General features: G+C 66.0%; 51 protein-coding genes, 1 tRNA gene and 1 pseudogene (2 of these 53 cut by a window edge). 26 read left to right on the plus strand and 27 right to left on the minus strand.

Features of this window, described 5'->3' with window-relative positions; all coding sequences use genetic code 11:
* The 4 genes from JN302_RS05230 to JN302_RS05245 form a co-directional block, all read right to left on the minus strand.
* On the minus strand, positions 1-422 hold the 5' portion of the coding sequence (locus JN302_RS05230; protein ID WP_202310476.1) for an ABC transporter permease. It extends 367 nt beyond the left edge of the window; only the first 422 of its 789 coding nucleotides appear in the window; it begins with the start codon at positions 420-422; the stop codon falls past the left edge of the window.
* The gene (locus JN302_RS05235) at positions 419-1,285 is read right to left on the minus strand and encodes an ABC transporter permease (RefSeq protein WP_202332200.1); all 867 of its coding nucleotides are present in this window, start codon (positions 1,283-1,285) and stop codon (positions 419-421) included. Before JN302_RS05235 ends, JN302_RS05230 begins: the two co-directional genes overlap by 4 nt.
* A complete protein-coding gene (locus JN302_RS05240; RefSeq protein WP_202332202.1) occupies positions 1,282-2,364 on the minus strand; it encodes an ABC transporter ATP-binding protein in 1,083 nt (360 codons plus the stop codon). Before JN302_RS05240 ends, JN302_RS05235 begins: the two co-directional genes overlap by 4 nt.
* A gap of 223 nt (positions 2,365-2,587) precedes the next feature.
* Complete coding sequence (locus JN302_RS05245) at positions 2,588-3,607, minus strand: ABC transporter substrate-binding protein (RefSeq protein ID WP_202332204.1); 1,020 nt, start codon at positions 3,605-3,607, stop codon at positions 2,588-2,590.
* A 291-nt stretch (positions 3,608-3,898) separates the two neighbouring features.
* Here JN302_RS05245 and JN302_RS05250 point away from each other — a divergent pair, with 291 nt between their 5' ends.
* Positions 3,899-4,414 carry a MarR family winged helix-turn-helix transcriptional regulator gene (locus JN302_RS05250; RefSeq protein ID WP_244743005.1) on the plus strand — a complete coding sequence of 172 codons (516 nt, stop codon included), beginning with the start codon at positions 3,899-3,901 and terminating at the stop codon, positions 4,412-4,414.
* 355 nt (positions 4,415-4,769) lie between these two features.
* Here JN302_RS05250 and JN302_RS05255 read toward each other — a convergent pair whose 3' ends face one another.
* The 3 genes from JN302_RS05255 to JN302_RS05265 all read right to left on the minus strand — a co-directional run bounded on the left by JN302_RS05255 (position 4,770) and on the right by JN302_RS05265 (position 9,530).
* Entirely contained in the window at positions 4,770-7,184 is a 2,415-nt protein-coding gene (locus tag JN302_RS05255) for an aldehyde dehydrogenase family protein (protein ID WP_202332206.1), read from the minus strand.
* 65 nt (positions 7,185-7,249) lie between these two features.
* Positions 7,250-8,245: a deoxyribose-phosphate aldolase gene (gene deoC / locus JN302_RS05260; protein WP_202332208.1), complete on the minus strand. Its 996-nt coding sequence runs from the start codon at positions 8,243-8,245 to the stop codon at positions 7,250-7,252.
* A gap of 286 nt (positions 8,246-8,531) precedes the next feature.
* Complete coding sequence (locus tag JN302_RS05265) at positions 8,532-9,530, minus strand: sugar-binding transcriptional regulator (protein WP_202332210.1); 999 nt, start codon at positions 9,528-9,530, stop codon at positions 8,532-8,534.
* A 212-nt stretch (positions 9,531-9,742) separates the two neighbouring features.
* Between JN302_RS05265 and JN302_RS05270 the strand changes: the two genes are divergently transcribed.
* The 4 genes from JN302_RS05270 to JN302_RS05285 all read left to right on the plus strand — a co-directional run bounded on the left by JN302_RS05270 (position 9,743) and on the right by JN302_RS05285 (position 14,166).
* Positions 9,743-11,314, plus strand: a complete 1,572-nt coding sequence (locus JN302_RS05270) for a 5-guanidino-2-oxopentanoate decarboxylase (RefSeq protein ID WP_202332212.1) — start codon at positions 9,743-9,745, stop codon at positions 11,312-11,314.
* Positions 11,315-11,329: 15 nt separating this feature from the next.
* Positions 11,330-12,238, plus strand: coding sequence for a fatty acid desaturase family protein (locus JN302_RS05275; RefSeq protein ID WP_244846209.1), 909 nt, complete (start codon positions 11,330-11,332; stop codon positions 12,236-12,238).
* 139 nt (positions 12,239-12,377) lie between these two features.
* Entirely contained in the window at positions 12,378-13,355 is a 978-nt protein-coding gene (locus tag JN302_RS05280) for a complex I NDUFA9 subunit family protein (protein WP_202310491.1), read from the plus strand.
* Positions 13,356-13,743: 388 nt separating this feature from the next.
* Positions 13,744-14,166 (plus strand): YciI family protein, encoded by a 423-nt coding sequence (locus tag JN302_RS05285; RefSeq protein WP_202334200.1) that lies wholly within the window; start codon positions 13,744-13,746, stop codon positions 14,164-14,166.
* Between the two features lie 118 nt (positions 14,167-14,284).
* Here JN302_RS05285 and JN302_RS05290 read toward each other — a convergent pair whose 3' ends face one another.
* Both JN302_RS05290 and JN302_RS05295 read right to left on the minus strand, forming a co-directional pair.
* Positions 14,285-15,613 (minus strand): IS4 family transposase, encoded by a 1,329-nt coding sequence (locus tag JN302_RS05290; RefSeq protein WP_202331169.1) that lies wholly within the window; start codon positions 15,611-15,613, stop codon positions 14,285-14,287.
* 291 nt (positions 15,614-15,904) lie between these two features.
* Positions 15,905-16,711, minus strand: a complete 807-nt coding sequence (locus JN302_RS05295) for an undecaprenyl-diphosphate phosphatase (RefSeq protein ID WP_202332214.1) — start codon at positions 16,709-16,711, stop codon at positions 15,905-15,907.
* 377 nt (positions 16,712-17,088) lie between these two features.
* Here JN302_RS05295 and JN302_RS05300 point away from each other — a divergent pair, with 377 nt between their 5' ends.
* The 11 genes from JN302_RS05300 (at position 17,089) to JN302_RS05350 (ending at position 28,372) form a co-directional block, all read left to right on the plus strand.
* Entirely contained in the window at positions 17,089-17,781 is a 693-nt protein-coding gene (locus tag JN302_RS05300) for a glutathione S-transferase family protein (protein WP_202310497.1), read from the plus strand.
* On the plus strand, positions 17,762-18,946 hold the full coding sequence (gene queG / locus JN302_RS05305) for a tRNA epoxyqueuosine(34) reductase QueG (RefSeq protein WP_202332216.1): 1,185 nt from the start codon (positions 17,762-17,764) through the stop codon (positions 18,944-18,946). Before JN302_RS05300 ends, queG begins: the two co-directional genes overlap by 20 nt.
* The gene (locus JN302_RS05310) at positions 18,943-19,857 is read left to right on the plus strand and encodes an SDR family oxidoreductase (protein ID WP_202332218.1); all 915 of its coding nucleotides are present in this window, start codon (positions 18,943-18,945) and stop codon (positions 19,855-19,857) included. Before queG ends, JN302_RS05310 begins: the two co-directional genes overlap by 4 nt.
* A 159-nt stretch (positions 19,858-20,016) precedes the next feature.
* Positions 20,017-21,096, plus strand: a complete 1,080-nt coding sequence (mepA, locus tag JN302_RS05315; protein WP_202332220.1) for a penicillin-insensitive murein endopeptidase — start codon at positions 20,017-20,019, stop codon at positions 21,094-21,096.
* A gap of 753 nt (positions 21,097-21,849) precedes the next feature.
* Positions 21,850-22,257: a methylglyoxal synthase gene (locus JN302_RS05320; protein WP_202310505.1), complete on the plus strand. Its 408-nt coding sequence runs from the start codon at positions 21,850-21,852 to the stop codon at positions 22,255-22,257.
* Positions 22,244-23,269, plus strand: coding sequence for a glucokinase (locus JN302_RS05325; RefSeq protein WP_202310507.1), 1,026 nt, complete (start codon positions 22,244-22,246; stop codon positions 23,267-23,269). The genes JN302_RS05320 and JN302_RS05325 overlap by 14 nt, the downstream gene beginning before the upstream one ends.
* 430 nt (positions 23,270-23,699) lie before the next feature.
* Positions 23,700-25,517 carry an ABC transporter ATP-binding protein gene (locus tag JN302_RS05330; protein ID WP_202310509.1) on the plus strand — a complete coding sequence of 606 codons (1,818 nt, stop codon included), beginning with the start codon at positions 23,700-23,702 and terminating at the stop codon, positions 25,515-25,517.
* Positions 25,518-25,539: 22 nt separating this feature from the next.
* Positions 25,540-26,352, plus strand: a complete 813-nt coding sequence (gene dapB, locus JN302_RS05335) for a 4-hydroxy-tetrahydrodipicolinate reductase (RefSeq protein WP_202310511.1) — start codon at positions 25,540-25,542, stop codon at positions 26,350-26,352.
* A gap of 36 nt (positions 26,353-26,388) precedes the next feature.
* On the plus strand, positions 26,389-27,006 hold the full coding sequence (locus JN302_RS05340; protein WP_202332222.1) for a 2,3-bisphosphoglycerate-dependent phosphoglycerate mutase: 618 nt from the start codon (positions 26,389-26,391) through the stop codon (positions 27,004-27,006).
* 185 nt (positions 27,007-27,191) lie between these two features.
* Positions 27,192-27,276: transfer RNA gene (locus JN302_RS05345), tRNA-Leu, on the plus strand.
* Between the two features lie 739 nt (positions 27,277-28,015).
* Complete coding sequence (locus tag JN302_RS05350; RefSeq protein ID WP_202332224.1) at positions 28,016-28,372, plus strand: septal ring lytic transglycosylase RlpA family protein; 357 nt, start codon at positions 28,016-28,018, stop codon at positions 28,370-28,372.
* Between the two features lie 334 nt (positions 28,373-28,706).
* Here JN302_RS05350 and JN302_RS05355 read toward each other — a convergent pair whose 3' ends face one another.
* From JN302_RS05355 to JN302_RS05380, 6 genes are all read right to left on the minus strand, one after another.
* The gene (locus tag JN302_RS05355; RefSeq protein WP_202334201.1) at positions 28,707-29,768 is read right to left on the minus strand and encodes a D-alanine:D-lactate ligase-like protein; all 1,062 of its coding nucleotides are present in this window, start codon (positions 29,766-29,768) and stop codon (positions 28,707-28,709) included.
* Between the two features lie 9 nt (positions 29,769-29,777).
* Positions 29,778-30,647 (minus strand): SMP-30/gluconolactonase/LRE family protein, encoded by an 870-nt coding sequence (locus tag JN302_RS05360; protein ID WP_202332225.1) that lies wholly within the window; start codon positions 30,645-30,647, stop codon positions 29,778-29,780.
* Positions 30,644-31,282, minus strand: coding sequence for a 2-dehydro-3-deoxy-6-phosphogalactonate aldolase (locus JN302_RS05365; protein ID WP_202332227.1), 639 nt, complete (start codon positions 31,280-31,282; stop codon positions 30,644-30,646). The genes JN302_RS05360 and JN302_RS05365 overlap by 4 nt, the downstream gene beginning before the upstream one ends.
* Positions 31,282-32,049, minus strand: coding sequence for an SDR family NAD(P)-dependent oxidoreductase (locus JN302_RS05370; protein ID WP_202310523.1), 768 nt, complete (start codon positions 32,047-32,049; stop codon positions 31,282-31,284). Before JN302_RS05370 ends, JN302_RS05365 begins: the two co-directional genes overlap by 1 nt.
* A gap of 123 nt (positions 32,050-32,172) precedes the next feature.
* Positions 32,173-33,522, minus strand: a complete 1,350-nt coding sequence (locus tag JN302_RS05375; protein ID WP_202332228.1) for a putative bifunctional diguanylate cyclase/phosphodiesterase — start codon at positions 33,520-33,522, stop codon at positions 32,173-32,175.
* A gap of 91 nt (positions 33,523-33,613) precedes the next feature.
* Positions 33,614-35,362, minus strand: coding sequence for a GtrA family protein (locus JN302_RS05380; protein WP_202332229.1), 1,749 nt, complete (start codon positions 35,360-35,362; stop codon positions 33,614-33,616).
* 188 nt (positions 35,363-35,550) lie between these two features.
* Between JN302_RS05380 and JN302_RS05385 the strand changes: the two genes are divergently transcribed.
* The 8 genes and pseudogenes from JN302_RS05385 to JN302_RS05420 all read left to right on the plus strand — a co-directional run bounded on the left by JN302_RS05385 (position 35,551) and on the right by JN302_RS05420 (position 42,493).
* On the plus strand, positions 35,551-36,537 hold the full coding sequence (locus tag JN302_RS05385; RefSeq protein ID WP_202310527.1) for a glycosyltransferase: 987 nt from the start codon (positions 35,551-35,553) through the stop codon (positions 36,535-36,537).
* A 24-nt stretch (positions 36,538-36,561) separates the two neighbouring features.
* Entirely contained in the window at positions 36,562-37,263 is a 702-nt protein-coding gene (locus tag JN302_RS05390) for a class I SAM-dependent methyltransferase (protein ID WP_202310528.1), read from the plus strand.
* A 4-nt stretch (positions 37,264-37,267) separates the two neighbouring features.
* Positions 37,268-37,618, plus strand: a complete 351-nt coding sequence (locus JN302_RS05395) for an EamA family transporter (protein ID WP_202310529.1) — start codon at positions 37,268-37,270, stop codon at positions 37,616-37,618.
* A 122-nt stretch (positions 37,619-37,740) separates the two neighbouring features.
* Entirely contained in the window at positions 37,741-38,679 is a 939-nt protein-coding gene (gene gshB / locus JN302_RS05400) for a glutathione synthase (RefSeq protein ID WP_202332230.1), read from the plus strand.
* Between the two features lie 146 nt (positions 38,680-38,825).
* Positions 38,826-39,060, plus strand: a pseudogene (locus tag JN302_RS39760) (magnesium chelatase domain-containing protein); the annotation flags it as partial.
* Positions 39,061-39,244: 184 nt separating this feature from the next.
* The gene (locus tag JN302_RS05410; RefSeq protein WP_202332231.1) at positions 39,245-40,777 is read left to right on the plus strand and encodes a YifB family Mg chelatase-like AAA ATPase; all 1,533 of its coding nucleotides are present in this window, start codon (positions 39,245-39,247) and stop codon (positions 40,775-40,777) included.
* Between the two features lie 499 nt (positions 40,778-41,276).
* On the plus strand, positions 41,277-41,999 hold the full coding sequence (locus JN302_RS05415; protein ID WP_202332232.1) for a hypothetical protein: 723 nt from the start codon (positions 41,277-41,279) through the stop codon (positions 41,997-41,999).
* Complete coding sequence (locus JN302_RS05420) at positions 41,996-42,493, plus strand: type II toxin-antitoxin system VapC family toxin (protein ID WP_202310533.1); 498 nt, start codon at positions 41,996-41,998, stop codon at positions 42,491-42,493. Before JN302_RS05415 ends, JN302_RS05420 begins: the two co-directional genes overlap by 4 nt.
* A gap of 266 nt (positions 42,494-42,759) precedes the next feature.
* Here JN302_RS05420 and JN302_RS05425 read toward each other — a convergent pair whose 3' ends face one another.
* Both JN302_RS05425 and JN302_RS05430 read right to left on the minus strand, forming a co-directional pair.
* Positions 42,760-43,377 (minus strand): transglutaminase-like cysteine peptidase, encoded by a 618-nt coding sequence (locus tag JN302_RS05425; RefSeq protein WP_202310534.1) that lies wholly within the window; start codon positions 43,375-43,377, stop codon positions 42,760-42,762.
* A 372-nt stretch (positions 43,378-43,749) separates the two neighbouring features.
* On the minus strand, positions 43,750-45,030 hold the full coding sequence (locus tag JN302_RS05430; RefSeq protein ID WP_202332233.1) for a polyhydroxyalkanoate depolymerase: 1,281 nt from the start codon (positions 45,028-45,030) through the stop codon (positions 43,750-43,752).
* A 405-nt stretch (positions 45,031-45,435) separates the two neighbouring features.
* On the opposite strand from JN302_RS05430, the gene JN302_RS05435 reads away from it, so the two are divergent.
* The gene (locus JN302_RS05435) at positions 45,436-46,818 is read left to right on the plus strand and encodes an IS1380 family transposase (protein WP_202332234.1); all 1,383 of its coding nucleotides are present in this window, start codon (positions 45,436-45,438) and stop codon (positions 46,816-46,818) included.
* Between the two features lie 155 nt (positions 46,819-46,973).
* Here JN302_RS05435 and JN302_RS05440 read toward each other — a convergent pair whose 3' ends face one another.
* The 6 genes from JN302_RS05440 to dnaK all read right to left on the minus strand — a co-directional run bounded on the left by JN302_RS05440 (position 46,974) and on the right by dnaK (position 52,836).
* Positions 46,974-47,267, minus strand: coding sequence for a DUF1330 domain-containing protein (locus JN302_RS05440; protein ID WP_202310538.1), 294 nt, complete (start codon positions 47,265-47,267; stop codon positions 46,974-46,976).
* Positions 47,268-47,293: 26 nt separating this feature from the next.
* Positions 47,294-47,992 (minus strand): orotidine-5'-phosphate decarboxylase, encoded by a 699-nt coding sequence (gene pyrF, locus JN302_RS05445; RefSeq protein WP_202332235.1) that lies wholly within the window; start codon positions 47,990-47,992, stop codon positions 47,294-47,296.
* A gap of 150 nt (positions 47,993-48,142) precedes the next feature.
* Positions 48,143-48,736 (minus strand): NADPH-dependent FMN reductase, encoded by a 594-nt coding sequence (locus tag JN302_RS05450; RefSeq protein WP_202332236.1) that lies wholly within the window; start codon positions 48,734-48,736, stop codon positions 48,143-48,145.
* Positions 48,737-48,883: 147 nt separating this feature from the next.
* Positions 48,884-49,501 (minus strand): phospholipid N-methyltransferase PmtA, encoded by a 618-nt coding sequence (pmtA, locus tag JN302_RS05455; RefSeq protein WP_202332237.1) that lies wholly within the window; start codon positions 49,499-49,501, stop codon positions 48,884-48,886.
* 99 nt (positions 49,502-49,600) lie between these two features.
* Positions 49,601-50,734, minus strand: coding sequence for a molecular chaperone DnaJ (gene dnaJ / locus JN302_RS05460; protein WP_202310548.1), 1,134 nt, complete (start codon positions 50,732-50,734; stop codon positions 49,601-49,603).
* A 185-nt stretch (positions 50,735-50,919) separates the two neighbouring features.
* Positions 50,920-52,836 (minus strand): molecular chaperone DnaK, encoded by a 1,917-nt coding sequence (gene dnaK, locus JN302_RS05465; protein ID WP_202310550.1) that lies wholly within the window; start codon positions 52,834-52,836, stop codon positions 50,920-50,922.
* A gap of 249 nt (positions 52,837-53,085) precedes the next feature.
* On the opposite strand from dnaK, the gene JN302_RS05470 reads away from it, so the two are divergent.
* Positions 53,086-54,171 carry a zinc metalloprotease HtpX gene (locus JN302_RS05470; protein ID WP_202332238.1) on the plus strand — a complete coding sequence of 362 codons (1,086 nt, stop codon included), beginning with the start codon at positions 53,086-53,088 and terminating at the stop codon, positions 54,169-54,171.
* 246 nt (positions 54,172-54,417) lie between these two features.
* Here the strand turns inward: JN302_RS05470 and JN302_RS05475 are convergent, their stop codons facing one another.
* The 4 genes from JN302_RS05475 to JN302_RS05490 form a co-directional block, all read right to left on the minus strand.
* Positions 54,418-54,774, minus strand: coding sequence for a hypothetical protein (locus tag JN302_RS05475; RefSeq protein ID WP_244743012.1), 357 nt, complete (start codon positions 54,772-54,774; stop codon positions 54,418-54,420).
* Between the two features lie 21 nt (positions 54,775-54,795).
* A complete protein-coding gene (locus tag JN302_RS05480) occupies positions 54,796-55,503 on the minus strand; it encodes a L,D-transpeptidase (protein WP_202332239.1) in 708 nt (235 codons plus the stop codon).
* 12 nt (positions 55,504-55,515) lie between these two features.
* Positions 55,516-56,439: an ABC transporter substrate-binding protein gene (locus JN302_RS05485; RefSeq protein ID WP_202314562.1), complete on the minus strand. Its 924-nt coding sequence runs from the start codon at positions 56,437-56,439 to the stop codon at positions 55,516-55,518.
* A gap of 292 nt (positions 56,440-56,731) precedes the next feature.
* A protein-coding gene (locus tag JN302_RS05490) for a Gfo/Idh/MocA family protein (RefSeq protein ID WP_202310556.1) crosses the window boundary here: on the minus strand, positions 56,732-56,924 show its 3' end. The gene runs 794 nt beyond the window's last position; only the last 193 of its 987 coding nucleotides appear in the window; the start codon falls outside the window, past its right edge — the gene reads right to left on this strand; its stop codon occupies positions 56,732-56,734.

Consider the following 56,924-nt stretch of genomic DNA (forward strand, 5'->3'; position numbering starts at 1 on the left):
ACGACATGCGCGACGAGCAGCACCAGGAAACTGCCGCGCAGCCCGACAAGCGTGAAATATTGCAGCAGCGCCACGCCGATGACCACGGAAGGAATGATCAAGGGCGACATCAGCAGCGAGGTGAGCGCTTCCGAGCCCGGGATCATGCGGCGGAAGATGGCGTAGGACGCCGCGACGCCGAGCGCCAGCGAGACGATCGTCGACCCGACCGCCAGGATGAGGCTGATGCGGATGGCCGAGAGATAGGTGCTGTCGGTCAGCACCGCCGAGAACCATTTCAGCGTCCAGCCCTGCGGCGGGATGGTCAGGTAGGAGGTCTCGCTGAAGGAGGCGAGCATGACGACGACGACGGGGATCTGGAGGAAGACCACCACCAGGAGCGCGATCGACGTGACGGGGAAGCCGGGGCGCTGCTCGTTCATGCCAGGCCCGCCCAACGTTTGGTCATGCGGCTCGAAGCCCAGATGATGAGGATGGTGACCAGCGCCAGCGAGAAGGAAAGCGCGGATCCGCTCGGCCAGTCGAGAAGCTGCATATATTCGTCATAGATGAGCGTCGCCATGACCTGGTAGGTCGGCCCGCCCAGCATGCGCGGGGTGACCAGCGCGCTGATCGTCAGCACGAAGACGAGGATCGATCCGGCGATGATGCCGGGCGCGGTCAAGGGCAGCGTCACGGCGCGGAAGACGTGGAAGCGGCTGGAGCCCAGCGTCGCGGCCGCCGATTCCACGTCGCGCGGCACGTTCTGCAGCGCGGCCGCCAGCATCAGCACCATGAAGGGCAGGTAGATGTGGGTGAGCCCGATCATCACGCCGGTCAGGTTGAACATCAGCTTCAGCGGCGAAGCGATCAGCCCGAGATCCATCAGGAGGTTGTTGACGACGCCGCGATTGGTCAGGAGCACGATCCAGCCGAAGGAGCGCACGACGAGGTTGAGCATCAGCGGGAAGATGACGAGCAGCGTGAGCGGCAGCCGCCAGCGCGGATGGCCGCGCACGATGAGATAGGCGACGGGATAGCCGAGCAGCAGGCAGGCCAGCGTGACGCCGATGCCGAGGCCCAGCGTGCGCAGCACGACCTCGCGATAGTAGTCGTCGGCGAGGATGCGGACATAGTTCCCGACCGTCCAGCTTCCAGCAACGACGCCGGTGCCGGGCAGGTATTCCCGGAAGCTCGTCGGCGCCAGAAGGACGAGCGGGATGAAGAAGGCGGCGGCCAGCACGAGGAACAGCGGCGAGAAGAGCAGCAGGCCGGTACGCAGCCGGGTCATGGCCGCGCGTTTCATGGCCGGGTATCTCTTGACTGCGGGGGCTCCGCCAGGACCAGCACATCCCCGGGACGGACCTCGAGCGTCACCTGGTCGCCCTGGGCGAGCCGGCTCGCCGGGCCGGAGGACGCGGCCTCGACCACGATCTCGTGGCCGCCGGCGATGCGGACGACATATTGCACCTGCGCGCCGGAGAAGGAGCGCAGCGCGACCAATCCGGGAATGCGGTTGGCATCGGGGTCGCCCGACGGGGTGAGGCTGACCGCCTCCTGGCGGATGAAGATGTCGACATCAGCGCCTTCGGCGCCAGCCTTGCCGTCGGTCCTGAGGCGGAGGTCGCCGCCCAGCAGAACCGCGCCGTCGCGGACCGTGCCCTTCATGCGGTTGGGCTTGCCGATGAAGCTCGCCACGAAGGCCGTCGCCGGGCGGCGGTAGATCTCCTCGGGCGGCGCGAATTGCTGGATGACGCCGTCATGCATGACGCAGACGCGATCCGACAGGCTGAGCGCCTCGGCCTGGTCGTGGGTGACGAAGAGCGTGGTGATGCCGAGTTCGCGCTGCAGCCGCTTCAATTCGATCTGCATCTCGTCGCGCAGCTTGGCGTCGAGATTGGAGAGCGGCTCGTCGAAGAGCAGCACGCTCGGGCGCGGCGCGATGGCGCGCGCCATCGCCACGCGCTGCTGCTGCCCGCCCGAAAGCTGGCGCGGGTAACGCTCGCCGTAGCCGGCCAGCCGCACCATCGCCAGCGCCTCGGTCACGCGGCCCTTCAGGGCCTCGCCGGCCTCGCCCTTGCGGCGCAGGCCGAAGGCGACGTTCTCGAAAACGGTCAGATGCGGGAACAGCGCATAGGACTGGAAGACCAGGCCGATATTGCGCTTGTTGGGCGGAAGGCCGGTGACCTCGCGGGCGCCGATGCGGATCGAGCCGCCGCTCGGCGTGATCAGGCCCGCGACCATGCGCAGGATCGTGGTCTTGCCGCAGCCGGACGGTCCCAGCAGGGAGACGAATTCGCCTTCGGCGATCGCCAGCGAAACGTCCTTGACGACGCTGACGTCGCCGTAACGCTTCACCACGTGATCGAGGGTAAGGTTGCTCATGGCATCAACCGGGAGCCCGGCGCGAGCGCCGGCTCCCGCCCTATCTGTTGTCCACGCATCGGTTTTGTCCCGACAACGGGTCCACTTTCGGGTCCGATGCTCCAAGCAGACCATTCCTTGGCAAGCCAACGAATGGTCTGCTCAGACCTTTGTCTTGTCGCAGATTCTTGTCGGAAAACCGTGGGACACTTTTCCGGAATCTGCTTGGCCGGCACTCTAGCGGTCAGCGCAGAACTTCGCGCTGCCAGCGGCGCGTCCATTCCGGCAGCCTCGCGGCCATCTCGTTGGGATCGAGGAAGAGCATCTTGTCCAGCGCCTCGCCGCTCGGCACGATGGCGGTGACTTCGTCGGAAAGCTCTACCTTCTTGTTCACCGAGCCGATGAACTGGCGCTCGGAGAAGCATTTCTGGTTCGCCGCGTCGAGCACCGTGTCGATGAACTTCAGCGCGAGTTCCTTCTGCTCGGTGCCCTTGGGGATCATGATCGCCGGGCGGATACCGACGGCGCCCTCTTTGGGATAGGCGGCGGCCAGCGGAAGGCCCTTCGTCGTCGCGACGCCGGCACGGTCGGGATACCAGACGGCGATGTCGATCTCGCCGCGTTCGAACAGCGACACCACCTGGTCGGCCTGGGTGTAGAGCAGCACGGAATCCTTCGCCAGCGGCTTGATCTTCTCGACGCCGGGGGTGATGTCGTCGAGCGTGCCGCCGGCCATCTGGTTGACGGCGGCGAGGAACTGCCAGCCGGTCGTGCCCGATATGTCGCCGATGGTGACGCGGCCCTTGTATTTGGGGTCGAACAGGTCGTTCCAGGATGTCGGCGGCGTGGTGATCTTCTCGCGGTTGTAGATGATGGTGGTGGCGCCCAGCATCGCCGCGACATAGGCATCGTCCTTGCCCCATGCGCCGTCGATGATATCGGGCGCGTTCGTCAGCTTCGCGCGCTCGAGCGGCTCGAGCAGCCCCTCATTGGCCACCTGGACGGCGAAGGCGTCGTCGGCGAACACGACGTCCATGTCGGAATCGCCCGCGGTCGCGCGGATCGCGGCCGCCTGCTGCGCCGAATTGGCGAGCTTGGTGACGACCGTCGCGCCGGTCGCCTTTTCGAAGGGGTCGATGTAGCAGGCCTTCACATTGTCGGCGAAGGAACCGCCGAACTCGCCCAGGACGAGTTCCTGCGCGGAGGCGGCCGAGACGGCCGTGAAGACAGCGGCAGTTGCAAGCAGCTTGGCAGACAATTTCATCGAAAATTCTCCCATTGTTCGAGCCTCCTCGTCAGCGCCTTCTGGGGACGCCGTTGATCGGGAAAAGCTAACACCGACAAAATTATCTTTCAAGAAAGAAATTGAAAAGGTATTCTATCTTTTCGTGACGCTTGTTCGCCCGGCCGACGGCGGCTAAGCCTTTCGGCAGGCAGCGCGCCGCGTGGAGAAGGATTCTCGCGGCTCGCCGCAGGTTCTTGACTTGGCACATGACTTTTCCCGCAACCGCTGCGCAGTTTCGGGAGGCATGTTTTGGATTCGAGGGGAAGGTCGTTGGACGAACCCGTCTTGCGTTATTGGGAACTGGATCGCGTCGGCCGCGGCATGGCGGCCTGGAACCGCGAGCGCCCCGATATCGACTGCAGCGGCAAGGCCGTCGTCGGCCGGATCCTGCATCTCCACGACATCATCCTGCGGGCGGTCGACCGGACGCTGGCCAGGCACGGCCTCAAATATCCGGTCTATGCGGTGCTCGCCACGATCCGCGTTTCGGGCCCGCCCTACCGCATGTCGCCGACGGAGCTGCTGTCGACGCTGCTGGTGACATCAGGCGGGCTCTCGAACCTGCTTCGCCGCATGGAAGCAGACGGCTATGTCAGGCGCATGGCCGACAAGCGGGACGGCCGCGGCGTCATCGTCGAGCTGACCGAAAAAGGCATCGCGGTCGCCGACGCCAGCATGGCCGACCATGCCGCAGTGGAGCGCGAACTGGCCGAATGCCTGCCGCCGGAGCTGCAGGACACCGTCGCCAAGGCGCTCGGGCTGATGATCACCGTCGCGGAGCGGTGATGGGGCTGGCTTGGCCATGCCTGCGATCCCTTGCATCCGAGCTACCCCTCACCCTTGCATCGGAGCTACCCCTCATCCGACCGCGCTTCGCGCGGCCACCTTCTCCCACAAGGGGAGAAGGGAACGCTGCGGCAGCGCTTCCGCCAGTCGCCAACGTTGGCGATTTGCGGAGCGGGCAAGGCCATGCTCCTGCCTTCTCCCCCTGTGGGAGAAGGTGGCCGCGCGAAGCGCGGTCGGATGAGGGGTACTTCCACGATGGCCGCCAGCCGTGAGAAGCTGCCGGTCCACCCTCCGCAGCTGCTGCGGAGGACGGGCAGGCGGATGAGGGGCGGCGCCACCGGTCAACCCCGCGGCATCACTCGCCGTAGGGCACCCAGACATTCTTCACCTGCAGGGCGCGGCGCAGGAAGAGGCGGCCCTGCCCTTCGGTGTCGCTTTGCCAGTCGCGGGCGCGGCCGCCATTGACCCAGGTGACCTTGAGGTTGCCGGCGGACGCCTTCTCGACCATGGCGCTGCCGGAGGCCGTGCCGAAATACCACATCGCGGCGACCTCGTCGTGCTCGGCGAGCGTACGGGCGAGCACGTCGCGCTCGCCGGTGACGATGTTGACCACGCCGGCCGGCACGTCTGACGTATCCAGCACCTGGCAGAAATCGGTCGCGACCAGCGGGTGGGTTTCCGAGGGCACGACGACGACCCGGTTGCCCATGGCGATGGCAGGCATGACCAGCGAGACGAAGGAAAGAAGCGGCATGGCCTGCGGGCAGGCGATGCCCATCACGCCGAAGGGCTCGTTCATGGCGAGCGTGACATGGCCGGACTTCGTCTGGTGGACGAGACCGTCGGTCTTGTCGGCCTGCGCGGCATACCAGAAAGAGCGGCGGATGCTCGTCTCGACCTCCCGCGCCGCGGCGTCCTTCGAAACGCCCGTAAGGCTTCGCAGCCTCGTCTCGAATTCGGCCTGGCGGGCGGAGAGGTTCTCGGCGACGTAAAAGAGCACCTGCGCCCTGTTGTGGCCGGTGACCTTGCCCCAGTCGCCCGCCTTCGCCGCCGCCTCGACGGCGTTGCGGATGTCCTTGCGGTTGCCGAGACCGGCGAGGCCGGCCGGCTTGCCGTCGCGGCCCGACACCACATAGCTGTAGCCGGAATCCGGACGCGCCTGTTTGCCGCCGACATAGAGCTTGGCGGTGCGGTCGATGACTGGGCGGTCGACGATGGGGCTCGCCTGCTCAGGCGCGGGCAGCGTGTCGGTGTGCGCGGCAAACGCCGTTTTCTCCTCGGCCGCCTGTCCGCTCGTCTTTTCGGCGGGATCGGAAAGATATTCCAGCATGCCTTCGCGACCGCCCTCGCGGCCGAAGCCGCTTTCGCGGTAGCCGCCGAAACCGGCCCCGGCGTCGAAGATGTTGGTCGAGTTGAGCCAGACCACGCCGGCCTTGACCGACGCGGCGATGTCGAGCGCGAGGTTGATGTTTTCGGACCAGATCGAGGCGGCGAGGCCGTAGCGCGTGTTGTTGGCGAGCGCGACGGCCTCGTCGGGCGTGCGGAAGGTAGTGAGGGTCGCGACCGGCCCGAAGATCTCCTCCTGGGCGAGCGTCGAGGCCGGCTCGACGCCGGTGAGCAGCGCCGGCGAATAGAAGCTGCCCTTCTCGGGCAGGGCGCAGGCGGCCTGGTGGAGCCGCGCGCCTTCCGCCTCGCCCTTGCCGACCAGCATCTTGATGCGGTCGAGCTGGACGGGATGGACGATGGCGCCGATATCGATCGACTTGTCGAGCGGATCGCCGACCCGTAGCGTCTCCATGCGCGCCTTGAGCTTGGCCGTGAAGCGCTGGGCGACGGCTTCCTGCACCAGGATGCGCGAGCCGGCGCAGCAGACCTGGCCCTGGTTGAACCAGATCGAATCCACCACGCCCTCGACCGCGCCGTCGAGATCGGCATCGGCAAAGACGATGAAGGGCGACTTGCCGCCGAGCTCCAGCGTCAGCTTCTTGCCGGTGCCGGCGGTCGCCTCGCGGATCAGGCGGCCGACCTCGGTCGAGCCGGTGAAGGCGATCTTGTCGACGTCGCCATGGGCGACAAGCGCCGCCCCCGCGGCGCCGTCTCCTGTCACCACATTGACCACGCCTTTTGGCAGGCCGACCTCGCGGCAGACCTCGGCGAAGGCGAGCGCGGTGAGCGGCGTGTATTCGGCCGGCTTCAGAACAACCGTGTTTCCCGCGGCCAGCGCCGGCGCGATCTTCCAGGCGAGCATCAGCAGCGGAAAATTCCAGGGGATGATCTGGCCGCAGACGCCGAGCGCCTTCGCCCCGGGGAACTCGCTCTCGACGAGCTCGGCCCAGCCGGCATGGTGATAGAAATGGCGTGCCGCCAAGGGCACGTCGATGTCGCGGCTCTCGCGGATCGGCTTGCCGTTGTCCATCGATTCCAGCACGGCGAAGAAGCGCTCGCGCTTCTGGATGGTGCGGGCGATGGCATAGAGGTAACGCGCGCGGTGATGGCCCGAGAGGCCCGACCAGGCGGGGAAGGCGGCGCGTGCCGCCGCGACGGCGGCATCGACATGCGCCGCCGAGCCGGCGACGGTGCGGGCGATCACGGCGTCGCTCGCCGGATTGGCGACGTCGATGAAGGCGGCGTCGGCCGGCACGGCAAAGGCGCCGTCTATGAAATGGCCGAAGCCCGTCTCGTGGCGGGCGAGCCAGGCGAGAACGTGATCGTTCGCCTCGGGCGCCGGGCCGTACTCCATTGACTTCATGATGCTGGCGATGGCGGGCATCCGCAGACTCCTGGTCGATCAATCAATATGCGTGAGCGCTCGTTGCGCGTCCCAATGGACGCGACCTAGGCAAGCGCGTGGCGCGAGGACGCGGCGTAGCGTCCGGTGACATGGTGCTCGAGCTGGCGCTCGATATCGGCGAGCATGGAGCTCGCACCGAGCCGGAACAGGTCTGATACAAGCCAGCGCGCGCCGAGCTCCTCCTTCATCAGGATGAGCCAGGACAGCGCGTCCTTGGCCGTGCGCATGCCGCCGGCCGGCTTGAAGCCGACCGCATGGCCGGTGCGCTCGTGATAGTCGCGCAGCGCACGGATCATGACGAGGCTGACGGGCAGCGTGGCATTGACCTCCTCCTTGCCGGTGGAGGTCTTGATGAAATCGGCGCCGGCCTGCATCGCCACCATCGAGGCCATGTAGACATTGCGCAGCGTCTTGAGGTCGCCGGTGGCGAGGATGGCCTTGAGATGGGCGGGCCCGCAGGCCTCGCGCATCTGCGTGACCTCGTCGTGCAGCGCCTGCCAATCGGCTTTGAGCACATGCTCGCGGGTGATGACGATGTCGATCTCGGACGCGCCCTCGGCCACGGCCCAGCGGATCTCCTCCAGCCTGAGCCTCAACGGCATCAGACCGGCGGGAAAACCGGTCGCCACCGAGGCGACGGGGATGCCCGAGCCGTCGAGCGCCCTGACGGCGGCCGGGACCATGGTCGGATAGACGCAGACCGCGCCTGTCGTCGGCGGGTTGCCGGAAAGGCCGAGCGCCTCGGTCAGGTCCTCGCGCAGCGGACGGCGCGCCTTGGCGCAGAGCCGGCGCACGCGCGCTTCGGTGTCGTCGCCGGCGAGCGTGGTGAGATCGATGCAGGTGATGGCCTTCACCAGCCAGGCGGCCTGGTGGTCCTTCTTGACCGAGCGGCGCGTAAGAAGCGTCGCCGCGCGCCTTTCGGCAGCGCTGCGGTTCACCGCCGCCGCGTCGAACCAGTCGCGCTGGAGCGCCGTGCCGGGATTGCGGGGCGTGTTGGAGAGGTGTGCCGGCGCAGCGGCGCCCAGGGTTTCATGTTTCATGTGCGAACTCTCTTTGCATGCACGTCGCGAAAGGACCCCTCATCCGACCTCGCTTCGCGAGGCCACCTTCTCCCACAAGGGGAGAAGGGAACGCGCTGCAGCAGCGTCTCGGCCAATCGCAAACGTTGACAATTTGCAGAGCCGGCCAAGCCAGGCACCAGCCTTCTCCCCTTGTGGGAGAAGGTGGCCTCGCCTGACAGGGCGAGGTCGGATGAGGGGTGCCGCAGTGCAGAAACATCTCGCGCGAGAAGGTGGCGGCAGCGTCGAAATCGAATTTGTTGAGCCCTCACCCATCCACGTGCTCCAGCGCGAAGCGGGCTGTCGCCTCGTCGGTGACGAGGACGTTCATGTAGCGGGCCCTGAGGCAGGCGAGCACCAGGGCGTGCTTGGGCTTGCCGGCGGCGATGGCGATGGCGCGCTGTTTGGCGCGGAGGGCTTCGAGGCGCAGGCCGATGGTGCGCTGGTCGAGCTCGGGGTCGGCGATCTCGCCGCGCGCGTCGATGAAGCGGCCCAAAAGGTCGCCGACGGCGCCCCGGCCGGCCAGCCGGTCGATGTCGGCGGGCTCGATGTATCCGGAGCCGACCAGCACGTTCTCATGGGACAGCGCGCCCATGGAGAAGCAGACGACCGGCGCCTGCCCGGCGAGATCGAGCACGCGGGCGATGATCGGGTCTTCTTCCAGCACCTGGCGCGTGCTGGCCTTGCCGACGATCGCCGGGACCGGCAGCAGCGAGGCGACGCCGTTGCCGCTCCGGGCGAAGGCCTCGGCAACCATGTTGTTGCGCTGCGAGGAAGAGCGCAGGGTCGTGGCGCCGTTGACCAGCACGACATGGACGCCGTCGTTCCATTTGGGCGGCAGCCAATGCGCCACGGCGGCCATGGTGCGGCCCCAGGAGACGCCGATCAGCGGCAGGCGCGGCTGGATCGAGGCGATGTAGCGGCCGGCGGCCTCGGCGACGAATTCGAGCGCGGTGGCGTCGTCTTCGCCGGAACCGGGGCCGGGACCAGGCACGACCACCGCCTCGCGCAGGCCGAAGGCGCGCTGCAGCCCGGTTTCCAGATCGGGACGACGCTTGGAGCGGGGCACGATCTCGATGCGCACGATGCCTGATGCCCGCGCCTCCTCGAGCAGCCGGGAAACCTGCCAGCGCGTCAGGCCGAGTTCGGCCGCCACCTCGGTGCGCGTCTTTTCCAGGTCGTAGAACAGCTTGGCCGCCTGGACCATGAGCTGCTCGCGCTGCTCGTCCGACGGGAGGCGAACGGAAGCAGCCTCTTCCGCGCTCATCGCCGATCTCCACGCTTGGTCATGATCGCTCCCAAATCTCACATATGTGAGATTGTTGCTCACAAGTGATATGAATGCCTAATGCAAGGGGCTTTTGCTGTCAATCGTGGCGGACCTGCCGCCGGCGTAACGGATGACAGGCCGTCACTCTTGAGATCGGCCAGGCCATAGGTCATCGTCGCATCCGAGGAAACGGCCGGGAGGAGGCGGTAATGACCACGGTGGGGGAGGCCCTTATCGCACTGCTCGAAGCCCACGATGTCGACACGGTCTTCGGCATACCGGGCGTGCATACGGTCGAGCTCTATCGCGGACTGGCGCGCTCGCGGATCCGCCACGTCACGCCGCGCCACGAACAGGGTGCCGGCTTCATGGCCGACGGCTATGCGCGGGTCTCCGGCCGGCCGGGCGTCGCTTTCGTCATCACCGGCCCCGGTATCACCAACACCATCACGGCCATGGCCCAGGCGCGTGCCGACTCCGTTCCGATGCTGGTGATTTCAGCCGTCAACGCGCTGCCGACACTCGGCAAGGGGCTCGGCTTGCTGCATGAGCTGCCCGACCAGCGCGGCATGATGGAGAAGGTCGCGCTGTTCTCGCATCGCGTCGAGCAGGGCGCCGAGTTGCCCGAAGTGCTTCACCGGGCGTTCTCGCTGTTCGCCTCCGGACGGCCCGGGCCGGTCCATATCGAGGTTCCGCTCGATGTGATGGGCGGGCCCTGCGAGCCGCTGGAGGCGCTTGCCGTGACGGCCGCCCCGCCGCCGCCCGATGCCGGGCTGATCGACGAGGCGGCAAACCGGGCGGCCGCCTCCCGCCACCCCCTCATCCTGGCCGGCGGTGGCGCGAAACGCGCCGGGGCGGGGCTCACGCGCCTTGCAAAGAAACTCGACGCGCCTGTCGTCACCACGGCCAATGCCCGGGGCCTGCTCCACGGCCATGCGCTTGGCGTCCCCGCCAGCCCCAGCCTCCTTGCCGTGCGCGCCATGATGGCGGAGGCGGATTTCGTGATCGCGGCCGGCACCGAGTTCGGCCCGACGGATTACGACATGTATGCCAATGGCGGTTTCGTGCTGCCGCCCAATCTCGTGCGCATCGACATCGACCAGGCCCAGCTCGACCGCCGGCCCGGCCCTTTGACGATCCGCGCGGATTGCGCGCTCGCCCTCGACGCTCTGGCCGAGGCGGTCCAGCCCGCCACCGGCGACGGGGCGGCGCGGGCGGTGGCCGCGCGCGCGGCCGCACTCGGCGAGATCGGCGCCGAGATGCGCGGACAGGTCGCGGCGGTCGAGATGATCCGCGATGCGCTGCCCGGCGCCTTCATCGTCGGCGACTCCACCCAGCCGGTCTATGCCGCCAATCTCTATTACGACCATGACCGGCCGGGCGGCTGGTTCAACGCCGCCACCGGTTATGGAGCGCTGGGCTTCGGCCCGCCGGCCGCGATCGGCGCCGCGCTCGCGGCACCCGATGCGCCCGTCGTGTGCCTCTCCGGCGACGGCGGTTTCCAGTTCACCTTGCCGGAGCTCGGCGCGGCACTCGACGCCGAGGCACGGGTCATCTTCGTCGTCTGGAACAATCGCGGCTATCGCGAGATCGAGACCTCGATGCGCGACGCCGGCGTCGAGCCGGTCGGCGTGTCACCGGTCCCACCCGATTTTTCGAGGATCGCGGCCGCCTACGGCCTGCCGGCCGAACGGCTCCATGGCGTCGAAGGGCTGCCCGCCGCGCTCGGACGCGCCCGCGCCGCCGTCAAGCCGGCATTGATCGAACTGCTGATTCCGTGACAGACTCCGCCCAGCATGGACGAAAGCCGGGACATCGACCACAGGGCGATCATCGCATCGCTTTCGGCGGCCGAGCGCGCGGAGCTCACCGGGCGCCGCGACGCGCCGGGGCTCTTCCGTTTCGCCGCGCATTTCGGCGGTATCCTGGTCGGCGCGGCATTGATCCTCGCCGGCATCCCGTTCTGGTGGCTTGTCCTGGTGCCGCAAGGCATATTGATCGTCTTCCTGTTCACTACCCTGCATGAGGCGATCCACGAGACCGCCTTCCGCTCGGGCCGTCTCAATCAAGCGGTTGCGGCGATTGCCGGGTTCCTGGTGCTGATCCCTCCAAGCTGGTTCCGCTATTTCCATTTCGCGCACCACCGGCACACCCATGATCCCGACAACGATCCGGAGCTGATGAGCCCGAAGCCGGAGACGGCGGCGCAATATCTCACCTATCTCTCAGGCATCCCGCTGTGGATCGGCATGGCGAGGACGATGCTGCGCAACGCGTTCTTCGGCAGCGCCGAGCCCTATGTGCCCGAAAAGGGCCGGGCCAAGGTAAAACGCGAGGCGCGGCTCTTCCTCCTGCTCTATGCCGTGCTGGCGATGGGCTCGGTGGCGGCAGGCTCGGTCGCGCTGCTGTGGGTCTGGGTCGTGCCCGCCCTGCTCGGCCAGCCGTTCCTGCGCGCCTATCTGCTCGCCGAACATGCCCGCTGCCCGCATGTCGCCAACATGCTGGAGAACACGCGCACCACCTTCACCACCGCATTGGTCCGCTTCGTCGCGTGGAACATGCCCTATCATGCTGAGCACCATGCCTATCCGGCGGTGCCGTTCCACAAGCTGCCGCGCTTCCACGAGGTGGTTCGGGCCCATCTCAGGGTCACCGAACGGGGCTATATCAGCTTCAATCGCAAGTTCTGGGCCGAGCTCGATTGAAGGGTGCGTGTGGTGCGTCCCGGAAATCGAACCCGATTTTCGGGCCGATGCGCCGGCGGCGAAACTGACCTTTGCCTTCCCCGGAAAACCGACTATGAAGCGGCAGACAGCCCGCGCTCGAACCATTCCGGAGCCAGCCATGACGGAAATTCTCCAGACCCCGAAACTCATCACGGTTTTCGGCGGTTCCGGATTCGTCGGCCGCCATGTGGTGCGGGCCCTGGCCAAGCGCGGCTACCGCATCCGCGTCGCCTGCCGCAGGCCCGATCTTGCCGGTCATGTGCAGCCGCTCGGCAATGTCGGCCAGATCCAGCCCGTGCAGGCCAATGTGCGCGTGCGCTGGTCGGTCGACCGCGCTGTGGAAGGCGCCGACCATATCGTCAACCTCGTCGCCATCCTGCATGAGGGCGGCCGCCAGCGCTTCACGACCGTGCACGAATTCGGCGCCCGCGCCGTCGCCGAGGCGGCCCGCGCCGCCGGCGCCGGCCTCACCCATATCTCGGCGCTGGGTGCCGCGCACAGCTCGCCCTCGATCTACGCCCGCACCAAGGCGGCCGGCGAGAAGGCCGTGCTCGACACGGTGCCCGATGCCGTCATCTATCGGCCCTCGGTCATCTTCGGCCCCGAGGACGCCTTCTTCAACCGCTTCGCCGGCATGAGCCGCTTCTCGCCGTTCCTGCCGCTGATCGGCGGCGGCACGACCCGCTTCCAGCCGGTCTTCGTCGGCGACGTGGCCGAGGCCGTGGCGCGCTCCGTCGACGGGGCCGTCAAGGGCGGCACGATCTATGAGCTCGGCGGTCCGCAGGTGAAGACCTTCCGCGAATGCATGGAAGAGATGCTGCAGGTGATCGGGCGCGACCGCGTGCTGCTTACCATTCCCTGGTGGGCGGCGCGCATCCAGGCGTCGATCCTCGGCCTGCTGCCCAATCCGCTGCTGACGCCGGACCAGGTGACGCTGCTCCAGAGCGACAATGTCGTGTCGAAGGCGGCGGAAGAGGAGGGCCGGACCTTCGACGCCCTCGGCATCCAGCCGCAGTCGACGGCCTCGATCCTGCCGACCTATCTGTGGTCCTACCGGCCCGCCGGGCAGTTCACCCGCAAAAACAACGAAACCTGACTCCTCCCGGCCGATCGCGCGAGGACCGGATTCGGCGGCATCCACCGCTCGAAAATGTGCGCCCGTTCGAGCAATAGGGGCGGCGGCCCGGAACTTTTTCGCTTCGGTGTCGATTTTTGAAGTCTATGTTCGTCGTCTTGATGCGAGGCAGCTGGCGCTTCGCTAGAGCATTTCCGTTTTTCTCCGAATCGCGGAAATGCTCTATCTCCCTGTTTTCACGCAATTCCGGACGCAAACCGCTGCGCACTTTTGCTGGAATTGCTCTACAGCATGTCGCGTGAAAAAGGATTTACGCGACATGCTGTAGATTCTTGATTTTGCGCATGTCTTTATCCCGAAACCGCGGCACACTTTCGGGAGACATGCTTTAGATCAAAGGAAAAAGATGATGCGCGTGATGGTATTGGTGAAGGCGACCGAGCAGAGTGAAGCGGGCGAGATGCCCTCGACCGAACTGCTCGATGCGATGACCAGGTACAATGAGGAGCTGGTGAAGGCCGGCATCATGGCCGGCGGCGACGGGCTGAAGCCCTCCTCCTTCGGCAAGCGCGTGACCTTCGACGGGGCAAGCCGCACCGTGACCGACGGCCCCTTCGCCGAGACGCGCGAGCTGATCGCGGGCTACTGGCTGTGGAACGTCAAGGACATGACCGAGGCGGTCGAATGGGTGAAGCGATGCCCCAATCCGATGCCCGGGAAGAGCGACATCGAAATCCGTCCCTTCTTCGAGATGGAGGATTTCGGCGAGAACCTGACGCCGGAGATCGCCGAACGCGAGGCACGGCTGCGCGAGCAGACCGAGGGGCGGTAGTTTTGTTGGGGCGCGCCCTGCGCTTGTAGCGCACGAAAGCCTCGAAATTCGGCAGTCGGTGCGGCTGAATTACCCCTCATCCGACCTCGCTTCGCGAGGCCACCTTCTCCCACAAGGGCTAGCGTGCGCACACATCTATCTGTGGTTGAAGGCTTCTGGCCAAGGCAAAACCCTCGGCGATGGCGTGGAAGCGTCGGAGGCCACGGGTGAATGTAATGGGGCCCGGGGGCCGTTCGCTGGCATAGCCGGTCCATCCGCCGAGCCGGGCAATGCCCCAGGCGGCCCAGGCGAGGCTGTGTCGGGGGTGCGGGTTCTTCTGCTTTTCGGTCCTGCCTTCGAGCCTGCGGATCAGCGCCTCGAGGACGGTGATCTCGGCCGGATCGAACAGCCGCGCCGCCTCGAAGGCGGCGCCGGCCGCATCGCGGCCATGGACGAGTTGCATGACCCTTGTGGCGGCGACCAGCGTGGTTGCAGCCAGTCGTTCGAGCGCCTCGCCGTCGGCAAGCAGGCTTTCCTCAACATCGATGGCCTGCGACTTCAGGGTTCGAAACAGCTGTTCGATGGTCCAGCGCCGGCGGTAGAGGTCGACGATGCGGGCGGCATCGGCCAGCGTGGTGACGCTGTGGGTGGTCAGCAGCCGCCAGATCACCGCCTCCTTGGGCGATGGCGGATCGATCTCGCGCACCTCCACGATGTTGAGGCTGAGCGAGCGCGGATCGCGCCGGTCGGCGCCGGTCTTGGGCTGGCGTATGCTGGCCTGGCCAAAGCGGACGGCGAGGGTGACGGTGCGTCCCGGCCGGCCGGGGCGGGCCTCCAGTTCGAAGACGAGACGGCCGGCTTCGGGCTGTTTGGCGATTTCGGCGAACAGGCGGCCGTGCTCGGCAAGCGCCCGATCCTTGGTGGCGCGGATCAGCACATGCGTGCGCGCGTCGGGCAGCCGGGCGAACACTTCGTAGATGTCGCCCTCGCGGTCGGCGATCACCGTGGCAAGCGGCGTCTCGGGCAAGGCCCGGCGCGCCGCCTGGGCGGTGGCGAGCCATTTGTGGCTTTCCTTGTCCTCGATCGGCAGCGCCTGATAGTTCGCCTGCTTGGGCTTGGTGCGCCGCCAGATCGTGGCACCGGCAAGGCCCAGCACGCTGCCGTCGGCGGCATCCACAGCCAGCGCCGGATGCACGAACAGGCCGACATCGGTGCCGTTGCCGACCCGGCCAAGGCCGCGCTTGCGCAAGGCCTTGGCCTGATAGTTGATCTCGCTGGTATCCTCGATGATCAGCACGTGACGCCCGGCCGCCGCTTCGCCGGCTCGGGCCGCCGCGGTGCGCAGGATCTCCAGCGGGCTCACGCGCGGATTGCCAAAGAAGCGCGTGAACGCGATCTTTTCGGCGCGTGTGTCGGCCAACTGACGCAGGCTCGTGCTGATCCGCGTGCATACGCGCTCCAGCACCATGTCCCCCTTTTTTGCAGGCGCAGGTCGCTGAAGTGTCCAAGACGCAACAGTGCCACAGTCGATGTCTCCCGAATCAACAACGGCAGATACAGAATCACAAACGATTCAACGGCTTCAAGCCACGATCACCACAAATCCCTCTTGACAGCACAACGAACCACTTGTGTGCACACGCTAGCCCCCTGTGGGAGGAGGTGGCCTCGCGAAGCGCGGTCGGATGAGGGGTTCTTTCGCGATACGATAGCGGGATCGGCTGCCTGCGGGGTGGGATCAGTCCCGGATTCCCGACGCTCACCCCCACACGTAAAGCGCGACGAGGCCCAGCGCGCCGACGATCAGGCGCCACCAGCCGAACAGCGCGTAGCCGTGGCGGGAGACGTAGTCGAGCAGGTAGCGCACGACGATCACCGCCATGACGAAGGCGGCGATGAAGCCGGTGGCGATGACGGGCAGGTCGGCCGCCGACAAAATGTCGCGGTTCTTGAAGAGGTCGTAGGCGAAGGCGCCGGCCATGGTGGGCATGGCCAGATAGAAGGAGAATTCGGCCGCGGAGCGCTTGTCGGCGCCGAGCAGCAGGCCGCCGACGATGGTCGAGCCCGACCGCGAGGTTCCGGGGATCATGGCCAGGCACTGGATCAGGCCGATGCCGAAACAGACCGAAAGCGGAAATTCCTTCACGTCGTGATAACGCGGCTTCGGCGCCCAGCGGTCGACCCACAGAAGCACGACGCCGCCGATGATCAGCATGACGCAGATCAGCTTCGGCGTCTCGAACAGCACCGTCTTGATGAAATCATGCGCCAGCGCGCCGATGACCGCGGCCGGCAGGAAGGCGACCAGCACGCCGAGCACGAATCTCTGCGTGGTCCGGCTCGTCGGCAGGTCTGCCGCGATCCTGAGGAGCCGCGAGGCGTAGACGGTGAGGATCGCCAGGATGGCGCCGAGCTGGATCAGCACCTCGAAGGCCTTGCCGGTCGACTGGAAGCCCAGGAAATGACCGGCCAGCAGGATATGCCCGGTGGAGGAGACGGGGATGAATTCGGTCAGCCCCTCGAGCAGGCCGAGCATGAGGGCATCGACGATCGTCTGGTTTTCCATGAGCTCACCTTGGTCTGGTCGGGGTCTGGTCGGAGGCCAGGTCGGGGAACGGTCTTCCTGAGGGTCTATTGTTCCGGCACCGGGGCGCGCCCGTGTCCGGGCACGGCCCGGCGGCCGGCTGGAATCGCGGCCAAGACTTACGTCCCTCGAAACGAAATGGCCAGCCCGCATTTCTCGCGCCCGGCATGGGACCGGTCCCGCTCAGGGGCGAACGGCCGCGACGTTCGACGGCGCGGTTGCGGGTCCGATGAGGCGAAATGGGCGATTGTCCGTGCTTGCCCCGTCGCCCGCATCGCGCTACGCACATCTCCTGCCCCGCCGGTCGTGAGCCGGCCAAAGCCAGAAGATGCGGGCCGGAGCCCGCCACATCACGGACCATGCTGACGCTTTTTCATCATCCCCTTTTCGCCTCCTGCCGCTTCGTCCGCCTGTCCTTCGGCGAATATGGCGAGGAACTGGCGCTGATCGAGGAGAAGCCCTGGACCCGGCGCAAGGAGTTCCTGACGCTCAATCCGGCCGGCACGCTGCCGGTGCTGCTGGCCGAGGGTGATGTGCCGATCATCGGCGCGAGCGTGATCGCGGAATATCTCGACGAAACGCGCGGCGTGCTCAAGCGCGAGAGGCGGCTGCTCGCGGAGGATCCAATGGACCGCGCCGAAATCCGCCGGCTCGCCGACTGGTATCTCACCAAGACCGAGAGCGAGGTGACGCGCCATCTCGTGCGCGAGCGCGTGCTGAAGCCGCTGATGGCAAGCGGGCAGGGCGGCGGCTCGCCCGATTCGGGGGCGATCCGCGCCGCCCGCGCCAATATCCGCCAGCATATGAAATACACCAACTGGCTGGCCGGGACCCGCAACTGGCTGGCCGGCGCCCGGCTCACCTATGCCGATCTCGCCGCGGCGGCTTCGCTTTCCGTGCTCGACTATCTCGGCGAGATCGACTGGACGGAGCATCCCGCGGCGCGCGACTGGTATACGCGGGTGAAGTCGCGCCCATCCTTCCGGCCGCTGCTCGCCGACCGCGTGCGCGGCCTGTCCCCGGTATCGCATTATGCGGATCTCGACTTCTGACGGAAAAAAACCGCGCACGACGTTGCGCGATTTCATCGAAAGCGAGGCGCGCCGCGCCGGTTTCGACGCCGTCGCCGTCACCGCGCCCAACGCCATCCCGCAGGCCGCGGCCCGACTGCGCGCCTTTGTGGAAAGCGGCCAGCACGGTTCGATGGACTGGATCGCCGCAACGCTCGACCGGCGCGCGAGCCCGTCGGCCCTGTGGCCGCAGGTCCGCTCGATCGTGGTGCTCGGCATGAATTACGGCCCGGACGCCCACCCGCGCGACATCCTCTCCAGACGCGACCGTGCGGCGATCTCGGTCTATGCCCGCAACCGCGACTATCACGACGTGATCAAGGGCAGGCTCAAGGAGATCGCCGGCAAGATCGTGGCCCGCGCCGGCGGCGGCGTGAAGGTCTTCGTCGACACCGCGCCGGTCATGGAGAAGCCCCTGGCCGAGGCCGCCGGCCTGGGCTGGCAGGGCAAGCACACCAATCTGGTGAGCCGCGAGCTCGGGTCCTGGCTGTTCCTCGGTACCATCTTCACCACGGCGGTGCTCGAGCCGGACGAGCCTGAGCCGGACCATTGCGGCTCCTGCCGCGCCTGCCTCGACGTTTGCCCGACGGATGCCTTCCCGGCCCCCTATCGGCTCGATGCGCGACGCTGCATCTCCTATCTGACCATCGAGAACAAGGGTCCGATCCCCCTCGAATTCCGCGAGGCGGTCGGCAACCGCGTCTATGGCTGCGACGATTGCCTGGCCGCCTGCCCCTGGAACAAATTCGCCCGCGCGGCTTCCGAAGCCAAGCTCGTCGCCCGCGAGGATCTCAAGGCGCCGTCGATCGCCGGGTTGCTCGAGCTCGACGACGCCGGCTTCCGCGCGCTGTTCTCCGGCTCCCCGGTCAAGCGGATCGGCCGCGACCGCTTCATCCGCAACGTGCTCGTCGCGGCGGGCAATTCCGGCGATGCCGGGCTCGTCAAGCGCTGCGAGGAACTCGCCGCCGATCCTTCGCCGCTGGTGCGCGGCGCAGCCGTCTGGGCCCTGTCGAAGCTCGCCCCACGCGAACGGCTGCTTGAGCTCGCGGCGCAATCCAGGACAATCGAGGCCGATCCCGACGTTCGCGCGGAATGGGATCTGGCGACGGCATCCTCCAAACCGGAAAGGCACTCGGTCCCGGCATGACCCAGAACGTCTTCATCTTCGGCGCCGGCTATTCCGGCAAGGCAATCGCTGCGGCACGGCCGGCCGGCACCGCGGTTTCGGGCACAACGCGCTCACCGGAAAAGCTCGAATCCCTGCGCCGGGCGGGCATCGCGCCGCATCTGTTCGACGGCACGCATCTCACCTCCGAAACGGCCGAGGCGCTTGCCGACACCACCCATCTCGTCGTTTCGGCCGCGCCCGGCGAGGGCGGAGACCCCGTGCTCGCCGCCGCCCAGGAGACCATCGGGAGCGCCATGCCGCGGCTCGAATGGATCGGCTATCTGTCGACCGTCGGGGTCTATGGCGACCATCAGGGCGCCTGGGTCGACGAGACCACGGAGTGCCGGCCGGTTTCCGGACGCTCCCGGGCGCGCGTGGCAGCCGAAGCCGCCTGGCTGGCGCTCGGCGCCGAGACCGGCCTGCCGGTGGCGGTGCTGCGCCTGTCGGGCATCTACGGGCCCGGCCGCAACGCCTTCGTCAATCTCGAACAGGGCACGGCCAAGCGCCTGATCAAGGCGGGGCAGGTCTTCAACCGCATCCATGTCGCCGATATCGCCGGCGCGCTCTGGCACATCGCCGGCCGCGGCGCGGGCGGCGCCTTCAACGTCACCGACGACGAGCCGGCCCCGCCGCAGGACGTCGTCGCCCACGCCGCCCGGCTGATGGGCGTGGCGCCGCCGCCCGAGATTCCTTTCGAGACCGCCCAACTTTCGCCCATGGCGCGGTCTTTCTACGGAGAGAACAAGCGGGTCTCGAATGCGAAGCTGAAGGCTGAGGGCTACCAGCTCCGCTTTTCGGACTATCGCGCCGCCCTCGGAGCGATGTGGGCGGACGGAAGCTGGAGAGGTGCCGGGGATGCCGACGCGAGAAGCCCGATGCGCAGCGACTGAAGGAGCTGTCGCGGCGGCTCGTTTACATTCTGGTAACCAGGCAGGTGGAGAGTCGAAGGGAGCGCCACGCGTCCCAAGGGCACGCAAGGAACGCTCCCAGATGTCAGTGCTGCGCATCGCACGGCCGATGCCGCAGCGAAAGCCGGCGGAGAGCGGACGATGACCCCAATGCAGCGACTGCGGCGCCTCACGATCGGCGGCTCGGCGGCCCTTGCCGCGCTTGCCATGCTGCCGGCCCCCGCCTCCTCCGAGCAACTTGCGAAGAACCTATTCGGCAGCCAGAAGCTGCCGGCCGCCACCGCCGCACGCTCCTATGGCTTCTACAGCAAGGGCTGCTTCTCGGGCGGCGTCGCCATCGCCACCGACGGCCCTGCCTGGCAGGCCATGCGCCTGTCGCGCAACCGCCGCTGGGGTCACCCCACGATGATCAACCTGATCGAGAAGCTGTCGCGCGAGGCCAGGAAGGACGGCTGGCCGGGCCTGCTTCTGGGCGACATCTCGCAGCCGCGCGGCGGGCCGATGCTGACCGGCCACGCCTCGCACCAGATCGGGCTCGACGCCGACGTCTGGCTCACGCCCATGCCGAGCCGCCGTCTCTCGGCGAGCGAGCGCGAGAACATGAGCGCGACCTCGGTGATCAGGAAAGGCGGGCTGACGGTCGACGAGCGTCTCTGGACACCGGCCCATGCCAGGCTGCTGCAACGCGCGGCGAGCTATCCCGAGGTCGAGCGCATCCTCGTCCATCCCGGCATCAAGAAGAAGCTCTGCGACACCGTCACCGGCGACCGCTCCTGGCTGCGCAAGATCCGGCCCTTCTGGGGCCACGACTACCATTTCCACATCCGCATCGGCTGCCAGCCCGGCTCCAGCGGCTGCAAGGAGCAGGAAGCGACGCCGCGCGGCGACGGCTGCGACAAGTCTCTGGCCTGGTGGTTCACGGAAGAGCCGTGGCGCCCCAACAAGAATCCGGACAAGCCCAAGGCCCGCGACATCATGACGATGGCGAGCCTGCCCAGGGAATGCCGGGCCGTGCTTGAGGCACCGTCGCCGGTGTCGGAGGCGGCGGTGACCGTCGGCGGCGACGGCACCGCGCTGGCTGCCGCTCCGTCCCGGGAACTCGAGCAGTCCGGCACCGCGGCGATCGCGCCCGCCGCACCGCCGGTCGCGGCCAGCGCCTATGCGCCTGACCTCGGCAGACGGGCGCCGATCCCGCAGCCTCGGCCCCGGGTCGATCCCTGAAGCATGTCTCCCGAATGTGGTCACCGGTTTTCGGGGAAAGGACATGTGTCAAATCAATGACATGCAGCATGTCGCGTGAATCCTTTCACAGCACACCACAGGGTGAATGAGGGCGCCCTTGTCGGGGCGGCGCCTCTGTGCTGCCGGACATCTCCCTCAAAGGTTGGAGATTGGCCGTCATCCATCACGGTGCTCTCGCACCACTGTGTCGAAGACGACCGGTGCACATGATGAGCCGGAGACACGCGGCCCGAAGTAGCCGACAGCGCCGCCCTATCCTCGTCATTCTCGGGCCAGCAGGCGCGCGCAGCGAGCCGCAGGTGACCCGAGGATCCATGCGTTGAGATCGCGGCCGACTCCTTCGATGCAAATGCCGGTGTAGAATGCTGAAGGGGCCTGGGTGGAGTTGCGAGCCATCCCGCTTCCTCGACCGCCGGCGGTCTTCCGCTCTGTCACGGCATGGATCCACGGGTCAGCTCCGGCTTCGCTTCGCTCGCCTGCGCGCCCGTGGATGACGATGGGTGGGACGTTGTCGCCAATCGCCGCCGACAGCTCTGCCGTGTACTGTGGAAAACGGGCCACGCTACACACTTTAGGCGTCGCCTTCAGGGATTTCGCTATCCCGGACTTTCCTTGCCGGAGCGTGTTGGCTATAGGGTTCAACCGATTTAGGTTGGCACTTGGTTCACGCAATTCCGGACGCGAAACCGCGTCACACCCTTGCTGGAATTGCTCTGGGAAGAATGCTTCGCCGTGACCCGGACACTTCGCCTCGCGCTGATCGCGCATGACGAGAAGAAGGACGAGATGGTGGCCTTCGCCGCCGCGCATGAGGCGTTCCTGGCAGGATGCGACATCGTCGCCACCGGAACGACGGGCGGGCGCGTGGCCGAAGCCTGTCCCCGGCTCGCCGTGCGGCGGCTGAAGAGCGGGCCGCTCGGCGGCGACCAGCAGATCGGCGCGCTGATCGCGGAAGGCGCGGTCGATGCGCTTATTTTCTTCGTCGATCCCTTGACGCCGATGCCCCACGACGTTGATGTCAAGGCTCTGATGCGTCTGGCGATCGTCTACGACATACCGATGGCGCTCAATCGGGCGACGGCCGAACTGCTGCTGGAAGAGATCGGCCGGAGGGAAGGACCAGAACATGCAGAGCTATGACGACGAGACGGTGCTGAAATTTCCGATCCTGATCGGCGACATCGGCGGCACCAATGCGCGTTTCGCGCTTCTCGTCGACACCCAGGCCGAGCCCAAGGAGTTCCCGATCGTGCGGACCGCCGACTTCGCGACGATCGACGACGCCATCCAGAGCTCGATCCTCGACCGCACCTCGGTGCAGCCGCGAACGGCCGTGCTCGCGGTCGCCGGCCCCGTGGACGGGGACGAGATCGAACTGACGAATTGCGACTGGATCGTGCGTCCGAAGGCGATGTTCGAGACTTTGGGGCTCAGCGACATCGTGGTGCTCAACGACTTCGAGGCGCAGGCGCTCGCCGTCGTCGCGCTCGGCGAGGAGCATATGGAGAAGATCGGCTCCGGCCAGCCGGAGCGTTCTGGCAGCCGCGTCGTGCTCGGCCCCGGCACCGGCCTCGGCGTCGCAGGCCTGATCCATGCCTGCCACCGCTGGATTCCCGTGCCGGGAGAAGGCGGCCATATGGATCTCGGGCCGCGCAGCCCGCGCGACTTCGAGGTGTTCCCGCATATCGAACGCATCGAGGGCCGTGTCTCGGGCGAGCAGATCCTGTGCGGGCGCGGTCTCGTCAATGTCTACCGGGCCATCGCCAAGGCCGACGGCAAGACGGCGACCTTCACGACGCCGGCCGAGATCACGGCCGCCGCGCTCGACAAGTCCGACCGAATTGCCGAGCAGGCGCTGGAAATGTTCGTGACCTGTCTCGGCCGCACGGCGGGCGACCTCGCTCTCGTCTTCATGAGCCGGGGCGGCGTCTATCTCACCGGCGGCATCGCCCAGAAGATCGTGCCGGCCCTGAAGGCGGGGAATTTCCGCGAGGCCTTCGAGGACAAGGCGCCGCATAGCGAGATGCTGAAGTCCATGCCGGTCTATGTGATCACCCATCCGCTGGCCGCACTCGCCGGGCTCGCCGCCTATGCGCGGACGCCGTCGCGATTCGGCGTCGAGACGGCCGGCCGGCGCTGGCAGAAGATTTAGTATCAATGGGCCTCGATGTTGAGACATCCAGGCGACCTCGGGCGCTAAGGCGGCGTCTAAGATTAACCGAATCGCTTCGACCAAAAATCTGGCGAAGGAGGGGCGGCGCAAAGCGAAGCGATTATTTTTCGATGTCTCCTAACGGGGTGGGGCCACGCAGTCCGCGCTCAGCGGGCCGACATCATCGACCGCTGGTGGATCAGGCGGCCTCAATAGCCGGCCCGGCCCATCCAGGCCGCTTGGCTTTCGCGCCGACAGGCGTGGGCCACGCAGTCGTGCGCTCAGCGGCCGATATCATCGACCGCTGGTCTATCGACTCCATTCGGGCGGCGATTGTTGTCGTCCTGCCATAGGCAAGCGCCGCCGATAACGCTAAGAGGTGCCGCGACAATGGCGGTCCCCCGCCAGGCTGCGGAGCGACGACAAGAGTTTGAGTTCGACAGAGAGACAGGCCAAACGAGCCGACCCCGGCGAAATCGTTGCGGTGATCCGTCGCGTGCTCGCGGAGAACGGCCGCGACTACATCAAGGATTATGCGTTCGCCGTCCTGTGCCTGCTGACGATCGCGGCCACCACCGCCTTCAGCGCCTGGATCATGCGCGACATCGTCGACGAAGTGTTCTACCAGCAGCGCTATGACCTCATCGCCCTGATCTGCGGGTCGATCGTCGTCGCCTTCACGCTGCGCGGGCTCGCCACCTACGGCCAGGCCGTGATCCTGGCCAAGATCGGCAACAATCTCGTCGCACGCTATCAGCGCCGTCTCTTCGACCATCTGATGAAGCTCGGCATCGACTTCTTCAACGATACGAGGTCGGGCCATCTCGCCGCGCAGATCAATCAGAACGTCAACGGGATACGGGACCTGCTCAGCATGACAATCACGGCGATCGCCCGCGACGCCGTCTCCCTGGTCGGTCTGGTCGGTGTGATGGTCACGCAGGACCCGGTGCTCTCGCTCGCCGCGCTCATCATCGCGCCGCCGCTGATCTATGCCGTCAACTACATCATGCGGCGGCTGCGGCGCGTGACGCGCGAATCGGTCGAGATCAATTCGCGCCTGATGGGCGCCATGCAGGAGGCCACCCAGGGCATCGCCATCGTGAAAGCCTTCACGATGGAGGAGCAACTCTCGAAGAAGATCGCCGCTCTCGTCGAAGGCGCCGAGGGGCGCGCCAACAAGATCGCCCGGGTGTCGGAGCGTGTGAGCCCGATCGCGGAGGTGCTGGCCGGCTTCGCCATCGCAGGGGTCATCGCCTATGCCGGCTACCGCGCCGCCTATGCGCAGCAGCCGCCGGGGGCCGTCTTCGCCTTCATCACCGCGCTTCTCCTCGCCTACGACCCGGCGCGCCGGCTGGCCCGCGTGCAGGTCAATCTCGAGCGGTCGCTGGTCAATGCCCGCATGATCTACGAGATCCTCGATCTCGAGCCGCGCCAGCGCGACAGGCCGGGCGCGACCGAACTCGTCGTCGACAAGGGCGCCATCCGTTTCGAGAAGATCTCCTTCGGCTATAGCAGGGAACTGCCCGTGCTGCACAATGTGAGCTTCACCGCGGCGGCCGGCACCACCACGGCCATCGTCGGCGGCTCCGGCGCGGGCAAGTCGACGCTGATCGCGCTTCTGCAGCGCTTCTACGACCTCGACGCCGGCCGCATCACGATCGACGGGCAGGACATCGCCACCGTCACCAAGAACTCGCTGCGCGCCAACATCGCCTATGTCTCGCAGCAGCCCTATCTGTTCGAAGGCAGCATCGCCGACAATATCCGATACGGCCGCGCCGATGCGACCGACGCCGAGATCGAGGCGGCCGCCAGGCTCGCCCAGGCCGACGATTTCATCCGCAAGCAGCCGCAGGGCTATGCCACGCTGGTCGGCGAGAACGGGGTGACGCTTTCCGGCGGCCAGCGCCAGCGCCTGTCGATCGCCCGTGCCATCGTGCGCAACGCGCCGATCCTGCTGCTCGACGAGGCGACCTCGGCGCTCGACAACGAATCGGAGGCCCGCGTCCAGGAAGCCCTGGCCGGGGTGATGAAAGGCCGCACCACGATCGTGATCGCGCACCGCCTCTCGACGGTCATCAATGCAGACCATATCGTGGTGCTTGAACATGGCCGACTGGTCGAAGAAGGCACGCACCGGTCGCTGCTGGCCGACAGGCACGGGGTCTATGCCCGCTTCCACCGGCTGCAGGGAGATACCGGTCTAAGCCTGGTCGACGATATCGGGCAGGCCGAGCCTGTATGAGATTTGAGCAAGGGGTCAGCACATGAGCGAGATGGGGCTTGTGGTCGTGGGCGCGGCCGGCCGGATGGGCCAGGCGCTGATCCGCGCCATCCATGAGACGTCGGGCGCGCGCCTCGCAGGCGCCGTCGAACGCCCGGGCTCGGCGCATCTCGGCAAGGATGCGGGCGAACTCGCCGGCGCGGGACGGCTCGGCGTCGCCATCTCCGACGACCCGCTGCCCGTCTTCGCCAAGGCGGACGGCGTGCTGGATTTCACCGCGCCCGCCGCGACGGTGGAGTTCGCAGGCTATGCGGCGCAGGCCCGTATCGTGCATGTCATCGGCACCACCGGATGCTCGGCCGAGGACGACGCCCGGATCGCCGCGGCCGCCCGTCACGCCACGATCGTCAAATCGGGCAATATGAGCCTCGGCGTCAACCTTCTGACCGTGCTGGTCGAGCAGGCGGCGCGCGCGCTCGGACCGGAGGATTTCGACATCGAAGTCCTTGAAATGCACCACAAGCACAAGGTCGACGCGCCCTCCGGCACGGCGATCCTGCTCGGCAAGGCCGCCGCGACGGGTCGCGGCATCGAGCTCGAAGGCCATGACGTCAGGGTCAGAGACGGTCACACCGGCCCCCGGCCCGAAGGCGCGATCGGCTTCGCCACCTTGCGCGGCGGCAGCGTCGTCGGCGACCATTCCGTCATCCTGGCCGGCGCCGGCGAGCGCATCGTGCTGTCGCATCATGCCGAGGACCGGACGCTTTTCGCGCGCGGCGCGGTCAGGGCAGCGCTCTGGGGCAAGGGCCGGAAGCCCGGCCTCTATTCGATGCGCGACGTACTCGGCCTGTCTTGAACCCTCCCTGCCCCCAACAGTCCAGAAAGGAAGACGATGTCCGGAACCCTCGTGCTCGTGCGTCATGGCCAGAGTGATTGGAACCTGAAGAACCTCTTTACCGGCTGGCGGGACGTGGACCTGACAGAAAAGGGCCATGCCGAGGCCAAGGCCGCCGGCGAGAAGCTGAAGGCAAGGGGACTGAAATTCGACATCGCCTTCACCTCGGCGCTGATCCGGGCCCAGAAGACCTGCCAGCACATTCTCGACGCGGTCGGCCAGAGCAATCTGAAGACGGTCAAGAACCTGGCGCTCAACGAGCGCGACTATGGCGACCTCTCGGGCCTCGACAAGGACGACGCGCGGGCGAAATGGGGCGAGGAGCAGGTGCATGTCTGGCGCCGCTCCTACGACGTCCCGCCCCCCAATGGCGAGAGCCTGAAGGACACGGGCGCACGCGTGTGGCCCTATTATCTGCATGATATGCAGCCGCATGTGCTGCGCGGCGAGACCGTGCTCGTGGCCGCCCACGGCAATTCGCTGCGCGCCCTGATCATGGCGCTCGACGGGCTCACCGGCGAGGAGATCGTCAAGCTCGAGCTCGGCACCGGCGTGCCCGTGGTCTACCGGCTGAATGCCGATTCGACCGTGGCCTCGAAAGAGGTGCTCGGCTGATTTCCGGCGCGGCGTGCCTTCACGTCGACGCGCCGCTAACATCTTGAATCTACGCGTCGCCCGGAATTGCGCCGGTTTTCGGGCGATGCGACGAAACCCTGACCCAGGGGAAAGAGAGACCGGTCGAAAACGGCAAAAAGCGCGTTGACACCGAAGGCCCGGCCGCTTAGATGAGCGGCGCACCTGCCCAGGTGGCGGAATTGGTAGACGCGCACGGTTCAGGTCCGTGTGCCGCAAGGCGTGGAGGTTCGAGTCCTCTCCTGGGCACCATTTTCCATATCTCACGCGAGTTGCTTCGCTCACCGCTCCGATGGGGCGGCCTGACCGGCCGACGGGCGGTCGCCCTTGCGAACCCTTCGGGTTCGATCTTGATCTCACGCCGGTTCGCTTCGCTCGCGGCTCCGATGGGGCGGCCTGACCGGCCGACGGGCGGTCGCCCTTGCGAAGCCTTCGGGTTCGATCACGAAATCCACGTCAAGACTGGCCAGTTGCTGTCCGCCAATCCCTTCATCGGCCGCCTCCGCGAGATCAAGGGGCACTCGCGAACTCGTCATCGATGGTACGCGCATAGGCATAGCGACGGCACCTTTTGGCGCCGCCGGCAGCAGCCACGGTTCCATCATCATTTATAACCGTTTGTTAAGAACTGCGCTTGGCAACCGTCGGTCCGCGACGGCGGAACCGAAGACGGAACGTCCCCGGCCGCAACCAGGGCGATGTCCAACAGGGTGCGGTTACACTTGGCGTTGCCTGCAGAAGATTTGCCATCTCAAGAATAGAATCACGCGGATAAGTAACCCGTAGTATACGTTCGAAAGCCTTTGACCTCGACCAGCAGAGGCATCGCTCGCCAGAATCCGCAAGCTGCAATACTGACGGCCTGACGCACTGTTACCAGGCGATTCCATTCGTGTTGCTTCGCCACTTTCTGGCCGGATTCCAGCCGCATTTGCTGCCTCAATTCGTTTCTACCGCTCCGGATAGTTAACCAACGGAGCGACGACGCACCATGTCGAAAACCTTTGCCGCGGTCGCCGGCGCAACGCTGGCAACCGGAGTGTTCTTTGCTGCCTCGACCATGCCGGCTTCCGCCCAGTGCGGCCGCGCCTCATGGTATGCGCTGACCTCGAAGACCGCGTCGGGCGAACGCATGAACCCCTCGGCCATGACGGCCGCGCATCGCAGCCTGCCCTTCGGCACGAAGCTGAAGGTGACCAATAAGCGCAACGGCAAGAGCGTGGTCGTGCGGGTGAACGACCGGGGCCCCTTCATCAAGGGCCGCGTTCTCGATCTTTCCAAGGGCGCAGCCGGCAAGCTGGGTTTCATCGGCGCCGGCCATACATCGGTCTGCATGGAGCGCATCTGACGACGCTTCCGCGCCGGCGATCGAGGTCGCGTGCATGCCTCAGCATCCACAACCACCGGGAGTGTCAACATCCAGCGTTGTGTACACATCTCCGTCGCCAGGGAGAGGCGCGACGTGGAGGTCCCCCTCGCCCCCGTATTTCACGGGAGAGGGTAAGGGTGAGGGGCACTTTTTGAAGCGCTTGCGCCGCCCCTCAACTGCCTGCCCGTCCTCCGCAGCAGCTGCGGAGGGTGGACCGGCATCTTCTCCCCGTGAAGGACGGGGAGAAGACAGACGGCCGCAGCCGCCCACCCAATCTGCAAGGATTTGTGCATCCCCTGGAGTGCCGTTGGAATCAAGCCGTGAGGCGGGCCGCGGCCGTCGCGGCCATGGCTTCGGGCAGGCTCATGCCCCATTCGCGCCGGCAATAGGCGCGGAAATCGAAACAGGGCAGGCCCGGGCAGACTTCGAACTCGATAAGATGGACCGTGTCGTCGGCCTCGACCCTGAAGTCGATTGAGAAGACGTCGCGCAGGCCGAGACCCGCCATCAGCCTGGCGGCTATCCCGCGGATTGCCTGGTCGGCTGCGGGCTGGAGGTCGGCCACGGGAACGAGCTGTGGTTCCACATAAAGCCCATCCGCCTTCGCGACCGCGCCCGTTCCGCCATAGAGCGCCATGCTGTCGGCCATGGTCTGGAAGTCGCCGCCGGAATCGACGAAATAGACGCCGAGCGCCTCCGGCCCGGCATCCGGCCTTACGGCCAGGAAACTCGCCCGCACATTGCGGCCCGTGACATAGGGCTGGACGACGACATCGTCCCGGTAGGCCGAGAACACGCGGCGGCTGAGATCGAGCGCCCGGGCCTTGGACCGGGCTTGCGAATCCTCCCAGATGCCGATCTTTGCGCCGAGCCGGTTCGGCTTCACGAAATAACCCTGCGCGGCCTCGGGCGGCGGCACGATCCAGGTTCCGTCGCGGGCAAGCCCCGCCGCCGGCACCGGCAGGCCGAGCGCCTTCAGCACCGCGCCCGAGCGGAACTTGTCCTGGCAGAGCGCGAACAGCGTGTCGTCCGAGCCGATCGTCGGCAGGCCCTGGAGCCGGGCGAGAACCGGGCCCGCGCCGCCGCGGAAATAGGCGATGCCGTCGGTGAGCGTCCAGACCAGCCTTCGGCGATCCGCGTGAGGCTCGGCCAGGACGGCGGCGGCATGGTCGAGTTCGACCGGGCTGAAGGCGATGCCGCGGCGGGCGCAGGCCCCGGCGAGGTCTTCGAACTCCAGCGCAAGGTCGGTCGACTGGGCGAGATAGGAGCTGATCTCCGTGGCGCGATCCGGCTCGAAGCCCATGGCTGCCAATCGGGTCCGGCACGCCTCCTCCGGTTCGTGGATCAGGACGAGTTCGGGCAGGGCCACTGCGATCCCCCGGACCTACAAAAGCACTGGCGGCTCGAAACGCCCCTTCACCGGAATGTCCAGCAGGAAAGTCTTGCCGGCATGCGGATCCGCCGCACGCGCGGCCTCGTCCATGCCTTCCCATGCCGAGGTGACGACAAGGCGATCGGCCCGCGGCCTGACAAAGGCCGGACAGGAGCTCTGCCTGGCCGGAACGGCGACGGTGCGGATCAGCGCGCCGTCGGGCGAATAGGCGTCGACCGCGCCGGCGCCCCAGCGCGCGTTCCAGACGACACCCTCGGCGTCGACCACCGCACCGTCGGGCCCACCTTCCCTGCCACGGCAATCGGCGAAGATCTTCGGCTCACCCCGCGGCAGCCCGGTCTCGGGATCGCAATCGACGCGGAACAGCACGTTCTTCACCGTGCCGGTGAAATAGGCGGTTCGCCCGTCGGGCGCGAAACATATGGCGTTGGGGATCGTCACGTCGGAGACGATCTTCCTTAGTTCGCCCTTGCGGAACCAGTAGATGGCGCCGGCCCGAGGTTCCGCCTTCTTGCCCATGGTGCCGATCCAGAAGGTGCCGGACGGATGGGTGCGCGCGTCGTTCGACCGCGTGCCGGCATTGTCGGCTTCGAGCGGCGTGTGGAGCGTCAGCGCGCCCGACTTGCGGTCGCGGAGATAGAGGCCGGTTTCGGTGACGAGGAGTTGGCGCCCGCCATCGACGCCGGCGACGGCGCTCGCCAGCTCGGGCAGGTCGTGGACCCGCTCGGCGCCGCCGGAGACCGGCTTTTCGAGCAGCTTGCGGCCGAGAATGTCGAACCAGAACAGGCTCTCCGTGGCGGGGTCGTAGCTCGGTCCCTCGCCCAGATGGCAGACGGTCTCCGAGAAGATGGAAGCGCTCATGGCCGGCCGTCCCCGAAGATCTCGTCCCACGCCGTAACAGCCGCGTCCGCGCGGGCACGCACAGTTTCGACATTCATATCCGGCGCGAACAGGCTGGAGCCGAGGCCGAAGGTCCTCACCCCGACTGCGGCATAGTCGGCGAAATCCGTCTCGGAGACGCCGCCGACCGCGCCGACCACCGTGTCGGAAGGCAGCACAGCCCGGATCGCCGCAATGCCCTTCGGCCCAAGCGCCGCAGCCGGAAAGAATTTCAGCGCCGATGCGCCGAGCCGCAAGGCGAGCAATGCCTCGCTCGGCGTGAAGACGCCCGGCATCGTGACCATACCGTGATGGCCGGCCCGCTCCATCACCGCCACGTCGATGTTGGGGCTGACCAGCAGGCGTCCGCCGACGGCATGGAGCCGGTCGACCTGGTCCGCCTCCAGCACCGTCCCTGCGCCGACCAGGGTGGAGCCGGGCAGGGCCAATACGAGATTTTCGATGGACGTGAACGGATCGGGCGAGTTGAGCGGCACCTCGATCGCCTCGATGCCGGCCTCGAACACCGCCCGGCCGACCGCGACGGCCATTTCGGGCCGCACGCCGCGCAGGATCGCCACGAGGCTGCGGCGAAGCGGAGGGAACGACGCGGTCATTACAGGAAACCTCCGTCGACGATGAGCGTCTGGGCCGTCAGCATGCGCGATGCGTCCGAGGCCAGGAACAGGCAAGGCCCCACGACGTCTTCGGGTTTCATGACCTCGTTGAGGCATTGCTTGGCGACATGGGCCGCAAGGGTTTCATCCGTCACCCAGAGCTTCTGCTGGCGCTCGGTGATCACCCAGCCCGGCGCGATCGCGTTGACGCGGATGCCGTCCTTGCCGAGCCGGCCGGCCAGCCCCTTGGTGAGGCCGATGATGCCCGCCTTGGCGGCGGTATAGGAGGGCATATCAGGGTGGTTGATGAGGAAGGAGGTCGAGGTGAAATTGATGATGGAGCCCCTGCCGGCCGCCTTCATGCCCGGGGCGACCGCCTGGGCGGTGAAGAAATGCGGGCGCAGGTTGATCGACTGGTTGGCGTCCCAGAACTCGACGGTGACGTCTTCGATCGCATGGCGGTCGTCGAGCGCCGCATTGTTGACCAGCACGGTGACCGGGCCGTGCGCCTCGGCCGCCCGGGCGACGGCGGCGCGCAGCGCCTCGACGTCACGCAGGTCGGCCTTCAGGAACAAAGGACGCCGACCCGTTTCCCGTTCGATCCGGTCGCAGAGCGAAACGCTCGCGGCTTCCGCGATGTCGATGAAGGCGACCTTCGAGCCCTGCCGGACAAAACCTTCCGTCAGCGCCGCGCCGATGCCTGTAGCGCCGCCGGTAATCAGCACCGAAGCGCCGTCGAGATCGGGGAACCTCGCCGAAGGCATCATCGTGGCCGCTCCTTCCATTCCCCTCGGGTCGCGTGAGGACAGCGCGGTTTGTCCGCCATGACGGCACCCGCGTCAACAGCCAGCCAGGAGAAAGGGCTGGACATGCCGCCCTGGCCCGGGGGGTCACACGGGCTCGGCCGGCACGGTCCCCAGGATGTTCCTGCGCAGATAGGTCAGCGTGTCGTCCCTGTCGGCCGGCTTCCCGAACAGATAACCCTGGCCGCCGGCGCAGCCGAAGGCGATCAGCCTTTGCGCCTGCGCCTCCTCTTCTATGCCTTCGGCCACCACATCCATGCCGAGGCCCTCGCACATGGCCAGGATGGCGCGGATGATGTGCTCGGAAGGACGGTCCTGGAGGATCGACGACACGAAGCTGCGATCGATCTTGAGCTTGTCGAAATGGAATTCGCGCAGGCGTCCGAGCGACGACTGGCCGGTGCCGAAATCGTCGAGGGACACCCGGATGCCGCAGCGCCTGAGGTCGCTGACGATCTTTTCGGCGGAAGCCGGGTCGCTCATCAGGCCGGTCTCGGTGATCTCGATCTCGAGCCGGCGCGGGTCGAAACCCGTGCGATCAAGGATCGACAATATATGCAGTCCGGTGTTCTGGTCGACGAGTTGGGACGGCGACAGATTGAAGGAAAGGAACAGGTCCGAAGGCCAGTTGCGCGCCGCTTCCGTCGCCTTGCGCAGGACGAGTTGAGACAGCGGCCCGATGATGCCGCGCTCCTCGGCGATGGGGATGAAGACGACGGGCGAGACCTGGCCGAGGTCGCGATCGCTCCAGCGCGCCAGTGTCTCGAAACCGACGGTGCGGCGGGTCTTCAGGTCGACGATCGGCTGGAAGTAAGGCTCGACTTCGCCGGCCGAGACCGCGCGGCGCAGGGCCTGCTCGATGCGCGTGACGCGTTTGGCCGCCTCCTCCATCTCGCGCGTATAGACCACGACGCGGCCACGGCCCGAGCGCTTGGCGTGATAGAGCGCCGTCTCGGCCTTGTGCAGCAAAAGCTCGGTCGTCTCGTCGCCGGAATGGAACAGCGAGCAGCCGACGGAGGCCGACAGCCGCGCGGTGCGCTCGCCCACATCATAAGGCGCGGACAGGATCTCGATCAGCATGCGCGCCTTCTCGCCGGCAGCCTCTTCGCTGAACACCAGCGGATAGAGGAAGGCGAATTCGTCGGCGCCGACGCGGGTCACCACGGACGAGCCGTCCATCGCCGCGCGGAGGCGCATGGCGACCTGGAGCAGGATGTCGTCGCCGGCCCGATGCCCGAACAGGTCGTTGATCGGCTTGAAGCCGTCGAGATCGAGGATGCCGATGGCGAAGGGTGCGGGATCGTCGGCGCGATCGCTGATGAGGCGGTCGACCTTGTCGATGAAACGCCGGTGATTGCCCAGACCGGTCAGCGGATCGGTGAAAGCGAGATCGGCATTGTCTCTCCCGAGCTGACCGGCGCCATACAGCGCATACATCGGACCCCCTCATCATTATCGATTCTTTTCCGCCAGTATGGAGCCAAACTGTTTAGGAAAAGTATCGCCGGGGCATCCGGCGGACCGGGCGTCAGCGCGCCGGGCGCGGCAGCACACGATAGATGCGCAGCGGGGGCTCGTCTCCTGGCGCGACAGGCTCGAGCCAGGGCGGCAGGTCGTCCCTCAGCAGCGAAGCGATGAAACCCGTCGGCGCCTTTTCGGCCAGCCCTGCCGTTTCATCGTCGCCGGGGCAGAGCACGACATAGGCAAGACCCTGTTCGCGGACCAGGGCCTCGGCGCCGTCCGCCGTCCCGGTGAAGGCCGAAAGGGTCACGAGGTTCGCCTCGACATTGCGGTGATAAAGACCGGCGAGCACCCGGTGCGGCGTGTAGCGCAGGATCGGCGCGCCGAGATTGGCGACCGACAGGACGCCGCCGGGCGGCAGCGCCGCCAACATGTCGTAGTCCTTCCCGGCCCGGCATTTGCGCGCCTTTTCGGCCGACGCCGCGGCTTCGCCCGAGAAAGGCGGAACGAGGGATACGAGCACCGCAGCCATCGTCCAGGCCACGTTCAGCGAGATGAGCCAGGCCGCGGCCATGCGCAGCGCGTCGGTGGCCTTTCCTGTGTGCGACGCTCGCCGTCGCCACGAGCCGACCCAGGCGGCGAGAGGGATGGCCCCGAAGGGGACGGAGAACATGGCCCCCCTCACCTGCCAGATGCTCACCAGCACGGCCGTGAGCAGGAGGAGGCCGACAAGCATCGGGCCGCGCCTCATGCCCCGACGCGCCAGGTCGAGGGCCACCACGGCCAGAGCCAGCATCGGGGTGACGTAATGATTGACCGCCTTCCCGGGTTGGTCCCGGATCAGCGTCCACAATGGCTGAGCCTCGCTGATCATGCTCATCCAATAGGCCTCGAGATCGGGATCGAGGCCGGCATAGGGACTGCCCAGGCATTGCGGAAAGAAGACCACCACGACCGCCGCGACCACTGCCGCAAGGGCGAGCAGCGCGGCGGCACGGCGGACCCGCCCGCCGGTGAAGGCGGCGGCCGCGGCAAGCCCGGCTCCCGACAGTGCGGCGATGGCGAGATGGGCGATCGACAGAGCGTCGCAACGGACCGCGCCCCAGGCCCCCGGCGAGACGGTTCCGACGAAGGCGGCGGCGCAGACGGCGGCGAAGGCGAGGCCGAAACCGATCGCCGACCTTCGTTCGCTTTCGCCTCCGAGGATCGCTCCTGCGCCCAGGAAAACCCCGGCCGCCACAAGGTAGGGCATCGTCTCCATGCCCACGGCGACCATGAGCGCGGCGCAGGCGCCTGCCGCCGCTCCGCCACGTTCATCGGCGCCGAGCAACGCGGCGATCATGCCGAGCGAAAGCACGATCTGCACATTGTGGTGGTCGATCGCGCCGGGCGCGAACAGTCCGCCGAAATGGAGCGCGGCGGCCCCAAGCACGAGGGCCGGCAGCATCGCCTCGTCGCCGCCGACCGCACGGGCGCAGCGCAGGATCAGGAACACGGCCACCGTGAACAAAAGCAGCGGCCACAGGACCAATGCCGCGGTCTCGCCGGCGGCCGTGCTGCCGGTCAGGGCGCCGACGACGACAACGGTCGCGGCGACCGGGGCGTCGACGAGACGCGACCAGTGCATCTCGAAGCCGCCCGCCAGGCCCATCCGGTACTGGTGCAGGTCGAACCAGCTCTGACCGGCGACGAGGTCGCGGACCTGGACCAGGCGCAGCAGGCTGTCATTGTCGCCTCCGGCGTCCGACAGGGTCGGCAGCCCGGAAACGGCCGATACCAGAAGAACGACGAAGCCGGCCACGAGCGCGGCCCCCATGTCGGTCCTCCAGGGCGCGGCTCGGACGGAGCCGGCCCTGCCCATGATCGCGTCGCTCGCCATCTTCGCCGGCAACCCCAACCCTTTTCCCGAGGCCTAAACCTAGCCTTAACGGCTTCAATAAATAGTAAAGCGGCGGCAGCGGCAGATTGCGGGGAAACGTTGCCGGACGCCAATCGGAGAGCAGCATGCTTCATTCGGCCCAGGACGAGCTTGCCATTGCCGTGCTCATTCCATGCTGCAACGAGGAACGCACCATCGGCGACGTCGTCCGGCGCTTCCGCGAGGCACTGCCGGCTGCAACGGTCTATGTCTACGACAACAACTCGCGCGACCTGAGCGCCCTGGCGGCACGCGCCGCCGGCGCAGTCGTGGTGCGCGAACCGCGCCAGGGCAAGGGCCATGTCGTGCGACGCATGTTCGCCGACGTCGAGGCCGATATCTATCTGATGGCGGATGGCGACGGCACCTATGCGCCGGAGGACGCGCCGCAACTCGTCAACACGCTGCTCACGGAACGCTCCGACATGGTGGTGGGAACGCGGCGCGGGGTGACGGCCGATGCCGGCCGCGCCGGCCACGCCATCGGCAACCGGCTGTTCAACGGGCTCTACAAGCAGCTCTTCGGCCGCGACTTCAGCGACATATTCTCCGGCTATCGGGCATTCACCCGGCGTTTCGTGAAGAGCTTCCCGGCGGTATCCGGCGGTTTCGAGATCGAAACCGAGATGTCGGTCCATGCCTCGCAGCTCAAGCTGCCGGTGAGCGAGATCGCGCTCGACTACGGCCGCCGCGCCGAAGGTTCGGCCTCCAAGCTCTCGACCTGGAAGGACGGCGCCAGGATACTCTGGATGTTCGCGATGCTCTTGAAGGAGACGCAGCCGCTGCGCTTCTTCGGCGCGTTCGCGGCCATGTTCCTCGTGGCCGGCGTGTCGCTGGCGATGCCGGTGCTGGTCGAATATGCCGAAACCGGGCTGGTGCCCCGACTGCCCACCTGGGTGCTCTCGATGGCGCTGGTGGTCTTGTCCATGCTGATGGCGGTGACCGGTCTCATCCTGGATTCGGTGTCGCGCGCGCGGGCCGAGCAGAAACGCAGCTTCTATCTCGCCATACCGCGCCTGCGCGCGGGCACGGCGCGGGAAGGGCGCCACATCGAACGCCGCCGGGCAGCTTGACGACCGCGAAGAGGGAAAACGATCTTGAACCGGGAAACCACCAATCGGCTCCGCTTCGTGATCGAGGACGTGCTGCCGCCCGTCCTGCGCGATTCCGCGCTGTTCCGCTCCGTCGCCAAGCTCGCCTGGGGCGAGCACATCACGCGCCTGGCGGCATTCCGCGAAAGGGCGCCGTTCCTGACATCGGCCGAATATGAGGCGCTCTATCGCGACCATCCGCGCGTGCATGCCGGGACGGACAATTCCGAGGCATGCGTCCGGCGGATCATGACGGAGCTCAGCGGAGACAGCGTCTGCGACGTCGGCTGCGGCACCGGCGTCCTGCTGGCGCGCATTCGCGACGCGCGTCAGGGCAAGGGGCAATTCACCGGCGTGGACTTCGTCATCGACGACGCAGCCGCGCTTCCCGGCATCGGCTATGTCGCAGCCAGGATCGAAAGCCTGCCTTTCGAGGATGCGGCCTTCGACACCGTCGTCTGCACCCATGTGATCGAGCATGTGCTGGACTACAGGCGGGCGATCGCCGAGCTTCGCCGCATCGCACGCAGGCGCCTGATCATCGTGGTGCCGCGCGAGCGCGAATATCGCTACAGCTTCAATCCGCATTTCAACTTCTTTCCCTATGCGCATTCTTTCCTGCGCGCGATGCATCCGGTCCCGGAGGGCCATGTCTGCATCGATATCGGCCGGGACATTTTCTATCGCGAGGATCGGCCGGGAGCCTGACGAGGTGAATGCGTTGCCGCTTCCGGTGCTGGCCGGACTGGTGCTGACGCCGCTTCTGATTTCGGCGGGGCAGATCCTGTTCAAGCTGACGAGCGGCCGGGCCGCGGCGGGCGGCCTGTTCGCCATTCTTCTCGATCCCTATCTGCTTGCCGCCTTTGCGATCTACGGCTTCGGCACGATCGTCTGGGTGCATGTGCTGAAATCGGTGCCCCTGACCGTCGCCTATCCCTTCATGGCGCTCACCTTCTGCGCCGTGCCCCTGCTCGCCTGGGCGCTGCTCGGCGAAACGCTGAGCCTGCGCTACATGATCGGCACCGCCCTGATCATCGCCGGCCTCCTCGTCGTCAACGGCTGACGCGGCGGAGCCATCCGGGAGCCCCGGCTCGTTCCCCTGCTTGACAGCTCCGGGGCGCAGGCGTCATGTGCCGCCGCGACGCCGGGCATCCGCTCCGGCCACAGGAAAGCCGGAGCCGATCCATGCCGCTCAGTATCGCCATCCAGATGGACCATGTGTCGACGATCAGCATCGCCGGCGATACCAGCTTCGCGCTCGCGCTGGAGGCGCAGCGGCGCGGCCACAGGCTCTATCACTACACGCCCGACCGGCTCACGATGCGCGACGGCAAGGTGATCGCGCGGATCGAGGAACTCGGCGTGCGCGACGTGAAGGGCGACCATTTCACGCTGGGCGAGCCGGTGCGCACCGATCTGAGCGAAATGGACGTGATCCTGCTCCGGCAGGACCCGCCATTCGACATGAACTACATCACCACGACCCACATACTGGAGCGGATCCATTCCGAGACGCTGGTCGTCAACGACCCGGCCTGGGTGCGCAACAGCCCCGAGAAGATCTTCGTCACCGAGTTTCCGGAGCTGATGCCGGAGACGCTGATCACCAAGGATCCGCGCGAGGTCGACGCCTTCCGCAGGGAATATGGCGACATCATCGTCAAGCCGCTCTACGGCAATGGCGGCGCCGGCATCTTCCATCTGCACGAGGCCGACCGCAACCTCGCCTCGCTGCTCGAGATGTTCGCGCAGATGTTTCGCGAGCCCTTCATCGTGCAGCGCTACCTCAAGGAGGTGCGGGCCGGCGACAAGCGCATCATCCTGATCGACGGCGAGCCGGTCGGTGCGATCAACCGCGTGCCGGCCGAACACGATTCGCGTTCCAACATGCATGTCGGCGGCCGCGCGGAGAAGACCGAGCTGACCGAGCGCGAGCGCGAGATCTGCGCCCGCATCGGCCCGTCGCTGAAGGAGCGCGGCTTCATCCTGGTCGGCATCGACGTGATCGGCGACTACATGACCGAGATCAACGTGACGTCGCCGACCGGGGTGCGCGAGATCCGGAAATTCGGCGGCGCCGATGTCGCCGCTTTGTTCTGGGACGCAGTCGAAGCCAAACGCTGAGAGCCCCCGGAGGCCCTGCTTCGATCCGGAAATGTTCCCCCTCCTTCGGGGTGGGACATCAACCGTTTGATGTATATGTTCTTCTAATGTTCTTGCTTTATCCTGCAATCTATGCTTGTTTCTAATAAAAGGCCCATGTCGGGCTGATCGTTCGGCTTCCGGCCGGAAACAGAGCAGGAAAGCATGGTTTCACGGGTGCAGCAGTGCCCGTGCAGGTGATGATCGCCCCGGGGGAAGATGAGCATCCACTTCATCGGCCTCCCGGACAAGGCGCTCGCCGAAAGCCCGGAACGCGTGCAGGCGGCGCTGCATGCCTTCGGCCTGTCGATGCCGGCCAGGAAGGTCACCGTCAATCCGACGCCGGCCGGCCAGCGCAAGCAGACCGATGTGGCACTTCATCGTGACGGCCGGGCGCCGCCCCTCCGACCAGTCGGGCAGTGGCCTGGTCAACCGGCAGATGTTCCTTAAATGTTCTTGCTTCTTCCTGCAATCTATGCTTGCTTCCAATACAGGGCTCTTGTCGGGCCGATCCCTTCGGCTTCCGGCCGGAGGCAGAGGGGCAAACATGGTTTCACGCGTACGAACGGTTGCATTCCAGGGCATCGAAGCGCTGCCCGTGGACGTGCAGGTGATGATCGCCCCGGGCAAGATGAACATCCATATCGTCGGCCTTCCTGACAAAGCGGTCGCCGAAAGCCGGGAACGCGTGCAGGCGGCGCTGCATGCCTCCGGCCTGTCGATGCCGGCCAAGAAGGTCACCGTCAATCTGGCGCCTGCAGACCTGCCCAAGGAGGGCAGCCACTACGACCTGCCGATCGCGCTCGGCCTCATGGCCGCGCTCGGCGCGGTACCGGGCGACGCCCTGGCGGACTATCTCGTGCTCGGCGAGCTGTCGCTCGACGGAACGATCGCGCCCGTCAACGGAGCGCTGCCGGCGGCCATCGGCGCCAACGCCCAGGGCAAGGGGCTGATCTGCCCCGCCGCTTCCGGCGCCGAAGCCGCCTGGGCCGGCGCCGAGATCGACATATTGGCGCCGCGCAGCCTGATCGCCATCGCCAACCATTTCCGCGGCACCCAGGTGCTCGCCCGGCCGGAGCCGAGCGTGCAGGCCGCCGCCGGCGACCTGCCCGACCTCGCCGACATCAAGGGCCAGGAGAGCGCCAAACGGGCGCTCGAAGTGGCAGCGGCCGGATCCCACAATCTGCTCATGGTCGGGCCGCCCGGCTCGGGCAAGTCGATGCTGGCGCAGCGGCTGGCCTCGATCCTGCCGCCCCTCGCTCCGAAGGAACTGCTCGAAGTCTCCATGATCGCCTCCATCGCCGGCGAGATCGCGGGCGGCAAGCTGACGGACCGCCGGCCGTTCCGCGCGCCGCATCACTCGGCCTCGATGGCGGCCATGGTGGGCGGCGGCGTCAGGGCGAGGCCGGGCGAGGTCTCGCTCTCGCATCACGGCGTGCTGTTTCTCGACGAGTTGCCGGAGTTTTCGCCGGCCGTGCTCGATTCGCTCCGCCAGCCGCTCGAGGCCGGCGAATGCATGATCGCGCGGGCCAATCACCGCGTCACCTATCCGGCGCGCATCCAGCTCGTCGCCGCCATGAATCCGTGCCGCTGCGGCATGGCCGGCGAACCCGGCTACCGTTGCGCCCGGGGTCCACGCTGCCAGAGCGACTACCAGGCGCGCATCTCCGGCCCGCTGCTCGACCGCATCGACCTCAGGATCGACGTGCCCGCAGTTTCGGCGAGCGACCTGATCCGGCCGGGGCGAGCCGAGCCGAGCGCGACGGTGGCCGAACGCGTCGCGCGGGCCCGGGCGATGCAGCGCGAACGTTTCGAGCGGCTCGGCCTGGGATCGACGCTCACCAACGCGCATTGCCCGACGGCACTGGTCGAGGAGATCGCCGCCCTCGATGCGGCGGGCCTCACTTTGCTGCGCGACGCCAGCGAAAAGATGGGCTTTTCCGCCCGCGCCTATCATCGGGTGCTCAAAGTGGCGCGCACGCTTGCCGATCTCGACGGCACCGACAGCGTCGGGCGCCTGCATCTGGCCGAAGCGATCTCCTATCGCGTGATCGGCGACCGGATGGCCCAAGCTGCGTGAGGTGGGTATCGTCAGCGAGGGTCGACGTGATCTATACGAATCTCGACCACTTTCCTCGGGACACTCTCTCGGTCCTCTGTCGCATCATCCGGGGCGACGACGTCATAGCTGAAGTGCTTGTTGCGCAGCCGGCCGCGCTAACCGTGAAGCGTTGCGCTGAAGCGGCTGGACTCGAGGTCACGCGGTTAGCAAGCCATTCGCGGCGCCACCGAGATCATCGATTGGTCAAACCCATGCTCGGCGTGCAGGTCGATACAGCATCCATATGGGGTGGGTGGGTTCCTATGAAGCCGAAAGTTCCACCTCCGGTCCCATCGAACGACAGCGCTAGATTCAGCCAACCGGTCCGGGGCGAGGCGGCTCGATTCTTCGGGAACAAGAACGTCGTAGAGTTGAATTGACGCAGGCAGCGCAAGAGTGCATCGAACACCTTAATCAGGCGTTATCCTTGGCGTGGCAAATTGCTACCGGAGTCGAGCCTGGATCGCCGGAGAAAGTGATGAGCGAATTCTTCGAATATCCCTTCCGGATCATAGGCCCCACGCCTGACACTATCCCAATGTCGCGCCTTGCAACGTACGTGGCGGAATTGGCCCGTTTGATGGGTTCGCAGGATGCGGTGCATTTTAGTCGGATCGAGGACAAGAGCGTTAGTATTGTAGCCTTTGCCTCGTTGGAAGAAGTACCGCTGATCTCTCCCCGCATCCGCTCAGCGGCGTCGGGCGACGTGAATGCTGACGCTGCCGCGCCCTGGAGGAAGCTCAACGAATTCCTTGCCGAAGACGGTTGGACGGCGGAAATGCCCCTACCAAATAGCGGCGAGGTCATTGCGTTCCCGGGCAAGTCAAAGACTGTCGCGATCCTGCGAGCGGTAAGCCAGCCCACGTCAGTTCAAGGTCGTCTTATCCGGATAGAGGGCGGAGGGGAACAGGTACGAGTTGGCCTTGAAATCGATGGTGATTTGACCGCTAGGATTTCAATAGGTTCTCAGCTAGCCCAGGATCTCGCCAAACACTTTCATCGCAGTGTACGCATGAGTGGCGAAGGAAGATGGAGGCGTGAGGGGGATGGCAGGTGGAACCTCGAGCATTTGGCTGCAACGTCTTTCGAGGTGCTAGAGGACGCCACACTGGACGAAGCATTGGCTCGCCTTCGGGAAATAGTGCCGCCGGGCTCAGGCGAAGAAATTGTGCGTGCAGTCGATGAGTTGCGCAGCGCATGATTGTCGTCGACACGAATTTCCTCGTCTTAATGATCGACCCTACTAGCACGCAAGATACTAATCGGCGGTCGGATCGCGTCAGGCACTTCGTTGAAACGGTATCGAAAAGCAAAGAAGAAATAACAATCCCTGCCCCGGCTCTGGCTGAATTGGTTGCGGGAAGGGCTGACAGAGTCGAAGAGATTGTTGAGGCCGTCCGCAGTTTGAAAGTGTTCTCAGTCCAACAATTCGACACCGTAATTGCGATCGAGACAGGCGAGCGAATCGCCTTGGCGCAAAGCCAAGTCCCCGCGGATCAACGTGTGCCAGGTTGGAAGGTCGCGATGAAGTATGACGCAATGATAGCGGCTACCGCAATAGTCCGCGGGGCTCGAGCGATCTACACGACAGACAGGGGCTTCGAGAAATACCTGCAAGGAACTGCCGTTCTGGTCAACCTTGTAGACGATTTGCCATTGCCACCTGAGGACCCCCAAGGTCATCTGAATCTGTGATACGCGGCAGCGATTATTTTGGGAAAATCCGGTGCTCAAACAAATAGATAGAGCGGCATCACCGATTCCATCGGCGATGCCACAGCCTTTGGCGTTTGGTTTTGGTCCCGTTGCCACATATTGGGGCCGATGCTGTACCTGCTGTGGCGCCTACAACTTCGATTTCGGCCAGCACCGACCGCGCGTCTGAATCTGGACCTCTCGTATCGATTGCGCCCGCCATCGTGCGGCGGCCAGCTACGCTGCCATATTGGAACGCCGCGCCCCTACTGAACAGCCCCCACCATCGTGGTCTGGCCCTCGCGGATCGAGACCCAGCGGCCGGTGTGCTCGCTCGACTGGCGCTTGAGATAGCGGTAGCCGGTGTCGTCCCAGGGGCGGACCTTGTTGGTCAGGTTGTCGAGGATGAAGTCGCCCTTGTCGGTCCTGACGGTCAGCACCGCATGGCCTTCGCCGTCGGGCTTGCGCACGACCGTGATGAGCAGGTTCGACAGCGAGATGCCCTTGGCGTTGAGCTCGCGGCGCTTTTCGAGCACATAGTCCTCGCAGTCGCCGGCACCGTCGGGATAGGCCCAGACCTCGTCCTTGCCGTAGAGGTCGACGTCGTTCATCGGTTTGACTGATTTGTTGACCGACAGGTTGATGTCGCCGATCTCCTGCCACAGCGCGTTGGTCATCTGCTCCGGCCCAATGTCCCGGAAGCGGATGTCGCACTCCGCCGGATTGGCCTTGCAGAATTCGAAATGCCCGATCGGCTGCGAGGTCAGGCCTCCGGTCGCCATCGGCGCGGCGACCGCTGCGGCGGCCGAAAGAAGGCCGGCCACAAGCCCCATTGCAACTCCCGTGCGCGCAAGCGCGCTTCCGCCCTTCGGTGAAGAGAACATGCCCCGACCCCGTCGACCCCTGTTACATTCGTTAATAAAACGTTAAAAGGGTTTCGGGGGGCCTGTCAATTCCGAGATGCGGGCCGATTGCCGGCATGGTTACCGTTCCGGCGCGACCGCGACGATTCTGCAACAGGCGAGGCTGGGCTTCGCCCGCGTGGCGTGCAGAGACGCCTACCCTTCGCCTGGGAACATAGCCTCCGGGAGGTGGCGGCCATGATCGCGTGCGATGCCCAGGCTTCGCCTTCAGCAGGAGCCGACCGGGAAAAAGCTTCACCGGCCGCTTCCACGCGGCATGGACAGCCGGGCCAAAAGCATCGTTACGTTGAAGGCCGGCGCATCCTCTGTGAGGATGCACCGGCCGAAAGGCTGTCAGCCTTTTGCCACGCGCACGATGCGCGGCTTGACCGCGGGGCGGTTTTCCCGGCCGTGGCTGGTGATGAAGTCGACGATGCGCGGCACGATCTCGGAGCGGAAGCGCGAACCGTTGAACACGCCATAGTGGCCGACGGCAGGCTGCAGATAGTGCGCCCGCATGTCGGCCGGAATGTTGACGCAGAGATCATGCGAAGCCTGCGTCTGGCCGACGCCCGAAATATCGTCGTTCTCGCCTTCGACCGTGAACAGCGCGACGTTGCGGATCGCGCCGGGATCGACCAGCTCGCCGCGATGGCGCATGCGGCCTTTCGGCAGATCGTGGCGAACGAAGACCGTCTCCACGGTCTGGAGATAGAATTCGGCCGTCAGATCCATGACCGCCAGATATTCGTCATAGAAGTCGCGGTGCTTCTCCGCGCTGTCCCCGTCGTTCTTGACCAGGTGCAGGAAGAATTCCTTGTGAGCGATGATGTGGCGATCGAGATTCATGCTCATGAAGCCCGAAAGCTGCAGGAAGCCCGGATAGACGGAGCGGCCGAAGCCCGGATCGGGCCAGGGCGCCTGCATGATCACATTGTCGCGGAACCAGTCGATGCCCTTCTCCTCGGCCAGCAGATTGACGGCGGTCGGGTTCCGGCGCGTGTCGATCGGGCCGCCCATCAGCGTCATGCTCGACGGCGCGTAGCGGTCGCCGCGCGCTTCCATGACCGACACTGCCGCGAGCACGGGCACGGAAGGCTGGCAGACGGCCATCACATGGGTGTCGGTGCCCAGCGCGTGCAGCATGTCGATGACGTAGTCGATATAGTCGTCGAGGTCGAAACGCCCCTCGGAGACAGGCACCATGCGGGCATCGACCCAGTCGGTGATGTAGACCTCGGCATGAGGCATCATGGCCTCGACCGTGCCGCGCAGCAGCGTCGCATAGTGGCCGGACATCGGCGCGACGATCAGCAGCTTGGGATCCTTCTTCTCGCGGGCGGCCGGCAAGGCGCGCTCGAAATGGATGAGGTTGCAGAAAGGCCGCGACCAGACGATGCGTTCGGAGACGGGCACCGTCTTCCAGTCGACGACCGTCGTCGGAAGATCGAAGCTCGGCTTGCCGTAGCGGCGCGTCGTCCGCTCGAAAAGTTCCGCCATGGCCGCGACGGAACGCCCCCAGGGCGTGTGCGAGAACGGGTTGAGCGGGTTGGAGTAGAACAGCTTGACGGCGTCCGCATAGGCCCGGAAGGGCTGGATCGCCGCATGGTTCAGTTCGTAGAGCTGATAGAACATTCCGTTTCCGTAGCCGTGCGCGACATATCGCGTCCACGATCCATATTGTTATGCAACAAAATTATCACCGAATTGCTGCGACGCAATACACAGTCACAGAAATGTCACGTCATGCTTTGGTCCAAGGCCGTACCACCCTTGGACCTGAATGCATTCTTGAATGGCGGCAGAATCGGGTGCCCTGGAAACGGCAGGGCCTTTGGAGCGGCGGCTGCACCGATGCCATCGGTGCCGCCGCTCGGCCTCATAGTTTGAACATCGGATTTGTCCCGAAACCGGCTCGCGCTTTCGGGAGACCTGCTCCGGCCTAGCCCGGATATCTCACACAGTTGAAGTGCATCGGGGCTCCGAATCAGGGAAAATGCTTCTGCTACAAAGACTTACCCTTAGCAGAGGTGGTCCCCGATGCAGACACAGTGTAGCCCGGAACGGTTTGACTTTGGACCTGTTGAAAGGCGCGCGGTTGTGGCCGGTTTTGACGGTGGCACGATCACCTCGGATGCTGGCGCGCTGCTGCTGGGGCTGACGGACCGGGCCATCGGGCTGGTGGGCCGCTTTGCCCGGTGCTTCGTGGATGCCCGCAATCCGGAGCTGATCGAGCATGAGGTGAAGACGCTGGTTGGCCAGCGGGTGTTGGCACTGGCGCTGGGTTATGAAGACCTGAACGACCATGACGAATTGCGCCATGATCCGGTGATGGCGGTGCTGGCCGGCAAGCTCGAGGCGCGCCGTCACAAGAAATGCGCAGCCCTGGCCGGCAAGTCGACGCTCAACCGGCTGGAACTGAGCCGGCCGCAGCCTTCGCGCTATCACAGGATCAGCCATGATCCGGCGGCGATCGAGGCGCTGTTCGTCGAGCTGTTCATAGGCGCGCACGCCGCCCCGCCCGAGGAGATCGTGCTCGATCTGGATGCCACGGATGATCCCCTGCACGGCGACCAGGAAGGGCGTTTCTTCCACGGCTATTACGGCCATTACTGCTACCTGCCGCTCTACATCTTCTGCGGCGATCACCTGCTGTGCGCCAAGCTGCGGCCGGCCAATATCGACGCCGCCGCCGGATCGGTCCAGGAGGTCGAGCGTATCGTGTGCCGGCTGCGTGAGCGCTGGCCAAAGGTGCGCATCGTGCTGCGCGCCGATTCCGGCTTCGCTCGCGAGGAGTTGATGGCCTGGTGCGAAGCCAACGCCGTCGACTATCTGCTCGGCCTGGCCCGCAACACCCGGCTGGTCGGCCACATCGCCGCTGAATTGGCGGTGGCCGAAGCCGAGGCCAGCGACAGCGGCAAGCCCGCCCGCTGCTTCAAGGACTTCATGTGGACCACCCGCAAGAGCTGGAGCCGGCAACGCCGGGTCGTGGCCAAGGCCGAGTGGACGCAAGGCGAAGCCAACCCGCGCTTCGTCGTCACCACCCTCGACGCCAAGGCGTGGCCGGCCCGCAGCCTCTATGAGGATCTCTACTGCGCCCGCGGCGAGATGGAGAACCGCATCAAGGAATGCCAGCTCGACCTGTTCGCCGACCGCACCTCGGCCGCCACCATGCGTGCCAACCAACTCAGGCTCTGGTTCGCCTCCATGGCCTATGTGCTGATCTGCGCGTTGCGCCGCGTCGGCCTGGCCAATACGAGGCTCGCCAGGGCAAGCTGTGCCACCATCCGTCTCAAGCTGTTCAAGATCGGCGCCCTGGTCAGCATCTCGGTGCGCCGCATCAGGCTGGCCATGAACTCCGCCTGTCCCTTCCAGCGCGAGTGGGCACTGACCTACGCCAAGCTCGCCGACGCCGCCCCGTGAGCGGCTCGCAACTGAGATCCTTCAACCCAACCCACAAAGCAAATCGCCGAAACGCAACAGCCGCTCCAAGCGGACGATGCCGTTCGCACTCGCTTCACACACCCTCATCCAAGACCGCGATACCCATCATCACGACAAGCCGTGAGAAATCCGGGCTAGCTCTCGTAGCCGTCCACGATGATCATCTCGGCTTCGGCATGCCGCTGGCGGATCGCCTTGGCGGCCTGGTATTCGGGCGAGTTGTAACACTCCTTCGCCGCCTCGAAGGATGGAAACTCGATCACGACGTTGCGGCCCCGGCCGCGGCCTTCCATCGCCTCATAGGCACCGCCGCGCGCCAGGAACCTCGCCCCATATTTCTCGAAGGCAGGTTTCGCAGTTGCGACATAGTCTTTGTAGCCCTCGGGATCGCGGACATCGACATGGGCGATCCAATAAGCCTTGGCCATCTCTTTCTCCCTTGTGTCGGCCGCGCTCAGGCAGCGGCCATTTCGGCGAGGATAGCCTGCGCCGCCTGCTTCCTGTCAACCGCGCCGATGATCGGCCGCGCGACGACCAGATGGCTGGCGCCGGCGCGGATCGCTTCGGCCGGCGTCATTACCCGCTTCTGGTCGCCGGCCGCGCTGCCGGCCGGACGGATGCCGGGGGTGACGACGGCCATGTCGGGCCCGACGATACGACGCACAGCGGATGCCTCCCCGGCCGAACAGACGACGCCGCCCATGCCGGCCAGGACGGCCTGCTCGGACCTTCTCAGCACGAGCGTGTGCGGATCATATTCGTAACCGGCATCGTTCAGGTCCTGCTCGTCCATCGAGGTGAGCACGGTCACGGCGAGCAGGCAGAGGCCGCTTCCCTTCGCCGCTTCGGCCGAGGCCCGCATCGCCTTGGGATAGGCATGCAGGGTCAGCATCGACACGCCCATGCGCACGATGTTCTCCACGCCCTTGGCCACCGTGTTGTCGATGTCGAGCAGTTTCATGTCGAGAAAGACCCTGGTGCCGCCGCTCGCCAGTTCGCGGGCGAAGTCGAGCCCGCCGGCGAAAGCGAGCTGGTAGCCGATCTTGTAGAAGGAAACGACACCCTCGAGCTCGCGCACCACCTTCTCCGCCTCGGCGACGGTCGGCAGGTCGAGCCCCACGATCAGACGGTCACGCATGGTGTCTGGCTGCATCGTCCACTCCTTCGATGAATTTCCACGAGCGTCCAATCGCAGATCGCGGCGCAATCGGAAAGCCTGAACATGGAGATATTCAAGCTCCTCGCTTCGAGGCCGGCTACCCCCACCGGGCTCAGCCTGCGGGCTGCGTGCAGCAGCCGGCGATCACCGCTCCACCGCCGTGGAAAACATGTGGGCTCGCTCGACCAGCGCGCGCACGACATTCTCCATGGCCTGGCGCAGCCGCTCTTCCCGGAAACCGCCGTCTTCGTCGAAGGCCTCGCTTGCGCGGCCGACCGAACATTGCGGGGTCACCACCTCGACCCCGCAGGCCATCAGCACGGAGCGGAGGTGGTAGAGACCGCGCACGCCGGCAAAGGCTCCGTCGGACGACGAGCAGAGCGCGGCCACCTTGCCCGCGAAGGGCCTGAAAGCACGTCCGTTTTCCCTGCGGATGCGACTCACCCAGTCGATCGTGTTCTTCAGCAGGGGCGGGATCGAGGAATTGTATTCGGGGCTCGCGATCAGCAAGCCGTCACTGGCAGCGATCAGCCGGCCGAGCCGCAAGGCGTTCTCCGGGATGCCCTTCTCGCGCTCCAGGTCCTCGTCCATGATCGGCAGGGGATAGTCAACGAGCGAGACGCGGGTGACGTCGGCTCCCTGCCTCGCGAGCTCCCCGACGGCCGCGTCGGCCGTGCGGATGCTGAAGGCCCCGGATCGGATCGATCCGGCGAAGACCAGTATTTTCGGCACCGGCAAGGCTTGTCTCCCGCATATCCAACGAGACCGGTACAGGACGAGCGCGCGAAGTCAACCACCGTGCCGGCCCGATTGGCTTTCGATCTTCGGAGCTCGCGATGCGCAGATACGAAGTATCCGGGCATCCATTGCGCATACGAATGGACGCTAGTGCCTGCGGCCGGAAACGGCGCGGCGATAGATCCACAGCTGGGTGGGCGGAATGTTTCGCAGCACGAAGTCGAAATGCTCGACCGTGTAGTCGCCCTTGCCGGCGGGGACGGGCGAGAGCGGGCCGTAGGTGAGCTGCACGACCGGGCGTCCGGCCGGGATGCGGCCGAGAAGGTCCTCGATGTAGCGGATGCGCTGGGCGACCGGGAAGTTGAGCAGGGGCACGCCCGAGATGACGGAATCGAAGATCATGCCGCGCTTGTCGCCCAGCGTGGCGTCGAGGTTGAACGCGTCGCCGTGAATGACGTTGATGCCGTCAAACTGCCTCCTGAGATGCCGGACGAAGTCCTCGGAATATTCCACCGTGTAGAGATGCTGCGGCTTGACGCCCCGCGCCAGGATCGCCTTGGTAATGACGCCCGTGCCGGGCCCGAGCTCGAGCACCGGCAAGCCGGAGCCGGGATCGATGACCGAGGCCATGCGGCGCGCGGTGATCGAGCTGGTGGGGATGATCGACCCAACGGCCTTCGGCTTGTCTATCCAGCCCTTGAAGAAGCGAAGCTCGTCGTCGAACTTCTCGGCGAAGGCTTTGCGAAGTCCGTTACCGCGTGCCATGAACGTTCTCCTCAACCCCGCCGTGAGCGGATCATTAGCGGCAATGCCACTGGGGGCAAGATACGGTCTTGCCCCCGCTGTGGAAAGCCGCGCGTTCGGTCACCGTTCGCCGAAGGATTCGAAAAAGTCCTTCATGCGCGAGAAGAAGCCGCTCGACTGCGGGGAATTGTCGTTCGAAGACAGTTTCTCGAACTCCTCGAGCAGCTCGCGCTGGCGCCGGGTCAGGTTCTGCGGGGTCTCGACCGACACCTGGATATAGAGATCGCCGACCGCCGGCTGACGCAGCACCGGCATGCCCTTGCCCTTGAGCCGGAACTGGCGGCCGTTCTGCGAGCCTTCGGGCACCTTCACGCGCGTCTGGGTTCCGTCCAGCGTCGTGACCTCGAAGGAGCCGCCGAGAGCGGCTGATGTCATCGAGATCGGCACCTTGCAATAGAGGTCGGCACCGTCGCGCTGGAAAAGCTCATGCGGCTTCACCGACAGGAAGATGTAGAGATCGCCGGATGGCCCGCCGCGCAGGCCGGCCTCGCCTTCGCCGGCGAGACGGATGCGCGTGCCGTCCTCGATGCCGGCCGGGATATTGACGGAAAGCGAGCGCTCTTCCGTGACCCGGCCCTGGCCCGAGCATTTCGGGCAGGGATCCTTGATCATCTGGCCGCGGCCATGGCACTGCGGACAGGTGCGCTCGACCGAGAAGAAGCCTTGGCTGGCGCGCACCCGGCCGGCGCCGGAGCACATGGTGCAGGTGACCGGCTGCGTGCCGGGCCTGGCGCCTGTGCCCGAACAGTCGGTGCAGGAGATGGAAGCCGGCACGTGGATCTGCGCGGTCTTGCCTCCGAAGGCCTCCTCGAGCGAGATTTCCATATTGTAGCGCAGGTCGGCGCCGCGCTCGCGGCCGTTGGAGGAGCGGCGCTGACGGCCGCCCATCATGTCGCCGAAGATATCCTCGAAGATGTCGGCGAAGCCACCGGCCGCAAATCCGTTCGCGCCGAAGCCGCCGCCACCGCCATTCTCGAAGGCGGCGTGGCCGAACCTGTCATAGGCGGCGCGCTTGTTGGGGTCCTTCAGCGTCTCGTAGGCTTCGTTGATTTCCTTGAAACGGTGCTCGCAGGCGGTGTCGCCGGGATTGCGATCCGGATGGAACTGCATGGCCAGCTTCCGGAACGCCGCCTTGAGCTCCTTCTCGTCCGCGCCCTTCTGGACGCCGAGCGTTTCGTAGAAATCAGCTTTCATCTTGTCCCGTCGTCCGGTCTTCGCGCATTGTCGACCGTAATTTTTTTCCGGCTGGCTTCCGATTTAGTAAACGAAAGCCTTCGATGCCATAGTCGAGGGCGCATTCCGGCCTCATTTTTCATTGCCGGCTGTGAAAAAGGCCCGGCTTGGGAGCCGGGCCCGTGGTTCAGACCACCCGAAGAGCCTCAGGCGGACTTCTTCTTGTCGTCGTTCTCATCGATTTCCTCGAAATCGGCGTCGACCACATCGCTGTCCTTGGCGGCATCGGCCTTGGCGTCGGCCTCCGCGGCCTCCTTCTGGGAGGCTTCATACATGGCCTGGCCGAGCTTCATCGACACCTCCGCCAGCGCCTGGCTCTTGGCGTTGATGGCCTCGACGTCGTCGCCCTCGGTCGCGGCCTTGAGCGCGGCGATCGCGTCGGCAATGGCCGAGCGGTCGGCCTCGGAGACCTTGTCGCCATAATCCTTGAGCGACTTCTCCGAGGAATGGACCAGCGACTCGGCCTGATTGCGGGCCTCGACCAGCTCACGACGCTTCTTGTCGCTCTCGGCGTTGGCTTCCGCCTCCTTCACCATCTTCTCGATATCGGCATCGGACAAGCCGCCCGAAGCCTGGATGCGGATCTGGTGCTCCTTGCCGGTGCCCTTGTCCTTGGCCGAGACGTTGACGATGCCGTTGGCGTCGATGTCGAAGGTGACCTCGATCTGCGGGACGCCGCGCGGCGCCGGAGGGATGCCGACCAGATCGAACTGGCCGAGCAGCTTGTTGTCGGCGGCCATCTCGCGCTCGCCCTGGAAGACGCGGATCGTGACGGCCGACTGCGAATCCTCGGCGGTCGAGAAAACCTGGCTCTTCTTGGTCGGGATCGTCGTGTTGCGGTCGATCAGGCGCGTGAAGACGCCGCCCAGGGTCTCGATGCCGAGCGACAGCGGGGTCACGTCAAGCAGCAGCACATCCTTGACGTCGCCCTGCAGCACGCCGGCCTGGATCGCGGCGCCGATGGCGACCACCTCATCCGGGTTGACGCCCTTGTGGGGCTCCTTGCCGAAGAACTGCTTCACCACTTCCTGGACCTTCGGCATGCGGGTCATGCCGCCGACGAGCACCACCTCGTCGATCTCGCCCGCCTTCAGGCCGGCATCCTTCAGCGCCGCCTTGCAGGGTTCGATCGTGCGCTGAACCAGATCCTCGACGAGGTTCTCGAACTTCGCCCGGGTGAGCTTCATCGTCAGGTGCTTCGGACCGCTGGCGTCGGCGGTGATGAAGGGCAGGTTGATCTCGGTCTGGGAGGCGGAAGACAACTCGATCTTGGCCTTCTCGGCGGCCTCCTTGAGGCGCTGAAGCGCGAGCTTGTCGTTCTTCAGGTCGATGCCCTGTTCCTTCTTGAACTCGCCGGCCAGATACTCGACCAAGCGCATGTCGAAATCCTCGCCGCCGAGGAAGGTATCGCCATTGGTCGACTTCACCTCGAACACGCCATCGCCGATCTCCAGCACGGAGATGTCGAAGGTGCCGCCGCCGAGGTCATAGACGGCGATCGTCTTGCCGTCCCTCTTGTCGAGGCCGTAGGCGAGCGCGGCCGCGGTCGGCTCGTTGATGATGCGCAGCACCTCGAGGCCGGCGATGCGGCCGGCATCCTTCGTCGCCTGGCGCTGGGCGTCGTTGAAATAGGCCGGAACGGTGATGACCGCCTTCTCGACCTTCTCGCCGAGATAGGCTTCCGCCGTCTCCTTCATCTTCTGCAGGATCATGGCCGAGATCTGGGAAGGCGACTGCTTCTTGCTGCCGGCCTCGACCCAGGCGTCGCCATTGTCGCCGTTCACGATCTTGTAGGGGACGAGCTTCTTGTCCTTCTCGGTCACCGGATCGTCATAGCGGCGGCCGATGAGGCGCTTGACCGCGAAAATCGTATTCTCCGGATTGGTGACCGCCTGGCGCTTGGCCGGCTGGCCGACGAGGCGCTCGTCGCCGTCCGTGAAGGCGACGATCGACGGCGTGGTGCGCGCGCCCTCCGCATTCTCAATGACCTTGGCGTCCTTGCCGTCCATGACGGCGACACAGGAATTCGTCGTTCCCAGGTCGATACCGATAACTTTTGCCATTTCGTTTCTCTCCGCTAAGCAGGCCGACAGGACCCCTGAGGCGTTCCGACGTCAGCCCCTGTTCACAAGATTTTCGTCCGGGCCGGTAGGCTCCCGCCCCGGACGACATTGCGGCGTATATAAGAAGACGCTCTTCGACGCGCAAGCGCTTGGCGCATGCGGGCGCGCAGCCATTTTTGCAACGGACGCGAACTCTTGCGTCAAGCTTCCGCACTCGGAAAAAGCCTCGCGCCACACCATATCAGCTGCATGTCCACGTTGAACACGATCGATCTCCTCGTCCAGCGCCGCAACCGGATGCGCAACGTGCTCCACACCTGGCTGCTCGGCGTCGCATGCCTGTTGCTGCTGGCGGCCACCGCCTGGGCCTTCGGCGGTGCGGCCGGCGTCGTCTATGCCGCACTGTTCGGTATCGTGCCGCTCGTCGTGATGCGCCGGGTGAGCCCGCGGCTGGTGCTGTCCATGTACAAGGCCGTGCAGGTTTCGCCCGCGCAATTTCCCGCCGGATACCGGATCGTGGAGGAGTTGGCGCGCCGCGCCGGCCTGCCGGCGGCGCCGAAGCTCTACGTCATTCCCTCCAGGATGATGAATGCCTTTGCCGTGGGACAGCGTGACGACTCGGCGATCGCCATCACCGACGCGCTGGCCCGTTCGCTGACCACGCGAGAACTGGCCGGCGTGCTCGCCCATGAGATGAGCCACATCGCCCATGAGGACGTGAAGGTGATGGCCTTTGCCGACATGGTGTCGCGCTTCACCTCGCTGATGTCGGCGATCGGGCTGTTCTCGCTGTTCCTCAACGTCGTCGGCTTTGCCGGCGGCTACGAAGCACAGGTTCCGTGGCCCGGCGTCGTCGTGCTGCTGGCGGCCCCGACCGCGAGCGGCCTGCTGCAGATGGCCTTGTCGCGCACGCGCGAATTCGATGCCGATCTGGGCGCGGCCATTCTGACCGGCGATCCCGACGGCCTGGCGATCGCGCTGCTCAAGCTCGAGCGGGCCCAGGGCAGAATGTGGGAAGGCATCCTTCTGCCGGGCGGCCGCATTCCCGACCCGTCGATCCTGAGGACCCATCCGACGACCGAGGACCGTATCGCGCGGCTTGCCGCCCTGAAGACGCCACCGCCAGCAACGCCGGAGCCGGATCATCCAGGCCCGGGACGCCCGATGCCGGCGCGGTCTTCGACCGTTCCGAAGATACGGTGGCACCCTCCGCACGACGCATTCGGCGCTCAGTTCCTGGCCGGCGAAGATGCACCACCGGCCTGCGGCCATGCGCTCAATCCGCCCGCCGGCCCGCCACGCATACGGACCTTGCGCGGCGGCGTTTGGTGGTGAGCGACGCCACCGCCCGCCCGAATGCCTGGACGGCTATCGCGTTCTTGCGAGATCGACGCCCGGCCGGATCATGCTGACGGCACTGCATTCGGGCACATCCGGTGAGTTGATGCCCGACGCATCCGCACGGCCTCGATCGCCGACGCGGCCCCTCCGGGCCGCTTGGCTTTCGCGCCAACAAGCGTGGGCCATGCGGCCGCGCGCGCCAGCGGTCGATTTCATTGATGGCGCTATCAGACCGTCGGATCAGGCCTTCTGGACCGAGATGACGTTGCCGGCGGTGTCGATGACGCAGGTTGCCTTCTGTCCGCTCGCGTCGAGGTGAACCTGATATCTCTGCGGGTCGATCTGCGACGAGCTTACAGGCAGGATGCGCGAGCTCTCCACGCCCAGCGGAGTGGCGGCTGCCGCCGCGCAGGCCAGTTGCAGGTCCGCCGGGGCCGTCTGCTCGGCGGTGCGCACGCTGTTGGCGGTCGGCTGGTTCGCCACGCAGCTGGCGAGCAAGCCGGCCAGGACCACGATGGACGGGCCCGCGCCACGCTTCCTCCAGGCCGTCGCGGCCCGGCCGGCGGCGCCGGATATCCAGTCGCTTCTGTTCGTCATCCCCCTGTTCGTCATCCCCTGTCAAACTCCCTTGTAGAGCGAGGCACCTTGCATCAGCACGATCACTTTCGCGCCGACACTGATGCGCGAATGGAGGTCTACGATGTCGTCATTGTTCATGCGAATGCAGCCGGACGAGACGTTGAGCCCGATCGACCATGGCTCCGGCGTGCCATGGATGCGGTAGATCGTGTCTTGGTCGCCTTCATAAAGATAAAGCGCGCGAGCGCCCAACGGGTTGTCGGGCCCGCCCGGCATGCCGTTGGCCCACTTCACGGCGTTCGGGTCGCGGGCGACCATCTCGGCCGGCGGCGTCCAGGTCGGCCATTCCGCTGTGCGGCCCACACGCACGATCCCGGCCCAGCCGAACCCTTCGCGGCCGACACCGATGCCGTAGCGGATCGCCCTCTGGCCGGGCTGGACCAGATAGAGGAAATGCTGGTTGCCATCGATGATGATCGTGCCCGGCTTCTCGGCGGTGCGGAAGGGCACCTCCTGCCGCCGGAACGCCTCCGGCACCTGCTTGTACATCGCATAGTATTTGCGGGCCTTGGTGCGGTCGTAGTCCACCCATTTGCGGGTCTGCGGATCGAATATCTGCGTCTGCGCCGCATAGGCCAGCGTCGCGCCGGCCGCGATCAGGGCGAGGGCGGCGCAGGCCGCGATCCCGCCGCGGCGGGAATTGGCGGTCCGTTCACCCGAGGCCCGATTTCTGGGAGAGAAGATCATGGCGCGCGCCCCCTATTTCGACCAGGCGCTGAGGCGCTCTGCATGATCGGCGACCCATTGCCGCGCGAAATCGGCGGGCTCCTGCCGCTCCACTTCGATGGCGTAGCTCATCTGGACGATCTCGTCGGGCGTGAAATCGATATTGGACAGGAAGGACGCAACTTTCGGCAATCTGTCGGCCGTGGCCGCGGCGAAGGCGATCTCGAACTTCGACGCCGGCCAAGCGACCGCGGCCTCGGATTTCGACAGCCAGTCGGTATCGTCGCTCGGCAGCACGACATTCCATTTGCCGTCGTCATGCGCCGGCTCGCTCAGATGGACGACATCGTGCAGCTTGAACACATGGTGCGGGCTGTAGCAGTAGAACACGATCGGCTGGCCGGTCGCCGCGGCGGCATCGACCGCGGCCATGGCCACATCCTCCGGCGCTTCCAGCAAGGTGACCGTCTTGGCGTAGCCATAGCTTTTGGCACGGATCTTCTCGATGGTCGTCGACGACCAGGTTTCCGCACCGATCCAGATCTCGCCCTGGCCGTCGCCGTCTGTGTCGAGAGCGGCGCTTTTCCTGGCGTCGCTCAGGTCGGCGACGTCCTTGATGCCGAATTTCTCGGCGGTGTCCCTGGTGGCGCAAAGGCCCTGGGTTGCCGCCACCGTCCTGGGACTGAGACGGACCGTCTTCTTGTCCTCGACATATTTCTTCACGAGTGAATCGAAATTCGGCTGCCAGACCTCCGGATGGATGTCGACCTCGCCGGTGTCGAGCCCGGCGAAGATCGTCATGGTACCCATCTCGCGAACATCGACCGTGAGGCCGAGCTGCTTTTCGATCCCGTATTTGATGATGTTGGCGGCCGCCTGGCCGGACGGCCAGTTGGGCATTCCCACCACCAGATCGGCGGCCTGGCCGGCACCACCGAATCCCGCCAGGAAAGCCATCGAAAGACTGCATTGACGCAGCCAGTAAGATTTGGCCAAAACCGCTCCTCCAGCGTCGCTTTGCGCGACCTATGCCGTCCCGTCAGCGCACATTGAAACCACAAGCACGGCGCGGGCGCCAGAGAAACTTTTCGTATTCTTCGGATAGGCGGCCGTTGCTGTCGCGGCCGCCACCGTCGCCGGTGCACTTGCAAGCGATACTTTCCCAACGAACGGAAAAGCATATTGCTGCCGCGGCATCGAAGAGATTCGCGGACGATGAAAGAGTTCTTCCCTGGTCAGGGATCAGTCGTCACAGCTTCTCCCAACCCTCATGTTCGCCGGCGCGGAAGATCGCGTCGATGACCTTCTGGTTGAGCACCGATTCCTCGAGCGTGAACACGCGGTCCTTGCCGCCGAGCGCTGCCCGGGCGAAGGCTTCGACCTGAAGCCTGTATTGCTGCGCGCCCGGGAAACGGAACACCGTCGCTTCCGTATGGTTCCGA

The sequence above is a fragment of the Mesorhizobium sp. L-8-3 genome (genome assembly GCF_016756615.1).
In the GTDB taxonomy this organism is placed as follows: domain Bacteria; phylum Pseudomonadota; class Alphaproteobacteria; order Rhizobiales; family Rhizobiaceae.

Excerpts from the sequence above, each read along its gene's own strand:
- JN302_RS05235 (WP_202332200.1), bottom strand. The coding sequence starts at position 1,285 with ATGAAACGCGCGGCCATGACCCGGCTGCGTACCGGCCTGCTGCTCTTC.
- JN302_RS05240 (WP_202332202.1), bottom strand. The coding sequence starts at position 2,364 with ATGAGCAACCTTACCCTCGATCACGTGGTGAAGCGTTACGGCGACGTC.
- JN302_RS05245 (WP_202332204.1), bottom strand. The coding sequence starts at position 3,607 with ATGAAATTGTCTGCCAAGCTGCTTGCAACTGCCGCTGTCTTCACGGCC.
- JN302_RS05255 (WP_202332206.1), bottom strand. The coding sequence starts at position 7,184 with ATGCCCGCCATCGCCAGCATCATGAAGTCAATGGAGTACGGCCCGGCG.
- deoC (WP_202332208.1), bottom strand. The coding sequence starts at position 8,245 with ATGAAACATGAAACCCTGGGCGCCGCTGCGCCGGCACACCTCTCCAAC.
- JN302_RS05265 (WP_202332210.1), bottom strand. The coding sequence starts at position 9,530 with ATGAGCGCGGAAGAGGCTGCTTCCGTTCGCCTCCCGTCGGACGAGCAG.
- JN302_RS05270 (WP_202332212.1), top strand. The coding sequence starts at position 9,743 with ATGACCACGGTGGGGGAGGCCCTTATCGCACTGCTCGAAGCCCACGAT.
- JN302_RS05275 (WP_244846209.1), top strand. The coding sequence starts at position 11,330 with ATGGACGAAAGCCGGGACATCGACCACAGGGCGATCATCGCATCGCTT.
- JN302_RS05280 (WP_202310491.1), top strand. The coding sequence starts at position 12,378 with ATGACGGAAATTCTCCAGACCCCGAAACTCATCACGGTTTTCGGCGGT.
- JN302_RS05285 (WP_202334200.1), top strand. The coding sequence starts at position 13,744 with ATGCGCGTGATGGTATTGGTGAAGGCGACCGAGCAGAGTGAAGCGGGC.
- JN302_RS05290 (WP_202331169.1), bottom strand. The coding sequence starts at position 15,613 with ATGGTGCTGGAGCGCGTATGCACGCGGATCAGCACGAGCCTGCGTCAG.
- JN302_RS05295 (WP_202332214.1), bottom strand. The coding sequence starts at position 16,711 with ATGGAAAACCAGACGATCGTCGATGCCCTCATGCTCGGCCTGCTCGAG.
- JN302_RS05300 (WP_202310497.1), top strand. The coding sequence starts at position 17,089 with ATGCTGACGCTTTTTCATCATCCCCTTTTCGCCTCCTGCCGCTTCGTC.
- queG (WP_202332216.1), top strand. The coding sequence starts at position 17,762 with ATGCGGATCTCGACTTCTGACGGAAAAAAACCGCGCACGACGTTGCGC.
- JN302_RS05310 (WP_202332218.1), top strand. The coding sequence starts at position 18,943 with ATGACCCAGAACGTCTTCATCTTCGGCGCCGGCTATTCCGGCAAGGCA.
- mepA (WP_202332220.1), top strand. The coding sequence starts at position 20,017 with ATGACCCCAATGCAGCGACTGCGGCGCCTCACGATCGGCGGCTCGGCG.
- JN302_RS05325 (WP_202310507.1), top strand. The coding sequence starts at position 22,244 with ATGCAGAGCTATGACGACGAGACGGTGCTGAAATTTCCGATCCTGATC.
- dapB (WP_202310511.1), top strand. The coding sequence starts at position 25,540 with ATGAGCGAGATGGGGCTTGTGGTCGTGGGCGCGGCCGGCCGGATGGGC.
- JN302_RS05340 (WP_202332222.1), top strand. The coding sequence starts at position 26,389 with ATGTCCGGAACCCTCGTGCTCGTGCGTCATGGCCAGAGTGATTGGAAC.
- JN302_RS05350 (WP_202332224.1), top strand. The coding sequence starts at position 28,016 with ATGTCGAAAACCTTTGCCGCGGTCGCCGGCGCAACGCTGGCAACCGGA.
- JN302_RS05360 (WP_202332225.1), bottom strand. The coding sequence starts at position 30,647 with ATGAGCGCTTCCATCTTCTCGGAGACCGTCTGCCATCTGGGCGAGGGA.
- JN302_RS05365 (WP_202332227.1), bottom strand. The coding sequence starts at position 31,282 with ATGACCGCGTCGTTCCCTCCGCTTCGCCGCAGCCTCGTGGCGATCCTG.
- JN302_RS05370 (WP_202310523.1), bottom strand. The coding sequence starts at position 32,049 with ATGATGCCTTCGGCGAGGTTCCCCGATCTCGACGGCGCTTCGGTGCTG.
- JN302_RS05375 (WP_202332228.1), bottom strand. The coding sequence starts at position 33,522 with ATGTATGCGCTGTATGGCGCCGGTCAGCTCGGGAGAGACAATGCCGAT.
- JN302_RS05380 (WP_202332229.1), bottom strand. The coding sequence starts at position 35,362 with ATGGGGGCCGCGCTCGTGGCCGGCTTCGTCGTTCTTCTGGTATCGGCC.
- JN302_RS05385 (WP_202310527.1), top strand. The coding sequence starts at position 35,551 with ATGCTTCATTCGGCCCAGGACGAGCTTGCCATTGCCGTGCTCATTCCA.
- gshB (WP_202332230.1), top strand. The coding sequence starts at position 37,741 with ATGCCGCTCAGTATCGCCATCCAGATGGACCATGTGTCGACGATCAGC.
- JN302_RS05410 (WP_202332231.1), top strand. The coding sequence starts at position 39,245 with ATGGTTTCACGCGTACGAACGGTTGCATTCCAGGGCATCGAAGCGCTG.
- JN302_RS05415 (WP_202332232.1), top strand. The coding sequence starts at position 41,277 with ATGAGCGAATTCTTCGAATATCCCTTCCGGATCATAGGCCCCACGCCT.
- JN302_RS05420 (WP_202310533.1), top strand. The coding sequence starts at position 41,996 with ATGATTGTCGTCGACACGAATTTCCTCGTCTTAATGATCGACCCTACT.
- JN302_RS05425 (WP_202310534.1), bottom strand. The coding sequence starts at position 43,377 with ATGTTCTCTTCACCGAAGGGCGGAAGCGCGCTTGCGCGCACGGGAGTT.
- JN302_RS05430 (WP_202332233.1), bottom strand. The coding sequence starts at position 45,030 with ATGTTCTATCAGCTCTACGAACTGAACCATGCGGCGATCCAGCCCTTC.
- JN302_RS05435 (WP_202332234.1), top strand. The coding sequence starts at position 45,436 with ATGCAGACACAGTGTAGCCCGGAACGGTTTGACTTTGGACCTGTTGAA.
- JN302_RS05440 (WP_202310538.1), bottom strand. The coding sequence starts at position 47,267 with ATGGCCAAGGCTTATTGGATCGCCCATGTCGATGTCCGCGATCCCGAG.
- pyrF (WP_202332235.1), bottom strand. The coding sequence starts at position 47,992 with ATGCAGCCAGACACCATGCGTGACCGTCTGATCGTGGGGCTCGACCTG.
- pmtA (WP_202332237.1), bottom strand. The coding sequence starts at position 49,501 with ATGGCACGCGGTAACGGACTTCGCAAAGCCTTCGCCGAGAAGTTCGAC.
- dnaJ (WP_202310548.1), bottom strand. The coding sequence starts at position 50,734 with ATGAAAGCTGATTTCTACGAAACGCTCGGCGTCCAGAAGGGCGCGGAC.
- dnaK (WP_202310550.1), bottom strand. The coding sequence starts at position 52,836 with ATGGCAAAAGTTATCGGTATCGACCTGGGAACGACGAATTCCTGTGTC.
- JN302_RS05470 (WP_202332238.1), top strand. The coding sequence starts at position 53,086 with ATGTCCACGTTGAACACGATCGATCTCCTCGTCCAGCGCCGCAACCGG.
- JN302_RS05475 (WP_244743012.1), bottom strand. The coding sequence starts at position 54,774 with ATGACGAACAGAAGCGACTGGATATCCGGCGCCGCCGGCCGGGCCGCG.
- JN302_RS05480 (WP_202332239.1), bottom strand. The coding sequence starts at position 55,503 with ATGATCTTCTCTCCCAGAAATCGGGCCTCGGGTGAACGGACCGCCAAT.
- JN302_RS05485 (WP_202314562.1), bottom strand. The coding sequence starts at position 56,439 with ATGGCTTTCCTGGCGGGATTCGGTGGTGCCGGCCAGGCCGCCGATCTG.